This window comes from Bacillus sp. B25(2016b) (genome assembly GCF_001679765.1).
In the GTDB taxonomy this organism is placed as follows: Bacteria; Bacillota; Bacilli; order Bacillales; family Bacillaceae_G; genus Bacillus_A; species Bacillus_A thuringiensis_K.
In genome coordinates, this window is record NZ_CP016285.1 from 3,199,622 (window position 1) to 3,257,292 (window position 57,671).

Genomic DNA, 57,671 nt, shown 5'->3' on the forward strand with positions numbered 1-57,671 from the left:
AGTAATACAAAACTGTTACCGAATAAGTCTAATGTAGAAACTTTCTTCCCTTCATACGTTCCCCATAAATGTGGCGCTCGCGTTCCAGGTCTTCCGTTCAACTCTATGCTATCCATTCTATGCGGAGTTACTGAATCATCTATAATCGCCTCTGAACAATACTGATATCCAACTGTAACAGCTAAACCATCCATATTATTCAAACTACCTTCCTCTCTATTCGCAGCACGAAACAGTAAACTACTTGCATAAGCTGTCGTTAATTTTGCAACAGAGTGTCTCTCCTCATGATATGTTTCTAACAATTTTGGTTTTGCCTTCCCTTTTATAACAGCCGCTAATTTCCAAGCTAAGTTATGTGCATCTTGTATTCCTGTATTTGAACCAAACCCTCCTGTTGGTGGCATAATATGTGCTGAATCTCCAACTAAAAAGATTCGATTTTCTTGAAATTTCACCGCTGTACTTTCGGCCGCTTCCCACGGTAAAACACTTAATATTTCTGACTCAATATTTGTACTTCCAATTGCTATTTGAATAATTTGTTTACAACGTTCTATAGTGAAGTCCTCTAACCCCTCTCCTTTTAATGGATCGTAGGCTACATGATAAATCCATTTTTTTACGTTATCAACCGGGATAAGTGCACCAAGAACCTCCGGATGAAGTACCATCGAAAAACCGAATGCATATCCTTGTATAAACTCACTTAAATCAGCTTCAAAATAAATATTCATATAATAGCCACCAATGGTTCCACGACCCTCAGCTTTAATCCCTAACTGCTCACGTATTTTACTTTTCGCTCCATCCGCTGCAATTACATAGTCACAATGTATGACACTTTCTTTTTCTGTTTCACGATTTCGAATCGTTGCTTTTAACCCGTTTTCATTTTGTTCAAATGAAACTAATTCATGATAAAAAGATAGTTGCCCGCCTAGCGTTTTCGCTTCTTGTAACATCATTTCTTCTAAAATAATTTGATAACACGCAGTTTGTTTTGATGGACTAATCTTTTCTATTTTTTGAAGTAATTCTTCATCGTTTCCGTATTGCGTCGCTCTCATTTGTTCTAATTCTTCTTTATTCGCCTCAGCTATTGTATGAACTGCTATTCTTCCTCGGCAGTTCTCTAATGCTTTACCTGCCAATTTAATTTTTTGTTCCAAACCTAATTCTCGAAATAACTCCATTGTACGTAAAGTAAGGCCGCCTGCTTTCGGATGAATGGCAGTAGACGGATGCTTTTCAATAAGTAAGTACTCAATGTTATGTTTTGCAAGAAATAACGCAGACGCTAACCCAGATAATCCCCCTCCAACAATTAAAACTGGTACATAATTCGATTTCATATATTTACCCTCCACATCATTGTTCTGAGCTCAGTGTCATAAATATAATCAAAAAAAACATTAAAATATAGACTTATATTTCATTTTGAATTATCATATAGATAGATTACGCCCCAAAATCCTTTTTACCTTTTCATACATCTATAATCCACCTGAATTGTGTCTGTATGAAAGTGTAAAACAAAAGAACGTACTTTACGTTGAACTATGTTCTATCGTAAAAATCAAAAATAATGCAAACATTATAAGCGGTCGTAACCTTATCGATTATACAAGGTTACGACCGCTTATTTTATTGTTACATCATTTTTTGTTTTTAAAACTTCATCTATTGTGTTATATAGTCCTTCCAATCCCTTTTCTATCTCCCTATAATTTTCAAAAATAAAAAATTCATTCGTCTCGATTTTCTTTCCCAATATTGCACCTCATACAACAATCATGTAGCATTACCGTATCGATGTAATGGTTCATCATCTTAAACCTTTCGACTAATTACCAGGAGGTAAAGTGATTGAAATGAATAAACAAGAACAATTAAATGTTATAAAAAAAGATTTTATTGATTCTCAAAAAGTATTATTGGCAATTGGCGATGAAACACGTCAAGCTATTTTGTTAGTTCTCATGGAAACGGAATGTCAAACCGGATTACGTGTAGGAGAAATCACGAAACAAACACACCTTTCTCGACCAGCGGTATCGCATCACCTTCGGATTTTACGAGAAGCTGGTATTATTTTAATGCGAAAAGAAGGTACAAAAAACTTTTATTATATTGATATACGTACAAAATTAAGTTTATTAAAAAATCTTGTATTAGATATCGAAAAGCTATTACACAACTTTTATTGAAATGTGGAGGTATAAGAAATGAAAGCAATGATAATTGATAAATACGGGAAAGTTCCAATGCGTATGGCAGAGGTACCTACTCCTGAAATAAATGAGCATGAAGTGCTCGCAGAAATTCATGCAGCTAGTATTAACCCAATTGACTTTAAAATACGTGATGGAAAAGTAAAGATGTTACTTAAATATGAAATGCCCCTAATCCTTGGGAATGACTTTTCCGGTGTTATCGTAAAGGTTGGGGCAAAAGTGACTAACTTTAAAGTCGGTGATGAAATATATGCACGCCCAAGAAAAAATAAGATTGGTACTTTCGCGGAATATATAGCCATTCATGAAGATGATATAGCTTTAAAACCAAAAAATTTAAATTTTGAGGAAGCTGCTTCGATTCCACTCGTTGGCTTAACATCATATCAAGCATTACATGACATTATGCAATTACAAAAAGGACAAAAAATATTAATTCACGCTGGGTCTGGTGGTGTTGGTACTTTCGCAATTCAGTTAGCAAAAATAATGGGTGCTACTGTTACAACGACTGCTAGTGAAGCTGGTGCAAATTTAGTAACGTCTCTTGGCGCAGATGAAATTATTAATTACAAAACAGAAAAATTTGAAGATATACTAAAAAATTATGATGCGGTATTTGATACAATCGGCGGTGCAACACTTGAAAAATCATTCAATATTATAAAAAGCGGAGGAAACATTGTTTCCGTTTCAGGTATGCCGAATGCTCGCTTCGGTAAAGAATTTGGTTCAGGATTCTTTAAAACTCTCTTATTTTCATTAGCCAGCAAAAAACTTACTGCACTTGAAAAAAAGCATAATGCTCAATATTCATTTTTATTTATGAAGCCAAGCGGGGATCAATTACGTACTATTGCAAACTATATTGAAGCCGGAAAAATCAAACCGGTAATCGATCGAGTTTTCCCTTTTGAAGATGCGCAAAAAGCAATGGAATATTCAGAGTCTGGAAGAGCAAAAGGAAAAATAATTGTAAAAATTAAATAATAATAAAAACCTCCATTTTCTTAAAATGGAGGTTTTTAATTTGCTGTTAAATAGACATAGTGCAATGAAGTCCTTACAATAGATTGCAAGGGGAAATATTATATTATACTTTTAGTTAACTTTACAAAGAATACATACGTACAAATACATAACTTAAAATATAAAAAGGAGGAGATACAATGACTAAAATTAATGAAACAGGTTGGAATTTAGATAATAGTTATACGACTTTACCACAATCATTTTATACAGAAATCCCCCCTACTCCCGTAAGTTCACCGGAGTTAGTTAAACTAAACCATTCATTAGCGATATCTCTTGGCTTGACCCCTGAAGAACTGAAAAAGGAAGCTGAAATTGCTATTTTCGCTGGTAATGCACTCCCAGAAGGAGCTCATCCATTAGCTCAAGCATATGCTGGTCATCAATTCGGACATTTTAATATGTTAGGCGACGGTCGTGCTCTTTTAATTGGCGAACAAATTACTCCTTCAGGTGAGCGTTTCGATATTCAACTGAAAGGTTCTGGCCCTACTCCCTATTCACGCCGAGGAGATGGCCGTGCTGCACTCGGTCCGATGCTACGTGAATATATCATTAGTGAGGCAATGTATGCACTTGATATTCCGACTACTCGTAGTTTAGCAGTTGTCACAACTGGTGAAGCAACATATCGTGAAACAAAGTTACCTGGAGCAATTTTAACTAGAGTAGCTAGTAGCCATATACGCGTCGGTACATTTCAATATGCTGCAGCTCGTGGTTCAATAGAGGACCTGAAATCACTAGCTGACTATACGATAAAAAGGCATTACCCAGAAATTGAATCCCATGAAAACCGATATACTGCATTACTACAAGCAGTCATTAAAAGACAAGCCAGTCTTATCGCAAAATGGCAACTTGTTGGATTTATCCACGGTGTAATGAACACTGACAATATAACGATTAGTGGCGAAACAATTGATTACGGTCCTTGTGCATTTATGGACAATTACGATCAAGGAACAGTATTTAGCTCTATTGACACACAAGGCCGTTATGCATATGGAAATCAACCATATATGGCCGCATGGGACCTCGCTCGATTAGCAGAATCTTTAATACCAATTCTGCACGAAGATGAAGAAGAAGCATTAAAAATCGCCCAAGACGAAATTTCGAAATTTAGCGTACAGTATGAAAACCATTGGTTCCTTGGAATGAAAAAGAAATTAGGACTATTTAGTAACGAAGAACAAGATCAATCACTTATTGAGCAACTTTTAAAAATGATGGAGAAATATAAAGCGGATTATACAAATACATTCCGTTCATTAACTCTTGATTCTATCGAAAATACAGCTCTATTTGAAAGTCCTGAATATAAAGATTGGTACAAACTGTGGCAATCTCGATTAAAAAGACAAGAACAATCGAAAGAAAACGCCTACGAAATGATGAAAAATAATAACCCATCAATCATCCCAAGAAACCATCGTGTAGAAGAAGCACTAGAAGCAGCTGTCACAAATGGCGATTATAGCGTAATGGAGAAACTTCTTGAAGCTTTATCAAACCCTTATGCGTATTCTACAGATCAAGAAGAATACTGCATTCCGCCTGCACCGACGAATCGCCCTTATCGTACTTTTTGTGGGACTTGATTAAAAATTTGTTTTTATTTTAATCCAAAATTTATTAAGTTAACTATTAATCACAAACTTAAAAGTTGCTTTCAATATTGAAAGCAACACATTTAGTATCCAACCTTAAACAAGTCACAAATTATAATTTGTGACTTGTTTAATTACCCACGTTCAATAGAAGATTTGTTTTGCAGGCATCGTTGTATCTTCAGAGACAGCATGTGGATTTTCATTAGGTTTTATAATTATAAACGTTCCACCCTATCCACTGTGAGCTAATTTATTGCAAAGACCTTCTACCATAAAACCCCATAATTCCAGCTGCCATTCCCATTATAGATAATCCAAGTTTTTTCTTTATTTCAATGCTTCTTTTTCAAATATTCTCTTTTTTATTTCATAACTCATAAAAAAATACTTTTCTGCTTTTTCTATATTACCTACTTTATGAAACTCTAATGCCAGACTTTCAGTATATTCGTGAATATACTCCGATAAATTTTTTCTTTCAAAGTAAGAAAAACCTTCGAGAATAATTTTTTCTATTTTTTCTACCTCTAAATGCTGACAAAATCCCTTTAGAATTAAAAAGTGATATCTATATTCATCATTTTTTAATTCCTCACAAACCTTCAATCCACTTTCAATTAATTCCTTCGCTTTTTCTATTTCACCTAATTTATAATATTCTCTTGCCTCTAAAAAGATTGCCTTATAATGAGTAGGCATTTTTTTAGAAACCTCAGATAAGTGTCTAATTGCTAAAACTGAAAGATTTTGACTCGCATACAATAAACCTAAATTATGTCTGATTCTTAATACTAACATTTCAGCATCATTTTTTTGTAAAATGTTTATTGCTGACGCAATATATTCCTCACCTTTATCATGCTGCTTTAATTCCGAAAAAGATAATCCTAATATATTTTCGCACAGCGCTATGTTCACTTCATACCCTGCTTGTTTAACAAAGATATCTCTTGCTTTTGAAGCGTATTCAATAGCTGAATATGCGTAATGCAAGTGATATTTTAATATAGCAACTCTATAATTAAACTCTGCATATTCAATTTCATCTGAAATATGCTCTAATAACTCTTCAGCTTTTTCAAAATAGTTGCTAGCTTCACTATAATTAGTAAGAATTGTATAATGAATGGCTTTGAATAAATAATAATAATAATTAGAATATTCATCATTTGGTTTAGGCAATGCATCTATTTTATCAAAAGCTTTTTTCAAATTACCTAAACCATCTATTAGCACTTTATATCGAAATTCTAACAGATAATAGTGAAATGAAACCTTTACATCTGATTCAATAATATAAAGCTTTTTATCAATCTCTTCTTTTAATTTTTTTGCTTCACTTATACGTTGAGCTCTAATATCTCGATACCAATCATTCAGCATCTTAGTAATTAATTCATTGCCAGTGATTTGTATATTCATCAAATCCACTCTCCTTCTTTTAATTATCATAAAAATAACATAATTCGATTATTTATATCTATCTATATATATATTTCTCAACAATTGAACGAAATTCATTCACTGAATTTTGTTCAATATTTTAATAAACCTGCTGTAAATATGAATACTTTTTCTTATAACCTCTGAATATGAGTATCCTTAAAATCCGTCTCATATTTCAATCCATATCCAAACATTCGATCCATCCCAATATGTGCTGTCCATACTAAGCCAATCATTATAACGGTATCTATCTTAAAATAGACACCTATTAGAACAATTAATATGGATATGATATATGTGTGAAATAAATTATAAATGTTAGCACCAACATGATTATTAATCCCATACGCTAACATAGATAAATCTGGTGCTAAAAGGAATACAAAAAATATAATCCAACTAAACTCATATATCGAATACATATAAATCGTGGCTAAAAATACAACCATTCCTTCAAAATGTACAATACGTTTTTTCATTATTTATCATTCCTATTTTTCTATATTTATTAATACATTTTCATCGCTGAAAGTATTCTTTGCATTTTTTGACCAGATGGTTGCTAATATTGGCCCTGCAATGTTATGCCATACTGCCGCTAATACACTTGGGAGTGCAGCAGCCGGTCCAAAATGCAAAATACTTTCCAGCTATATTACTTATCGCTTCTAGTACTTTCATCCAATCAGCCCCTATCTTTTAATTGAAACACCTTATTCGGATTCAAAATATTTTGCGGATCAAGAGCTTTCTTTATTTTCTCCATTACAAATAATGCCGCCCCATGTTCTTCTTCTTGATACTTTCGTTTTCCGATTCCAACGCCATGTTCTCCTGTACACGTTCCTCCTCGTTTAAGAGCATACAGAACGATACTTTCGTTTATTTCGTCCGCCTTCTTTACTTCCTCTTTATCATTTGTGTCAATCATTAAGAGTACATGGAAATTCCCATCTCCAACATGACCTAGAATACCGCCAATAAGCCCTACTTTATCTAATACCTCTTTCGCATGTTGAATCGCTCCAGCTAATTCCGAAATTGGCACACATACGTCTGTACTCATTAGCTTTTTACCAGGATAACTATGCACGTAAGAGTACGCTAAGTTATGTCTTGCATCCCACAGTTTATTTCTCGCTGCTGTTTCCGTCTCAAACGTAATTTCTATACATTTATGATCAAGAACGATTTCTTTCGTAAATTCAATATCTTGCTTTAACCCTGCTTCATTGCCGTGAAACTCTAAAAACAGTGTCGGTTCTTCTCTGTAACTTGTTTCATTATAATAATTTACTTGTTTCATAGATAATTCATCAACGAGTTCAATTCTCGCGATTGGAATACCTGCTTGTAATATGTTAATTACAGCTTCTACTGCATCATTTATAGTTGGAAACGATGCCCTCGCAGCCATAACATGTTCTGGTATACCGTATACTTTTAAAGTTAACTCCGTGAAACATCCAAGTGTTCCTTCTGATCCTACGAAAATACCATTTAAATGATAACCTGATGATGACTTCGCCGCTAAATTCCCGGTATGTATTACTCCTCCATCAGCAAGAACGACTTCTAAATCTCGAACTTGATCACGCATTACACCATACTTTACCGCTGTCGTTCCGCTCGCATTTGTAGCAGCCATTCCTCCTAACGTTGCATCAGCTCCTGGGTCTACACTAAAAAATAATCCATACTTTTTCAATTCTTTATTAAGCTGAGAGCGCGTCACCCCTGGCTGTACTCTCACAAGAAAATCCTTTTCTCTTATTTCAAGTATTTTGTTCATAAGAGAAAAGTCCATTGTAATTCCTTTTTCGTAAGGAATTACATGTCCCTCTAAACTGGATCCTACTCCAAATGGAACGACAGCTGTTCCGTGCTGACTCGCTATTTTCATTATCGCGCTAACTTCTTCGGTCGTTTTTGGAAAAACAACTACATCAGGTAAACTACTAACGTGGTAAGATTCATCTTTACTATGTAACTCTCGTACTGTCATATTTATTACTACTCGATCTTCAGGAAGTATGCCTTTTAATTCATTTACTACATGTTCAATTGTTATTTCCATAATCAACTCTCCTTTTTAATTTTAAAACAAGTATACCATCTTTATACAAAATAATTAGAAAAATAAGATTATTTAACCTGAACATACAAAAAAGAACCCGCAGCACACGCTACAAGTTCTTTTTCACTACATTTCAAACGATTTCTTTATTAACAACATAAACCAAATTAATGTAACTGCCATCAACGAATGAGAAAATCCTACAATATAAGTTAGCCCTTTAAAGTCAGCTCCATTTAACTGAAGAAGCCCTCTCGCTGCTAGCGAACCTAACATTAATGTTAATGCAATGTTATGTAAAACAAACCACTTATTAAACCCTTGCACTTCATGAAACGCGAATACTTTTGCTAATCCTAAAGCAATTAAAAAGAAGAAAAAGCCAAGTACAAGTGTATGTGTATGCAAAAGATTTAACAAAGTAGATCCTAAAATCCCTTTATACTTACCATACTCCCTAGCGAAAATCCCTGATAATAAACCGATAATCAAATACGTAAACGATGCATTATATAATTTCTTCATTATGTACCTCCTTGAGTAGAATGTGTAGTGTGTCATATTTAGTAATAATGATAGTTATATAGTAAAAACTCCTAGTCACCTAGGAGTCATTGTATAAGTATCTCACTCTTTACAATCAATCCTAATTATAAAATATCTCTCTATACAAAACAAACGAACTTTATGTGAACAAATACCCCCATTAAAATATGTTGCACTTTTGTTTTACACAATCCATACTAATTGTTATAACTTTTTAAAGGTGGTGTAATAATTGATAGTTCTTGAAACCGAACGTCTAAATCTTCGTTGGTTTGATATAAAAGACGCTTCTTTTATTCTTGAGTTAGTAAACGATCCTGCATGGATTCAGTTTATCGGTGACAAAGGGGTTAGAAACTTAGAAGATGCAAAAAATTATATTGTAAACGGTCCCATCGATATGTATAACAAACTCGGATTTGGCCTTTACTTAGTAGAACGAAAAGAAGATCTCACTCCACTTGGTATGTGTGGCCTTATTAAAAGAGATTCATTAGAAGACGTTGATATCGGATTTGCCTTTTTAGAAACATTCCGTTCAAAAGGATATGGCTACGAATCAGCTTCTGCGATAATCGAATACGGTGTACAAAAGCTCGGCATGAAACGAATTGTAGCAATTACTTCTATAGATAACATCGCCTCAGGAAAGCTTTTAGAAAAAGTAGGATTACGATTTGAGAAAATCATTTCAGATTCAGGAGAAGATTTAAAATTATTTGGGTATAACGCATAGTAAAGAAGATCGCCGTGAATGGTGACCTTCTTTACTATTTTACTGATCTCGTCATAATACTTTTAGTTCCATTATAGTTTTGCAGTAATTCTTGTGATTACTACTATGCCTTTCATATCAAATTTTTTGGAAATTTATAGAAATAAAACTTTCACATTTAAATAAATTATATTAATATATTAAACAAAGGAAGTGATAATAAATGGAACAACCGCTATTTTTATTAGTTCTTCAATTCATTGCATTCATATTAATCATTTGTATCGTATATGGAATGTTGTACAATACCGTATTGAAATTAAATATGCCTAAATGGACTGCACATATAGTAGCTACGGTATTTTCATTTGGTATCGCCTATCAAGCTTTTATAAATTTTATTTGAAAAAATTTTTTAGCAATTACTTCTACAAATATTGTTGATGCAGTAAAATTTTTAGAAAAAGTAGGATTGTAATTTGAAAGGATTATTTCAAGATCAGGAAATGTAACCATTTTTTATAAAGTCTGTCTAGCGCAAAATAGTAAAGAAGTTATTTCCGCTGAAAATGTGTTTGCATAACAAGGAATGAATTTAATCGATCCTGCAAAAATTTTATTTTAATTCTGGTTCTATTGTTTGGAATCGTTCTAGGGTACCATTTGTGTGGACTTTAAAAATTTTCATTTGCGCACCAAAATGTTGCGTTAAGTAAAATGTATCACTAGTTATTAAATTTCCAATCTTCCAATCAGGTTGATATGTAATTTCCATAGAACTTTCTAAATCCCTAATCATTATTAAATTGATATATAAGGAAATTTCATAAATCTTCAATCACAGTTTCTAAGTTCACCTGATAGAACGTATAAAGACTCATATCATCTTTTGATAATTTTTGGATGCTTTATTCTAAGTATATTCGACACGAATTGATTATTTTTTATGAATTTTCTTGAAAAATATTGTAATATCACTCCATTTTTTCTTCTATTTTGTTATGATGTTTATAATTAAATTGGATTAGGATTTTTTTAGAAAATGGGGGCGTATATTATGAGTGTCTCAGTAAAAGGAAATGAGCAATTAACCTCTCTATTGAACGACTGGTATCGATCTATGCTATCTCAGCAAGTTATAAAAGCTACTAATCTAAAAAAGAAAATTGATGAAAAAATTAATAAGTTAAGCATTGAACCGGATCAAGAGCATCAGGATCAAAATTTGTTACTATACTATTCACTACTCGAATTTCGTTACAAGGTCTTAACAGATAGCCTTGGTATTCAACAAAATAGTTTTGATACTATTATCGATTATGATATGCCTACAGATCAATTTCTACAATTCTATTATCATTTTTTCAAATCCATTCATTCCACTTTTATATCAAATTATACTGAGGCAGAGGAACATTATAAACTAGCAGAAAAAATATTGGTAGCTATACCAGATGAAATTGAACATGCTGAATTTTACTATAGAATTGCTACTTTCTATCACCATACCTATAACAATCTCACTTCTATCGAATACGCAAATAAATCGAGAGCAATCTTTTCAAAGTATGAAGGTTATGAAGTAAAAACAGCCTTTTGTAATAGTTTGCTAGGTGGTTGCTGTATCTATTTAAAACAGTACGAACAAGCAGAAGAATATCTACATTGTGCAATTGATTTACTACAAAAAAATGGGGAAGAAGATTCCTTGTTATACGTAAAAAATACGATGGGTTGGTTGTATTCTGATCAAAGTATGTCAACTTTAGCTATTCGTCATCTTTCAGAAGTAACAGAGAAAATTCCTACACACTTCAAGGCCATCTTCCTACAAGCTAAGGAATATTATAAATTAGGAGAACAATCAACGGCCAACCAACTCATTGATAAGGGATTACAGATTTGCAGAAAAATTCATAACGAAGAATACACACACCACTTCTCTATTTTAAAAAGATTAAACGAAAATATTCCATTGGAAGAATTAGAAAAAATCATTCAAGAAGGAATCTTATACTTTGAGGAAGAAGAGTTATGGGAATATGTTGTCGAATACGCCGAATTATTTGCCACAAAATGTAGACAATTAGAGAACCACCAAAAAGTAAGTGACTATTTCCATATTTGTTATCAAGCAAGACAAAAATCAATCGCAAAAGGAGTGTTAAAATAATGAAAAAAATTAGCTTATTATTATCAGGCATTGCTTTTATTGGGGTATTAACGGTGGGAATTTTTCAGTTTTCTAAAACAGATCAGCTTGCTACTCATGGGCATTATCCTGCTCCTTCATATAGTGTTGGCGATTATGGTGGTGCGCCACCACAAATTTAATGTAAATGTATTTAAAAACCCTCCAAATGGAGGGTTTTTAAATGGCTTATCTGCCTGTTCAATACGCATAGAGATTACATATTATACTTATTTACTATGTTATAAGATTTTTCATTTCCACTCTGTAACAAGATTCTAGCATTCTCTCCTAGAATCTCAACTTAAATCTTAAATCCACCAATTAACTCTTGAAGTTCTTCCGCCATCTGTGCTAATTGTATTGCTGAAGAATTTATCTCTTCCATAGAAGCATGTTGTTCCTCAGATGAACCAGCTATCGTTTGCATACTTGAAGAATTTTCTTTTACAGCCATAGCTATTTGATCAATCGATGTATCAACTTTCATTGCATCAGTTGTCATTTTATTTGATAGTTCTACCATACCCTGCACTTTTGATACAATATCATTTGCAGATTTTGAAATCTCATAAAAACTTTGTTTTGTATCATTCGCAACCTTAATTCCCGACTGTACTTCTACGCCTACTTCATTCATAGCTTTTACAGTCTCATGTACGTCTGCTTGTATTTCCTTAATTAAACTTCCAATTTCCATTGAAGATTCGGATGATTGCTCTGCTAGTTTCCTAACTTCATCAGCAACAATTGCAAACCCTCGCCCCTGTTCTCCTGCTCTAGCTGCTTCAATTGCTGCATTCAATGCTAATAAATTTGTTTGTTCCGCAATATTTTGAATCGCTTCTAATATACTTCCAATTTGTTGCGATTTCTTATCTAATAATTTTATTACATTATCGGATTGAGAAACAGAGTGATGGATAGATTGCATTTGTGCTACAGTTTGTTCTACTAATTGTTCTCCTTCATTGGCTTTTTGTTTTGTGTATATGGATGAAGCCGATACTTCAGATGCATTCTCAGCTACATATTGAATATTTCGTGTTACCTCACCAATTAATTCAGCTCCAGACTCAACTTCATTATTTTGAACCTCTGCACTGTTCGAAATTTCTTCCATCTCTTTTGTAATTTGTTCTGTCGCAACACTTGCTTGCTCTACACTAGCAGTTAGTTCCTCAGAAGACGCAGCTACATGTCCTGCCGATGTGTTAATTTGAGAAATAATATTACGTAACGACTCTGCCATTGTATTGAAACTACCACCCAATTGACCAAGTTCATCCTTTGAACGAATATCTATTTTCTCGGTTAAATCTCCTTGACTAATTCTTTGAGCTGAAATGACTAATTGTCTTAGTGGAGTAATTATAGATCTGAGTATGAATAGAATTACAATCCCACCTAACAATAATGAAGCCCCTATTATAGTGAGCGTTTTATAAAAAATAGGATTAGTAGCTTCTTCAATTTCTTTCGTAGGCATTACGCCAGCTATTTTCCAACCTGTTTTTTTGTTTGTCTTAAAGCTTATGTTTCGATCTTCGCCATTGAGGCTATAAGTAATTACTCCATCTTCTGTCTTATACAATTCATCCGCTAAAGTTTTCTCTAATTTCTCTCCAGGCTTTAGTGATGGATGAACAACTATAGTTTTATCTTGACTAACTATAGATACAAATCCTTGTTTACCAATTTTTATCATTTTGGATGTTTTTACGATATCTGTAATATTCAAATCTACGCCAATGACACCACTTTTATCTGCATTTTGCTTTGCAATTGCAATTACCATATTTCCTGTAGACTTTGATTTATAGGGAGATGAAACAATAATCTCTCCATTTGCTTTTACTGCATCCTTATACCAACTACTTTCTAACGGATTAAACCCTTCTGGTATTTTACCAACCGGTGCATGAATAAATTGATTGTTACTGGATGCCGTATAAATCGTTTCTATCTCTGGATGTAACTGTATATATTGATCAAATTTACTCTGTACATTTTGCGATTGTTCAGGATTATAATCCCCTTGTGTAAGTACCTTTGCAAAATGAGTGACATCTATATGCTTATTTTCTAATTCATCATCAACAATCTTATCTAAAATACTTATATTATCTTTTGCTGATTGTAGAATTGTTTCATTAAGATCTGTTTTTGCTTTATTATAAGATGATACTCCTACGATAAGGCTTGGTATAATTAATATTGCTATAAATGCCATAGACAACTTCGTTTTAAGCTTTATTTGTCCCAATCTTTCTTTTATATTAAACACTAGATACTTCTCCTTTTCATTTTTACTACTTATATAGTTTATTTAAATTTTTCTCCTTTATTTTTCCACATTCATTTATGGTACCATTCGAAATGAAACCACAATTACATCCTATTATCTTCACTTTAACATTTAACGATTTAAATTTCACAGGCAGAGTTTTATCTGTCCTCCTTTCGAATATGTTATTTTTCTAGATTCAGCAATTATTAGACTACGAATTATTCCAAATAAACTGGATGCAACATATACTTCATTTAAAAATAATTATTGGATTTGTTTGGATAAAAATCTAGTTTAGCGCTAATCCAATCGGATGAAATTCTTACCATAATACATTCACTAAATATAACTAAGTACATTTATTTCTTTAAATACTTATATTTAACTGTCTTTTAACCATTCTAACTGTATTACTTCAGCGTTTTATCTATTCATTACAACCACTTTTATTTTATTGAATCACTAAAACATAAATTCTAAATAGGAGAATAAAATAAATTAGAGAATTATATTGTAACATGTTTATATAAGTTTTTAATATTAAAATTTAAAAACTTTACTCTTTTTTTATATGCAATATTACATGCGAAAAGCCATAATTTTTTTGTTATACTATGCATGTGGATTTTTCATCCAAAATCCACCCAAACGCATATTTATGTATATGCCACCCTAATTGATGAAAGTGAGAAGAGTGTTTATCATTTTTCTCACTTTTTTATTTAGGCTCTGTTAATATTGATTATTGATAAAAAGTATTAAATAAGGGAAGACACCTTAGAGTTGGTGCTTCCCTTATTTGTTGATTATTCAAATCTAAAATAGGCATTTTCTAAACCTATTCTTTGCTTTAATGTTCTGCCCAAAGCATAATTATTTGGTAATTCTTTTTCAATGACACAAATAATATAACCTGCTTTTCCTGTTGTTAAATTAGTTAGTTGTAAGTAGTTAGTGTTGTCGTAGATATAAGAAATAATATATTCATAGAAATTATTTTCTTTATCTTCTCTATTCATACCAACATTGTACAACCTAACTCTTGCTCCTATCCAAATTTCCTCATCATCATCAACATTACTTAAAGGCATCCATTTCGAGTTATCCAATATTTCACCCTTTTCTTAATTCATTCGTTTATACACGAATGTTGCTAGACACAAACTATCATAAGCATCCGTCATTTCATTGATTAGACGACCACCGACAGAGAAAAAAGACTCAACATAGCTTTTTACCCATTGAAACACTTGCTCTTTTAGTTATTTTTACATTTTGAATCTACGAAAATGAATTCCCTTATAAAAACTCTAACAGAGAATCTTCCTTCCAAATTTCACCTAGGGAATTATTTGTTTTCCAAAAAAACTACCAACATCTTTATCAACTCATTTTAGAATATTTAAACAATAATTCCATATACATTACCTGCATAAATTATTCATTTTCTTTTATATAAGACCTACCTTTTTACTTTTGATAGATTATTAGACATTGGATTATTATACATAAATCCCAAAAACATGCGGTATTTTGTAGAATTTTGTCTATCAATATGTATGTACACCCTTTTGTAGTGGATATAGACTGTGAGGTGTAAGGAGATACCTTACAAAATAATAAAAAGGAGATTATAGAATGAGTAGATTAACAAAATTCTCAAAGTTAGTATTTGCAACTTTAATCGCGGGAAGTAGTCTAAGCACCTTTGTTTCGTCACACAGTGTACAAGCTGACACCTTAGATCCTAATTACCAAGACAAAGTAAAATTCATACCACCTTCTAGTGCTAGGCCAAAATTGGAACAAAAAAACACTATTGTTCCAGAAGCAAAATTTGTTAAAAATTTTTCAAAAGAATTCCACCTACTAACACCTTTTTGTTGCGCCTATTCGTTTATTTCAATATGATACTTTTCCATCTCGTATATGCAATAGACAATGATAGCTAAACTCCAACTGACACTATAATAATTATGTGTGTAGAAGTCATAGCCCGCTTTAATACCTTTCTCTATTACAACTAATGTAAATCCTAAAGCCACCCATCTGTTAATTTTCATCTTTATAAACGTTAAAGAGATAATTATTAAAAATAAAATATTTGTAAGATGATTTATCATTAGCTCATATTTTTGAATGTATACTGCCATTATACAAGCAACGATATTAGTCGCAATGCCAAAGGCAATCACCGCTCTCCAAACCCTGTCCGAAAGTCCCACTCCTGAGTCAGTCCCTTCCTAAACAAATATCCCTTTCTTTAATTCGTTCCTGCACCCTATTCAAGATATGCTAAATTATCCTTGTCTGATGAATATCTATTTATCTTTTCATATAGAGCAAACAAAATTTCTACTCATAATTTTTTCTTTATTAGACAAACTATGTCTAAGCCGTTTGAACTAGCGGCTTCACTCTTCTGGTAATGGGATAGCACAATTTATTGAATTGACTAACTCATTCAACCCACTGGCACCGGCAGGCAACAAAATAGTTGTCTGCCATTTTCATGTATACTTTTTCTAATTTCATTTCAAACCAAGTGTGTGCTGTACTGATTTCAAAAGGACAGAATTTCATTTTTTAAAATGTAAAAAAGATGAGGTCCTGTCTACTTTTGGTATAGGACTTTTTCTTTTCACACATACTATTTTTGAACCTGTTTACCAATACGTGTCCTAATGGTATCTTGAATTCCTCCTAAAAAGGGCTGCAGATACGACTGCATGCCCTTTTATTTACGTTGCTTCTCTATATTGAATAAAATAATTAAAAAATAAAAATGTAATATTACATATTTTTTCTGTTCAGATTATGTTAGGATTTACTTCGTAGTCGAATTATGGTTTCGTATCTAATTCAGCAATATGTGAACTGTTTACCTAAAGAAAAGACACCCAAAAGGTGTCTTTTCTTCTTTTAATCTAAAAAACATTTTTTCTTTTCAGTAAGATCCAATTATCCCTCTAACCTAAACCTCATAATTAAAGGCAATTTAATCATGGTACTCAAGAGTTTTCATCTATTTCAATATAAATATATTTTAATTTAAAATCCCATTTCCAGCACTATATTTGCTTTCCTACAGATTTTCTGTCTTGTTCTTAATTCTGTCAAAATCCTCATGTAGCTATACAAAGAATATATGCTACTATGATATTAAGAAACTATGCGTTCCCTTAACCCTGTATCCGGCCCTGTATTTATTACAGGGTCTTTGTTTATTTTATTTACTTTTATCGGCTTATAAGGGTTAATACACAACCAATTTCAATTAAAACCGTTTAAATGTTAGTTAGAATTTGAAATAATATATCTATTAACTTTTTTAACAAATGTAATCTAATATTAAATTTCTAAATCTATACTGTACTATACACCAGTTAACACTATATAAATGGTATTAACTATCTTAATTGAATATTAGTAATAGTAAGTATAAACATTATCAATTTACTACATATTACATTTATGTAAAAATAAATACATGTTAAACTTTTTCAAAATCTTTCCCCTAATAAAGATTTGAAGTAGCATTTCATGATTCTCCTTACTGTTAATATGCCTTGAAAAAGAACCCTATAGGGTTCTTTTTCTTTTCATTATAACCTCAGTAAGTCCATACAAAAAGGACTGCTAATTATTTGCAGCCCTTTTACACGTTAATATACACTTGTATTACATGCTTAAAACTTTATTGTATTAGGTATTTATACCAACTAAACATGCCATTATCATTTAGATATATAACACTTCAAAGTTTAGAAGTATACAATAACAAATCTTTCCCAGCTTCCAGCTACATAACTAGTAGCTGTTAATTCTCTACCACCATTTGCTGATATATATCTACCATTACTTAGTGCTTGTAATACATATATCCTATTGTCTCCACCATTATATAAGATAAACTTTTCCCATGCACCAATTGATGTACGATCTGCTACTACTCTACCATTTGGCTCAAACAAAACATACTTCCCATTACTTTTAGTTTTTAAAGCGTACGTATATAATTCCCCAGTCCGAATTAATTCGAATTTCTCCCATTCATTAACTGCATTACGATTTGCTATTATATTTCCCGAAGGCTCAGCCGAAACATATTGTAAATTTGCTGCCTGTATAGCAACTGTCCAACTTCCATTTTACTTTAAAGGTTTAAACAATTGTGACCACATTTGTTTAAACCTCCACAATTTTTTCTAAGCTATTCTCTAAAAATCTTATTTTTCGTTGTAAATAAACCTGATTGGTACTCTTTATGCAAAAGAAAAGATGGAACCTTTAATTCAACTCCACCTTTTTTCGAAATAAAAAGCATCTAATTCTATTTGAATTAGATGCTTACATTTAGTCCTTAAACCTAATATTCTAAACTATTTACGCGTTTGTAAATCTTTTTTTATTACATCCCAGAGTGATTTATCTTGACGCATCGGTTTACCCTCTTCATCCCATTTTATTTTTTCTGTTCCCAATTCATAATTCATCCCTGTCCATGTGTCTTCACGGAATGTATAGAATGATTTATGCCATCCTTTTTGGTTAAAGATAGAAATAAGATCTTGCATGTATTGAGTAGCACCTGGAACAGTACGGTTAATTCCAAACTCCTCTGCAATAATTCGATTAGATGGTACATGATTTTTCTTAGACCATTGTTGAATTGGCTTCAAAAACTTCTCTAATCCCTGTCTATTCCACATTACAGGTTTCTCTAAATCCCCTACTTTTACTAATCCTGGATATTGATATTCCTTGTTTTGTTTTTCACCTTGGCTCGTTAATTCATATGGTTCATACATATGAAATGCGTATAGTGTTTTTTTATCCTCTACTGGTTTTAAATATTTAAAGGCCCATGGAGTAGCATATAAACCTGAATCTAAAATAATCGGTGTTTCTTTGTCCACTTCACGAATGGAGTTAATCACCTTTTCATAAAATCTGTTTAAATCAGCTGTCGTTCCTTTTACTTTTGCATACCATTTCTCGTAATCTGCCGTCCAAAAATCATTATATCTATTATTTTTAGCTGTTTCTGGATGTGGTTCATTTATAATATTATAACCAACCACCGCGGGGTGATCTTTTAGTTCCAGAGCGAGGTCCTTCCAAAATTGACTTGCTTGTTCTTGATACTTCTCTTCTTCCCATATTCTGTCGTCATTCTTATTATTATTAAATTGACGCCATCGATCACCAGGTAAGGATAACATTGTAAGAACGACTTTCATTCCTTGTGATTGTGCGGCATCTAAATCCGCCTTTAATTTTTCTAGATCTTCCTTTACTAATCCCCGATAGTTATCTGCATTACCTATCAGAAAATCCTTTCCAGAAGTATCTGGTTTATCCTCAAATAGAAAATCTTTATCTTTTGCCCATTTATCAGGTGCTAAACGCACATATTCAATATTAGCTTCTTTTGCACTTTTATAGTTTTCAGGTAATGACGTACTATTCATGAAATTAGTACCCTTTCTTTTCGAATCCCAAAAACTAATTTTTGAATCTCCCTTGTGGTATGTATCAGCTCTTACATTCATTTCCTGTACTCCAAAACTCATCATGCCTAATAACGCAACAATTGGCAAAACTTTTTTCACAACTTTCCCTGCTTTCTCTTTATATTTAACACACATAACATACCTTTGTTTTGTTACAGGAATATGGCAATTTTCCAAAAATACCTTTTAAATTTATACATTGGTAGTTCATTCATAAAAAAAGAAAGAGATAATTAGAACGTTGCTTCATTTTAAAAGAAACAAAAAAGGAATCCTTTACGGATTCCTTTTTGCAATGCACTCTTTTTCAAATGGTACATTTTGCACCTACTTTTAGTATAACTTATAATTCCTATAAAATAAATAAGATTAACTGAAATTTACTTCAAATTGTGATAAAAAACATAATTAAGAAGCGCAGATAACTAAATATCATCCCTTTTATTAAATAAAAAAGATTAAATAATTCCCCCTCCAAACTAGGACCCTTTTACACCTTTTACAAATATTGTTATAATTAGATAAACTAAAGCATTATCCCATTAACAAAGAGAATCCATAATTGAAGTCCTTTTGTTAATTAGCTATTAAAAATGATAGCATGTGATTATTGTATAATTTCTTCCTTTTTTAGATCTGCATATTCTTCTACGAAATCCCATAAACCTTGCTTTTCGAAGTAAGAAATACTTTTTTCACTTCTTCTAAGAGTTTAATTGCTTCATCTTCATTAAGAGAACGTAAAATATTGAAATGATATACTCTTCATTTCCTAATTCCATACAAACTGCTAATCCTTTTTCAATAAGTTCTTTTACAATATTTGTTTTTCTTAGCTTATAGTGTTCACGCGCTTGTAAGAACAATGCTTTAAAATGGGCAATATTCTTCTCTGTCACTTCTGATAAATGACGAATTGCTAATTTAGATAAATTTTGAGTTGCATATAATAGTCCTAGATTATGCCTTACTATTAAAATCAATTTTTCTTCATTATGTTTTTGCAAAAGGTCAATGGAACGATTGAAATGTTCTTCCGCTTTTTCAAATTGCTTTAAGAATATACGAGCTGTCCCTAATGCGGTTTCACAAGAAGCAACTTTCACCTCATATCGCATTAGCCCTAAATACAAGGAATATAGATACTTATTTTACTTTCAAAGGCTGAAACCTTGCTGCATAACTACTGAAAATAAAATGAAAAGACGTTCAAATCCATATGGATAGATCGTCTTTTCACTTTATTTCATACATATACTGATTTTTCACTTATTCATTTTGTATTGTACTTAAAAAACCAATAAATTCATCTTCATTTACAGGTTTACTGTAGTAATAGCCCTGAATTAGATAACATGCAGTACGTTGTAACACTGTTAATTGTTCCTTCGTTTCTACCCCTTCTGCTATCACTTTCATGTTTAAAGTATGAGCAAGTGAAATAATGGTTTGTATAATTTCATCTCCATCAGTAGAAGTTCCAATCCTATTAACAAATTCTCTTGGAATTTTCAAAGTATCAATTGGATAAAGAGGCAGATACGCTAATGAAGAATAACCTGTACCAAAATCGTCAATTGATAAATGTACACCATATGATTTTAATGCTTTTAACTTCGATAAGGTTTCCTTTTCATCTACCATTGCTATTCGCTCTGTTAATTCCAAATCAATCGAATTAGCAGGTACTCCTATCTCTTCTATGGTAGATATAATGGTTTGAACAAAATCTTTCTGTTCAAACTCTATAGCTGATAAATTTATCCCCATCTTTAGATTTGAAAAGCCCGCAGAATACCATTCTTTCAGTTGTTGACACGCTTTCTGTAACGTCCACTTCCCAATTGAAATAATCTGCGCCGTTTCTTCTGCGATAGGTATAAACTCAAAAGGAGAAATCAGCCCAAGCTCTGGATGTTGCCAACGTATTAAAGCCTCTGCACCAATAACCTTACCTGCCTTACTATCAATTTGTGGTTGATACAATAAAAACAACTCATTATTTTCAATTGCATTTGGTAAATCCTGTTCTAATCGTAATCGACGAGTTACTTTTTGAGATAATGTCTCGTCATACATACAAACAGCATTGTTACCTTTTTCCTTTGCGCTATACATAGCGATATCAGCGTGTTGTAAAAGTGTAGTAGTATTTATTCCTCCAAATGGATACACTGCTATTCCTATACTAAGAGATAAGTAAAAACTATGCTGATTTACTACAAATGGTTCTTCAGTTATACGAAATAGAGTTGTACACAAATCCAATAGCTGTTGCTCTGTTTGGTTATGGACAATGATCGCAAACTCATCACCACCTATTCTTGCTAGAGGAATAGTCGGTGGCAGACATGTCCTAAAACGTTTGGCAACTTCTTTTAAAACCTTGTCACCAATCGAATGACCCAATGTATCATTAATAGTCTTAAAGCGATTTAAATCAATATACAGGAGCCCAAACTTATCCTGTGTTTTTTGTGCACGCTTAATAGATCTATCTAATTCTTGTTGGAAGAATATACGATTTCCAATCTCCGTCACCGTATCATGGAATGCAAGGTAATTTATCTCTTCCTGTTGTTGTTTCATCCTTGTTATGTCTTTTACCATTACATAGCTCCCAAAGGTTTGTCCTTCTATCATAATAGGAACTATAGTGACATACCAAAAGAGTATATCCTTCTCATTGTTATTTTTCACACGTAACTGTAGTGAAGATGAACTACATCGTTTCCCTTTCTTTATAGCTGCTTCCAATTCAGATTTATCTTCATCTAAAAAAATAGAGAAGCACTCTTTCCCTATCAATGCAGCACTTTCTTTTCCTAATAACATACTTCCAGCCTGGTTTATATTTAATACGATACCGTTTGAATCAATCGTTAAAATAGGATCCGGATGATACTCATATAATGACTTAAATCTCTCTTGATTTTTTACTAAATCATTAGATTTATTTATTAAATCCCTTGTTCTTTGAGATACTGTTTGTTCTAATTGATTATTAAACACTTTTAATGTTTTAGTTAACTCTTTGTTTTGCATTCGTACGATTGTATGACGAATCAGTACAAATACAAAAGCAATACAATTTCCCGTAATTAATGTAGCTGAAGAAGTTTGCTCTTTCAAAGTAAAGCCAATTAAGACTGCAACTGCAAGATAAGGGAATATACCAAGAAGTTTCTCTCCAAATGTCGGATTAATAATAAAATAATTTCTTTTAGAAGAAGTATTCTTTGGGATTGTAGCAGCAATAGCGATAAATAATAGGAAAACTCTATACAAACACCTTAAAAATATAACTGAACGCTCTGACAAATCACCTTGTAAGTAAAAATACAAATAGTCCGTAATAGCCAATCCAGTTAATACTAGGATAAAAATAAACAATTTACTTTTTGCATTGAAAATAGCAGGTCGAAAGATCAGTGTAACTCCAAGTAATAGAAGCAATAAATCTATAATCGGAAAAATAAATGAGAGAAAAACATCTCCAATTGATAAGAATAAAATATTTGCAGATGGTTTATTAAATAGGTACCACTCTAATGTAAAAATAGCAGTAACAACAATGCATAAATCACAAAGTAAATACGCTTTCTCCCATTTGTTACATTCCATCATAATTTTATAAAAGAACGCAAAAAGAAAGAAGAATAAGAAAAACAGTAGAAATACATCAGAAATATTAAAATTTTGTATTGGTAATTCTACATTAAGTACTTGAAAAGCGGATATGAAATTCCCTATCAAAAAACACCCTATTGCAATAGTAATGCAAACCCAGAATACTCCTAACTTAATTTTTTGGGATAATATAGAATACAGTAATGAGATAAATACAGTAGTTTCAACGACTAAAGATGATAGTCGGATATTAAAATCCGATACGAAATAATGATTCGGAAAAACAAATAAAAATATAAAGCAAAAGCTTATATAAGTTATTAAAGCCAATATCAATACATAAAATTGCACATATACATGTTTACGCAATGGATTCACCTTCTTGATTTTTCTATACTTTTATTAAAAAATGGCTTGATGGTGGCACAAGTCCTACTAATTAAAATGTGTGCTACCTATTATCCATATTATGACCTTTTTAAAAGATTTCTTTCTACACACAACAATCTTATTAACTTTTTGTAGATGTTTACAATTATCAATACTGAGGATTCTAAAAAGGATAAGCTGAAAAATGTAATTTTTTAAGTATTTGAGCATCGTAAATTTGGCGGGTACAACTTATCTACTCTTTACATATGAGATAGAATCTACTCCTCTATTGGATTATAGTTGCTATCTGTCACACTTAAAAAGGAATGAAAATATACTATCATTAAAATAGAAATTCAAATTAGTTTACGAAACTAACCGTAACTATTATAGTTACACAAAAAGTTGATGTCAATTTCATATCCTCCCTTTTTAACGGACAAAAGACATGACCTATTGAACAAAAATGTGATGTTTATAAAAAGGGCGGTAAAGTTTTATCTCCTTACTCAAAGAATTATAAATGATTTAGAATTAGATGAAATTGAAGCTAATATTGCATCTCCCTAAAAAGAATGTTACTCTAAAAATAGAATTATGAAAGGAATGATGGATGAATAATGATTAACTAATTTATATTTTAAGTTGAATTTTATAACTTCAAACTACAAAATATAGGGTTAGTCTATCCATTTTTAAAATTCAGTTCATACTTTATTTGTCATGATTCAAATGATTAATAAGTACTTATTAAGTATAGACGAAAGACTAATCCTTCCGATTACAAATTGGGGGATTTTTTTATTCCCGTTTGTCTTAGTTGAAACTTACTAATTGTTAAATGTACTTCACAAATAAAGGAGCGAGAAAAATGAGTACTTCAGATACTATTGTTACACATGTAATGCTCTATATAAGTCGTTAATATCCATCAAACTTATATAGAGGAATTAAAAAATGGATGGATGTTCCGACTTTATATGAAACGTTTCGATATATAAAGGAGGAATTATTATGTCAATGATAAAGGTCCAAGACTTAACTTTTTCATACCCAGGTAGCTTTGATAATATTTTTGAAAGTGTAAACTTCCAAATAGATACGGATTGGAAGCTAGGATTTATTGGTAGAAACGGACGAGGTAAAACGACATTCTTTAATTTATTGTTAGGGAATTATGAGTATAGCGGGAAAATCCTTGCTTCAGTAGAATTCAATTACTTCCCCTACTCTGTTTCAGATAAGAACAAATTCACTCATGAAATCCTTGAAGAAATTTGTCCCCAAGCCGCAGATTGGGAACTTCTACGTGAGATATCCTATTTAAATGTTGATGCTGAGGTCATGTACAGACCATTTAAAACATTATCAAATGGGGAACAAACAAAAGTGTTGCTTGCTGCACTGTTTTTAAATGCGGGTCAATTTCTATTAATTGATGAACCAACAAATCACTTAGATACAGATGCACGAAAGATAGTCTCCGATTATCTAAGGAAGAAAAAAGGATTTATTTTAATTTCACATGACAGAATCTTTTTAGATGGGTGCGTTGACCATATCCTATCTATTAATAGAGCAAATATTGAAGTTCAAAGTGGTAACTATTCTTCTTGGAAGTTAAATTTTGATAGACAGCAAGAACACGAGAAGGCTACAAATGAGCGTCTACAAAAAGACATAGGGCGATTAAAACAGTCTTCCAAACGTTCAGCAAGTTGGTCTAATGACGTGGAAGCTTCAAAAAATGGAACGAGGAATTCAGGCTCTAAGTTGGATAAGGGGTTTGTAGGACATAAAGCAGCCAAGATGATGAAAAGAGCAAAAAACCTTGAATCAAGGCAACAAAAAGCTATTGAGGAAAAATCAAAATTACTAAAAAATGTGGAAAAAACTGAGTCATTAAAATTGGAACAACTACAATTTAAATCAAATGAATTGGTTACTTTAGTTGACGTGTCCGTTAAGTACAATGATCAAATTGTGAATGAGCCGATTAGCTTCATAGTTGAACAAGGTGACCGAATTGTACTTGATGGAACGAATGGGAGCGGAAAAAGTAGTATCCTAAAACTAATTCTAGGACATCCGATACAGCATACAGGCTTAGTTACTTTAGGTACAGGACTCATCATTTCCTATGTCCAACAAGATACTTCTCATTTGAAGGGATCGCTATCAGGCTTTATTGAAGAGCACAAGATTGATGAAACCTTATTTAAGTCCATCCTAAGTAAGATGGACTTTGACCGAATTCAATTTGAAAAAGATATATCTCATTATTCTGGTGGACAAAAGAAAAAACTGCTTATCGCTAAAAGTTTATGTGAAAAAGCTCATATATATATATGGGACGAACCACTAAATTTTATAGATATCTATTCCCGTATGCAGATTGAAGAACTTATTCAACAATTTAATCCCACAATGGTTATTGTTGAGCATGATAAAATATTTCAACAAACAGTTGCAACGAAAACTATATCTATGTAGCTCAAAACGAATACTTGAAAATATAATCATTAACTTGAGTCCTTGAATTATAAAAACTTTAATGAATTGATAAAAAAAGCCTAATTTCTCTACAATACATTGAGAAATTAGGCTTTAAATAGTAATAATAGAATTCATAAACACTGAATAATTTACACATTAGGTTTATCTGTTAATGCAGTAACAATCCTGTCCACTAAGTCTTCGGGTAATCCATATTCCTTATTAACTACAGCCTGTATACTAGCAAAAGAACTTTCATTGTATTTTGATTGCCTTTTTCCTCTACTATCTTTCTCTTTATTTATGAAGTTTTCACGAGATTCATAGTTCATCTTATCTGGTTCTTTAGCAATAGATTGATTGGTGTAAATTATAAAGATACCTAACATCATAATTACACAAATGAAAATCCCTACTAATTTAAGTCTCATTATTCATTTCCTTCCTGCAACTCTTACTGTTTCTCGTTCATAATATCTCAACCATATCAAATTCATATTAATTTGAAGTAAAATTTTGTTCTTAACATATTTCTTAATAGAAAGACTGTATATCCTTCTATTTGTTTGACATCATTAAGATGCTCACAAATAGAAATAAATTCTATTCCTATATATAGATAAATAATCTAAAAATTTATATAATAAGATCAGAAGTATAGCATATTATTATTATTGAAAGGTCTTGGTATAATGCTAGGCATTAATGTAAAAAAAACAAATGAAGAGTTAATTATTTCATGGCAATTGGCGGAGATTATAATTCCATTACGTGATGTGATTGAGGTTACCGAAGATGCTACCTATGCTGGTGTTGAAGAAGTAGATGTAATATGTATTGGAACAGCTTATGGGACAACAGACCGTATTTTAATTAAAACAGTAAAACAAAATTATGTATTGTTTACTACAAATAAAGTTGCTATTTTAAATACCATTCACGCTTAAATATAGGAGTCTTCTTGGCTAAAATGATAAAAATAAGCACATCTTGTTATAAAAACAGATGTGCTTATTTTTTAATTTCTATGCATTTTTACGTTTTAAGAAAATCACTCCACCAACAATTAATAGTAATGCTCCTGCAACCATAGAGATCCAACTTGTAAGATTAGTACCTGTTTGTGGTAACCATCCAATTTTAGATTGAATTTCTTTCTTAAGTTGTGGTTGTTCTTTTACTTGCTCGTTAGGTTGCTCTGGTGTTGGCATATTTTTATCTGAATTCGGTTGTTCTGGTTTAGGTTGTTCCGGCTTTACCTCTTTAAATTTCACTGTTTGCCCCTTATCTTCAATTTCAGCGTGAATAGCTACTAATATATTATCTTGATACAGTTCTTCAAATACTACTACTTCTTTACCTTGTAGTTCAGAAGCATTTAATATGAAGTCTAATGTGATAGAACCATTCTTCTCTTTAGCAGTAAACTTAGATTCTACTGTTACTTCTTTACCATCAACTAATAATGGTTTTTTTGTTGCTTTATCCATTAGTTTGCCTTTCACAACGTACTCTTTACCCACGATTAAGTCTTTGTATTCCACTTTATCTTGGATTGTTACAGATTTAGAAACGTCTAACTCTTTAGAACCATCAGCTTTGTTTGTAGCTGTCGTTTTAATGGACGGTTCTACAAATCGAACTGTTTGACCTACATCGTTAATGTCAGCGTGAGTTGCAATTACTTGACCTTCATGTAATAAGTCTTCAAACACGACTACTTCTCTTCCTTGCTGTTCAGCACCAGCGAAAGTAAAGTCTAATGTTACAAAACCGTTCTTTTCTTTTGCAGTAAACTTAGTCTCAGCTGTTACTTCTTTACCATCAATTAATAATGGTTTGTTAATAGCTTTGTTCATTAGTTTACCTTTTACAGTGTACTCTTTACCTACAACTAAGTTAGTATACTCTACTTTGTCTTGAATAGTGATAGAATCCTTTGAATGAATCTCTTTTCCACCATCAGCTTTGTTTGTAGCTGTCGTTTTTATTGATGGCTTAACGAACTTAACTGTTTGACCTTTATCATTGATATCAGCATGTGTCGTAACAACTTTTCCGTCTTTCAGTAACTCTTCGAATACTACTACTTCTTTTTCTTCTAAACCAGTTGCATCAAATGTAAAGTCTAATGTAATAGAACCATTTGCTTCTTTTGGTGTAAACTTCGTTTCAGCTGTTACTTCTTTACCATTTACAACTAATGGTTTATTAGTCTCTTTATTCATTAATTTACCTTTTAAAGTGTACTCTTTACCTACTTGTAGATCTTTGTATTCCACTTTATCTTGGATTGTTACAGACTTAGACGTGTGCATTTCTTTTGTACCATCTGTTTTATCAGTAGCTGTTGTTTTTATTGAAGGAATCTTTTCATCTTTGACAATGTGTTTAATGATTTGACCATTCTCTTTAATTTCAAAAGAGAACGTTTCTTCATTTAATACATAGCCTTTTGGTGCAATAGTTTCGTTATATGTGTATTTTCCAAATGGTAATTTTTCAAATTTAGCGATTCCTTTATCGTCTGTTTTTCCTTTTACTACTTCTTTTCCTACTTCGTTATAAATCGTAAATTCTGCATTTGGAAGCTTGTTATTTCCATCAGCCACATCTACCTTTGTAATTTCTAGATCACCTTTGATAAGATGATTAACTGCCAATAACTCAATAATCTTCCCATGTTCTTTTATTTCGAACACGATTTGTTCTTTAACAAGAACGTAACCGTTTGGAGAAGCCTTTTCTACAAATGAATATTTACCATACGCTAAATCTTTGACGTTAATCTCGCCATTTTTATCTGTCTTATATTTCCCAACTACTTTTCCACTTTCATCTTTCAATTCAAATACTGCACCTTCTAATTTTTTACTAATATCTTCATTATCTACTTTTAGTAATTTTACACTACCTTTCACTTCGGTATTTTCCACTGTAAAAGTAAGGGTTTTATTGTGCTCTTTAATTTCAAAAGGATACTTTGTTTTATTTCCAACATATCCATTAGGTGTTTTTGTCTCTAAGAAATAATATTTACCATACGTAAGACCTTCAACGTTTGCAATTCCATTTTCTTTTGTTACTACTTTTTTCACTTCTTTTCCATCTTCAGTGAAGACTGTGAATTCAACATTTGGTAAAATCTTTCCTGAATCACTAAGCTTTTTAATTTCGATGTTACCTTTTACTTTGTTATTTACTATTTGGACAGCTCCTGTTTCTCCTGTCTTAACTTCAATAGTTTGTGGTTTATCATCTGAAACATAGCCTGTTGGTGCTTTAATTTCTTTTAATGTGTAAGTACCAATTGGTAAGTTGTTTAATTCTGCCATACCATCAGCACCAGTCGTGATTTTTCCGACTGATTCATTATTTGTATTAAAGACCTCAAATACTGCACCAGCTAAAACTTCTCCATTTTCTCCAACCTTTTTAATTTTTAAAGAACCAGCTGCTTCCCAATTTACTGCAAGATCACTACTAAGCTTTTCTTCATTTCTTTCTAATAGTACTGTAGCATTCTGAACAGTATCCGTACCACGGTAAGCAATTGCTTGAACTTTAGTTAAATTACCAGCAACACTTAAATTAAATTCACCCTTTTTTGTATTCTTAGGAATTTGGATACGAAATTTTTCTCCAACTGAAAGCTGATCTTTCACTTCTCCATTTTCACTAACAATTCTAACTCCATTAGGTGCATTTTTCACTACTACCTTATAAGAACCACTCTTAACATTTGTTTGTACTGAATATAGATTTGTTTCGAAGAATTCACCCTTTAATTCTGCTTTTTGCTTTTCAGCAGGAATCACATTCATAAAAACATCTTGAGTCTCTTCACTATTATTAGCATTACTAATAATAGCCTTAGCTGCTTTTTCAACATTTTTATTCTCATGTTTTAATTCATTTACATCGAGTTGACCTAATGCATTCCAAACCGCAAGTTGCGTTGCATAATGCGCTTCATTTTTATTAGCTACTCCCAGCTGTTCAGCACTTTTTTGCGGGAAACCATTTAATAAGACTCTATATACTACATTATCTGTTTTCCCCATTTCAGGAAGATCTTCACCATTTGGTGATTTTAATCCAAGAGTTAAGCAATAAGCAATTTGACCACTTGAATTTTTAATCATTTCAGTGCGAATGTACTTAGCTAGACTGTTACTATAACTCCAGTCCATTGAATATTTCTCATGCGTCATAACCTCTGCAATAGCCCTAGGTAAAAATACATTAAGGAATAATACCAGTACTGATAATAATGTAAAAACTCTTATAATGACTCTCTTACCCAATTTTGTAACCTCCCTAGAATAAATTAATTCGAGTATATATCGCAATATCTAAAACATTCACGATCGACCCAATTATCATTATAAAACAATAAATTACAAATATTAAATAATTTTAATAAAATAGTCAAAAAATTTACACATTTTATTATTTATCAAGTTTTTTAACGAATTTACTATATACAAATTCTAAAACATGCCTACAATTTAAAAGACAAATATGTATGTTAAATATATAAATAGCAATTCCTTTACTCCAATTATTAAGCTTTCCCCCTATTAAAAATAGCCTTTTCACTTTCTTATTAATCTGAGTAATTTATACACCTCTTTTAATCTATTACACTCCTCCATTTAAATATAAAGGTGACTTCTTGTTCAAAGAATAAAGTGAAACTTTAATCCGCCCGATTCCCCTCTAACTTCTTTGCTTTCATTGAATTTTTGGGCGGGAGTCTTACTGCCCAAAAATAGCGGGATATATTATGCAATATTGCATTTGATAATCATTTTCAATGTAACTATAATGATTACAGGATTACTATTAATCCAATATTCTACATGGAGGTTTTATTATGTTTAAAAAAATTATTGTATCTTCTATGGCGCTTACTATGTTCGGTGGAGCTGCAACTATGCTAGAGGCACCTACTGCTCAAGCAGCTTCTTATAACTTAACGTCATCCTCTTACTTTGATGTCACTCCTGAAGAGGCCGTGGCTTTCTATCAATCTCAAGACTATAAAAAATTAAAAGTATTTTTGGATGACTTTGAAGCTAAAAACCCTTATACTCCAGGTGGAGGCTACGCTCAAGGGAGTGTACGTATGCAAAAATTCAACGATGCTCTTAGAGATGCCAAATTAACAAATGTCTACCAAGAATTTATTAGAATCTCATACTACAATCATTATCCAGAACCAAAATAATAACAACGGATAAAATGTTTATTATTTCTATAACTTAGCCTAATTTTAAATGTATAATCTAAAAATAATTACTAAAAACCACTCATATAAGAGTGGTTTTTCTATTTCCCCATATAATGTAGCTAAATGTTACATCATCTTTATTTTAATATCTTTTATAGTAGACATTCTCTCGTTGACACAATCTAGTAGGTTAGCAATGGGGATATCAAAATATATTTATAATTATTTTCTGTTTAATAGCAAAAAACGAACACCCTCTCACAATTAGATAAGGTGCTCGTTTTCATTTTTATCGGTAATTCTCAATTCATTTTAGCTTCTTTCCAATAAGCAAAGATTAAATTAACTTAAAAACAAAGCGTTTTAAATTTAATTCATAGATCTTACTGAAACTTGGAATTGCCCCTTAGAACCATCATCATTTGAAACGTAAATTTTATATGTTCCATTCGGTAATGGAGATAAAGCATTCCGTACATTTGTAACATTAATTTGTTGTTCTCCAGGTTTTATATAACCACCAACAATTAGCTCTGTATTTGGACCTTTTACACTATATCCCATTGTATTTTGACCATTATTTTTCATAGAGAAGCTTAAGTCAGTACTCCCATCATATACGAAAGAAGTTACAGCCTCGCCGCTATAATCCATTGTTTGAGTTAATAATAAGTCTGCAGAAACATGTTCAACTAAATGAATTGGATCATTCGTTTTGTGTACTTCTTCAGCATAAGTATTATTCCCTAACACACCAAGTGTTAATGCTGAAACTACTCCACAACTAAGCACTAGTTTATTTAACTTCATTTTAAGTTCCCCCTTGATGTTTGTATTCTATTACCATCATACATCCTTTTTTAAGTGCGTTTTTATGTAATAATTCATATCTATAAACCTATATATTTTAACCTTTCACCTTAATAGTTATTGAGAAAGCCACATAGATAAAGCTACAATATTACACTTCATAAAAAACATGTAAATTTTAAAGTCTTTTTCTAACAAAGTTTTATACGAGTAAGTACCAAAATAATCAAATAAATAGCATTTCTATTTCAGATAAAATGTACTAATAAAATTTTTCTAAAATTTCACTTTGTAATTTGATATATTCCATGTTAATATAACGAAGGCTACAAAACAGGAGTCACCACGCATATCATTTTCACAGAATATTCATACTTAAAAAGACTTATTTTATCAGTAACTCAATCCAAATTTCACCTATACAAAAGTTAGTTTATGATTTCATATGTACATAAATTTAAATAGATTTTTTATCTATTATTTTTTTCTATTTTCCTTATCAATTTTAATACGAGTAATATAACAGCACTTTTCAAGTACCCTTCCTTTTTTAGATAAAAAGTCTACTAATACTAAACATCTATGTCCAACTCATACATAATTCTACTTACAAACTATCGGAGATGCAAAACTATGGGAATTTCTACTCTTTTATTAAATACCTTTATTATAATAATTTGTATCCTTAGCTATCACGTATTTTGGCTAGAGTTTAAAGAAAAAATAACATGTAATAATATGTTATTTTCTATCCTTTCCTCCATTGCTATTATTTTTTGTATGACTTTTCCTTTTCATTTACATGTCGGATTTATTTATGATTTACGTTTTATTCCTATAATATTGGTTTTTCTATATGGAAATACAAAAAACATTGTTTTTATAGGAATTTTATATCTTTCTTATCGGTTTTACTTAGGCGGAAATGGCGTTCTTCCATCATTTATTATCTTCACTATTATTTTGGGTATAACAATGCTCTTTCGTTACTTATTACCTATGTATTTTAAAGAAAAAAAGATATCACTTAGCTTACTTCTTATTTTAGTATGTACAGCTTCACTTTCTATTTGCGGTATTGTAACTCAAATAAATACAGGAGGTAAAATAGACTCTACTCTCATAGAATTTTTATTAAATTATATAGTCATTAATATTTTCACATTATTATTATCAGTTTATTTTATAGAGGAAATGATTGAGAAATATAAAATGAAAGAAAAACTGCAACGGGCTGAAAAATTTTATATAGCTAGCGAACTAGCAGCTTCAATTGCACACGAAATCCACAATCCACTAACCACGGTACATGGATTCACTCAATTATTAAATGAAAAACATGCCTCTAAGCCTTCTCAGGATCAATACTTAGAAATCATGTTAATTGAAATGCAGCAAATACAATCTACTATTAATAACTATTTATCTTTAACCAAACCACAGAACACCCTAAAAGAAAAAATAGATATTAATCACATTTTAAATCAGGTGAAAGATACTATTTCACCACTCGCTCTATCATACAAAGTTGAAATCAAACAAAATAGTACAGATTCCTTTTATATAAATGGGGACCCCGAAAAATTCAAACTCTGTCTAAACAACATCATCCAAAACGGAATTGAAGCTATGAAAAATGGTGGATTATTACAAATAAATATACAAAAAGTAAAAGGAAATATCATAATTGATATTATTGATTCAGGAATTGGGATGTCATCTCAACAAATAAAACGAATTGCTTTGCCATTCTATTCAACAACAGAAAAAGGAACTGGGCTTGGTACTATGATTGCTTATAGTATTATTAGAGAATTAAACGGAGATATAGAAATAGAGAGTGAATTAGGGAAAGGGACACGCTTTTCTATTAGTATCCCTTGCTAACGTGATAACAATTTTCTGTTTAGTTAATTACATAAGCGCATTTTAAGAATCCCGTTAGCTAGCTAGCTTATTTATTAATTATCTTAAATTTATGTGTGTTAATTAAAACTAATAAGGATCAGAGCTTATCTATTGTTACAGATATACTCTGATCCTTTAGTTTAATTCAATTAAAAACACTTAATATTTATAACTTTTCTTACATCGTGATGAAATATTAGTTCATCGATTTTATCTCATTTACTGATTAGACTTGTTTAATGTAAATATAATATCTCGCGACACTTAATTTGTTATTATCATTAGGGACATTTCCTGCAGTTGTTTTTTCATTAAAGTACAGACCTTTTTCCATTCATTGAAAAAGGCAACTACCCTTTTACTACTTCACTTCCACCGTATAATTCCCTGTCCCCCCGCCATACTGATACACATGTAAATAATATTTTCCAGGATACGTGTAGTAACTACCTACTAGTTTATTCCCTTGTTGCTGAGCATACGTAACATAATTATTTAAATCTGCTTCAGAATAAAGTACCCAGTTCATTCCAATATTATTTTCATTCGTTACGTTAATTTGAAGATTTTTAGCAGTCTCCACATTAATTTCAAAGAAGTCACTTGTATCGCCATTTCCTAAACTAGCACGTAAAATTTGATTTAACTGCAGTTTGTTTGCTGTTTGGAATGAGTTATTCGGTTCTTTTTCTACACTGTTATCTTCTTTCTTTTGAACAGTTACAGTCGCTGTAGCAGTATTAGTTGCTCCTTTATCGTCTGTTACCGTTAATTTCGTCGTATACGTTCCTTCTTTTGTATATACGTGAATTGGATTTTGCTCATTACTTACTGCTCCATCACCAAACTCCCATTTATATGAAGTAATTTTCCCATCTTCATCTTTTGATCCGTCGCTTTTAAATGAAATTGCTTCATTTACATTTCCACTATACGGACCGTTTATAACTGCAACTGGTGCTTTATTCTCTGCACCTTCTTCTGTATTAATACCGTGGAACACAACATCATATTCAAATTGTCCTGATGCATTCACGCGATAATTTACGAAGTATGCTGTTACTGTTTTATAGCCTGTCCATTCCTTTGCACTTAAACGTTTTAACGTATCATTAACGTTTTGTGTAATTGTTTTCCAATCTTCATATTCTCCTTTTGCTGTAGTTCCTGTATATGTTCCTTGTAGTGTGAATGTATTAAAGAACTGTGATTTATTTTTCTTCACTGATACATTTTTCAATTTTGCTTCCGCTGTTATTTCTGCCGCAATATCTGAAACTCGCTTCGATGCATGATTCGCTAAATAATCGTCTGATACTAATGGCACATTATATTTCTCACGATTATCAACTAGCATTTGCATATAATCTTGATATTCTTTATTTAAATTCGCATCTTTACTTAATGTAGAGCGATATGCATCATATGCTGTTACATCATTTTTCCTAATAAGATCATGTATTTTATCGAACATATCATATCTCTTATTGTACATATACGATTGTAAAGCAAAGGAATAATTATAGAAATCCCACGTTCCATACTTTGCATTTAACGTTCGCTCTGCCGTATAACGCTCTGCTGGATTTGAAGATAATCCTCCTATAATACTCTTTCTCGGTACAACATTATCCGTTCTCGTTGCCCCTGCAAAAAATTCAGCATTCCCTTCTTCAAACCAAGATAACCTTTCATTTTCATATATTTTCCCTTGTCCCCATAACCCTGGTACTTCATATCTACCTTGTAAATAATGCGTGAACTCGTGTCTGAATAATTCTTCTAAACTATAAATACTTTCTTCTAGCGTACGCTCATAAGTAAAGAACGTACCTGTTCCTTCTATATAAAGACCACCGTTATTCGTTTCATAACCGTACAATTGACGATTAAATTGATATTCTGCTGGGCTATTATAAATAACCATCGTTAATACATCATCAGGATTTCCTTTTTCTAAAGGTTGATCACTTTCAACCGTACGATGGAATTGTGCCTTTACTTCTTTTGCCGCCCAATATAAACGTTTTACTTTTTCTTCTGTCACTTTATCTCCAGCTTTTAAAACAATTGCCCCATCATCAAACGTATACGTTTTTGGCAAATATTTTTTCTTTCCATCTTCTCTTATTTGATCTAAATTCACCACTTTACCATTTGCATCTTTTCCACCATAATTTGTTGCAATTTGCTCAGCAGCTACGAAATATTGCTCCCCTAAATACGGGTAAATTTTCATCGCATCTGTTACAACTTGTAACCCTTTCGTTCCTGTACTATGGAACGTACCGAGTCTACCTGTATAATAAATGCCATTATTAATAAGCCAACCGTTTTTTGCTGTAATCGTTCCCATTAATGCAAAACGACTTAGTTCATTAATATAACTATCTATTTTCTGATACCATACTGTATCTTTCGGTGCTTTCCTCGTATCGTACAAATACGATTGAATGTCGTAATCAACACCTTGCATAATATCGTAAATAGCATTTCCAGCTGAAAGATTATCTACTAATGTAGAAAAATTATCATTATATTGTTTAAAAATCTTTGCAGCTGATGTTATCGTTTCCACATCACTCGAAGCGTTTCCTATTAACTTTCCGTATGATGATACCACTCTATTTTGCTCTAATGTACCCAGCTTGAAATTTGAGTTGTTAGCTATCGCTTTTAATGCGGGTAAGCATTTATCATGATAACCCCGTTCATTTAATTTACTAAGTTCCGAATTATAAAATCCTAAATAAAATCCTGAACGTAATACCTCCACTAATGTCTCAATCCCTTTTGAATCATCCTTCGTATAGGCTTGTCCTTGCTGCTTCAATTTATCAATAATCGCCTGCATCCTACTATCATTTTGATAGAATGCTAGACTGTCTGTATTAAACTGAAATAGCCCCGTAATTTGCTCCCAATCAATTGTTACAAGTAAATCTACTAACTGCTGATTGCTTAATTGATTTAATTCAGCAATTGTATAAGTTTTCGCTACAGCTAATTGCTTACTTTCTTTTTTCACCTCAGGTGGTCTTTGTGATAAATCGGCAAATTGTAGCCTTTTCTCAAAAGACTTGCTTTCGAGCACTTTCGATGAATGAGCTAATTCTTGTACTGGTAGTTGTACACCGACTGGCTCCATTTTGAGCACATTTCGATAAGAAACTTGCTCTCCCTTAGTATCTTCTGCCAAACTTCCCCCTTGAAAACTCCCTAACATTAAACTAGCAAAACTTACCCCTACTAACATTTTCTTTGAATAGCCTTTCATGCTCTCCCCTACCTTACATTTTTAGTGTCCCGCTCCATTATTTTACTATTTTCACTTTATGTCCTGTATTGAGAAAAAATAAGGTAACGTTCACACATGTATTCATTCCATGTAAAATTAACGCTTGACTTTCCGTACATTTTATATCAAAAAAAAGATAGATAATAGCAAAATTCCTGCTACATCTATCCTCATTTTCAACACTATGATTTTAACTTTATAAACGTAACTTCCGGTAATGTTTGCATATGCTGAATAAACTCATTCTGTTCTTCTGACGATATATTTTTCAGTTGCATCCCTATCTTATAAACAGTTTCTGTACCTTGCTGTGAAGCTTCCACCTCATATGAGAGTATTGGGATGCCTTTCACTTGTAGTGTTTCCAATACTTGTTGTACCGCTTCATGTTTGTTTACAAACATTTGCACTGTAATATTTTGTGGAAATAAAAATTGCACCTTAAAAATACGACTTACAATTTCTAAACCAATTAAAACGAGAATCGTCGCTCCAATGCCTACTACATACATTCCTGCTCCAATTGCTAATCCTATGCCGGCAGTAGCCCATAAACCAGCCGCGGTCGTTAATCCTTTCACCGCCTGCTTTTGAATAATAATTGTGCCTGCACCTAAAAAACCAACTCCACTAACGACTTGCGCTGCAATCCGACTTGGGTCTAGAGACGTATGCTCTTCATACACAATATCTGAAAAGGCATATTTCGAAACAACCATTATTAACGCACTTCCTACCGCTACGAGGAAATGAGTCTTTAATCCAGCTTCTTTCGATCGAATTTCTCTTTCAATACCAATCATTGCTCCTAACAAGCCAGCAACACCGATTCGTATAATAAAATCAAAATCTACACTCACGGGCACTTCCCCCTTTCATTCATTATAGATAGATAAAACAAAAATTATCACAAATATCCATTTATCAACATGAAAGAATATCACTAAAACAAACTTAATACTCCGACCGTTTTATGTTAATATTTTAAATATTAACATAAAATAAATAACTCCTAATTTTAAACCTTCACTAATTTTCTAAAAAACCAAAGGTGGATTACATGAAATTAGGTTGAGAAATTCTGGAAAACGCTTTCGTTTTGTGTCATAATTTTTTATAAAAACTACATAAATAAAGGAGCTTACTAACAATGAACGTCTCGTTACTTACACCTACTACTGATTTACAAGAAGAATACTTAGATTTCTATAACGAATGGAAAGATAGCGATGAAAAAATGATCCCGTGGGTTATCTCAAAAAATCCTGCCAACTTCCCAGCTATGGTTCAAGAACTTCTCGATGCGCATAACGGAATAAATATCCCTGAAACTTGGGTACCAGACTCTACATATTGGCTTGTTACAGATGAAAATAAAATTGTGGGAGTTGTTAATATACGTCATAGTTTAACCGAACATTTATTTAACGCTGGCGGTCATATTGGTTATGGCATTCGCCCTTCTGAAAGAAGAAAAGGTTATGCTACGAAGTTACTAGCATTATCATTAGAAAAAACGAAGGAATTAGACATCACGAAAGTACTTGTCGTTTGCGACGCAGTGAATACCGCTTCTGAAAAAACAATTTTACATAACGGCGGGATTCGTGATGATGATTTCACTGAGGAAGATGGGAATGTAGTAAGAAGATATTGGATTGAGCTATGAATGATCACAAAAAAGCGAGAAAGTGATTATACACTTTCTCGCTTCTTTTACACTGCTTCTATTTCAAACTGCACTGTAATACCACTTGGATCTACCACCGCAAACCCATTTGTAGTTTCATTTATTTCATGTTGTTTTTCTATTAATCTTTCTTTCACTTCATCTAATGCTTCTTTATGCGGTAGTACAATCGCATATACCTTTAGTCCAGTTGCATGTACTGGTGGATGTGGATTGTTTACTCCGTTCCACGTATTTGCACCAATATGGTGATGATATCCCCCTGCTGAAATAAATAAGCAATCCTCTTCACGCTGTTGTACTTCAAAACCTACTGTTTCCACATAAAATTCATGTGATTTCTCTACATTAGCTATTCGTAAATGTACGTGCCCAACGACAGTATTAGCAGGCAAACCAGCAAACTCATAATCAACAAGTGTTGCCAATTCTTTTAAATCAAGTGGTGTACTTCCTCCTGGCCCTTCTCCCCATCGATCGCGCGGACGGTCTGCATAAATTTCAATACCATTCCCCTCTAAATCTTGCAAATAAAAAGCTTCGCTATATGTATGATCACTTGCACTATTAAACCTTGAAATTGGTAAAATTTCATTTGAATATGTATAACGCCCTTCTTGCTCAGCCGGGCTGTCAATTACATTCTTATTACGAAGAACCCCAAATAGCGCAGAAGCAAAAGCTTCACGAGTCGGAACTAAAAAGGCTACATGATATATACCAGTCGTACGCGGTTCTTGCAGTACCCCTTCCTCTAACTTTTCAAGAACAAGTAACGCGTTCTTTCCACCTTTTCCAGATAAATATGCTTTATTTTCCTCTTGCTTAATTACTTCTAAGCCTACAACATTTTCATAAAAAGCAATTTGACGCTCTAAATCTTTCACTTTAAATTCAACATGACCAATACGTGTTTTCGGATGAATTTGTACCATGAATAACTTCATCTCCTTATCCCTATATTTTCCCATTACATATAACCGTTACTATGAAGGATACAAGTAAAATCATCCTATGTAAATAATAAAAGTCAGAATTTACATACATTTTTATTTTCATATAAAAAATGCACCTCCAATTGTTAGACTGTGTCTAACAATTGGGGTGCACTTCATTTTAACTTTTAGAAAAGGTGGCTTTTTAACTCTTATCTCATTTTATGTACTTCAGCAACTAGCTTTCCACCCTGAATGCCCATATAAAGCTTCACAGGTGCATCATTCGTATTTTCAAATACTAAATCTAAATATGGATATGCAATTGTAGCATCTCTTCCTTGTGGAACATAACCTACCGTTTTAGAATGTGTAGTTCTCTCCACCATTTTCAGGCCAGCTTGATCTGCTGCATTGTATAAAGTTGAAGATGTTTGACAAACACCACCGCCATATCCATCTACTAATTTACCGTCAACTATTTCTTTCCCTAATTGATATCCTTTATCTGGTGTTGTATCACCGATTAATGAATTAAAAGAGAAACGGTCTCCTTTTGCTAGCACAACTCCATTTATGCTCGCTGCTGACAAACGAATATTCTCAATACGGCCACCTGTTGAACCACCTAAGTTCGTTTCATATCTACCAATTACCGTACCATTTCCTTGTGCATCACTTAATGTTGCGACTGGTTTTTTCTCCACGATCGGCAACTGATACGTAGCATCCCACATACCAACATTTAACAATTTATCTACTAATTCTTTTTCCATTAATTCATAAGAAGGTTTTCCTTCTTGCCAACTTCCATCAGGTGCTATACGTGAAGGAACCATTTTTTTGTCGACGCTTTTTCCAACCTCACCAACAACCTTTGTTACAGACTTTTTAAATTTCGCTTCATCTTCAAAATAGCCTAAACTAGATAAATCTAATTTTTTCACTTCAGTACCAGTTCGACCATCAACTAAACTAATAGTATTCTGCACTTCTGCTTTAGCCTCTACAGTGTGCCCACCAATATCACTTACCAATGCAACATCACTTACTTTTGCACCACAGCCACTCATTATAGCTACACATAACACCCCAACTAATATACCCTTTACTTTACGGAACAATATACTCTCTCCCTTTCCCCAACATCACTATTATGTATTTATTTCATTTTTATGTATGTTTTGTTACAATCATTTTACAATATGTTTATAAAATGTTACAAGTTATTTTTCACTCTATATAAATTACTCTTTTCTTTTACAAATGTCTATATATATTTACATAAAAGTTTGAGCTTGATAGAATTGTAACTTTTATGTAAACTCCCCTTTTATCCAGTATATACCATTGACCAAAAGAAATACAAATTAAAAACCCTCAAGCTATTTTTTATAAAGTGAAACTTTAATCAGTGGGGTCTTACTGCCCAGCAAATAGCACGATAAAGAGAAATCCCTCAATATAAATAGGTATTTGCCGTGCCACCGCTCCGCTTTTGCACATACATTATGGTGAATTCAACCTATTTTAAAGAAATGGAGGATGTTATTATGTATCCCTACAATCCATATGATCCATATAATCAATATGCGTACCAACAACCACAGTATGACTTACAAGCACAATACCAATCTTATATAGATCAAGCAGAGCAAACGAATTCATATGACCAAAATAGACAATTCCAACTTCCAATCTCTTTTCCTGGCACTGGAAATCGTCAATTAGAAAGACGCGTAAATGAGCTTGAACAAAGAGTACGTCAACTAGAAAATACAGTTGAGCGCCATACACGTAGACTAAACCGCTTAAACCAACGTTTACGCACAGTAGAAAACAGACTAAACATTCCATTCGCAGCATTAGAAGACGGATTTTAATCGAGAAAATAAAAATTATATAAGGAAGGGGCTCCCCCTTCCTTATATAAATTGACGAAAGTTTTTTCCATCTCTATACTGATAAGAGTTAATGAAATGAAACAAGGTGATAAATATGGATTTTGAAATAAATTATCTTTCCTTTTATGTTGTACAAGTAGAAGGAAAAGGTGAAGCAGTTGATAAACGCTACAAACATTTTCAAACTTTAGACGCTGAAGAATATGAAGATAGCTCATTAAAAGAATTTTTGAATGGTGAGTTATTAAAAATATCAAAGCGAAAAGTAGAACGTCATGCAAAAACAGAACAAGCCCCAACAAAGATTGGTCGCTTTATTGTAGAAGAAGGACACGAACTGGATTCAAACCCTCATTACAACCTTTTTAATCGTATTCGCTTTGCAGAAACAAAGGAAAGCTTTAAAGATATGAGCGAACCTCTCGTTTATACATATCTTGACACAAGCGCTGTACGCGGAGGTGTATTTTTAATTGCACAGGCAAAACTACGCAAATACTTTGATGATCCATTCGTATTCGTAATGAAATGTGACTTCGAACCAAAGGTGGCTTCTATTTCTGATGAATCAACACTGATTCGTAACGTTGAAATGGCCATCACAACAAAGAATATGAAATCTATCCAATATCCGTACATGCCTGAAGAAGGTATGGTTGAAGTAGGCGAACTAAAAATACACCAAGCATCACATGCCCGCTACTTCGAAGACTTCTTAAAATTCGTCGAATATGAACGCTCTATGCCTGAAATTATGAAAACACAGGTAATGGACATGGTATACGACCAAATTGAAGATGTATTTGAAGAAGGTACGGAAGAACGCGAACAATTCGACCAAGCGATGGAAGTATGGGCTGCCAGTCCGAAACGCGAAATTATGGAACAATTTTCAACCGAAGAGGTAATGGAAGCAACCGCTCAAATCGTCGAGCACGCTCCTGAAGTGGAATTAAAGCTAAAAGCAGACCATATCTCTGTAAAGGCCCTGCTTGCTGATTTCGGGGATCAAATACATATTGCGAAGGTAAATGACCGATATGTACTTATGATTGAAGCAGACACACTTACGTTTGAAAAAGGCTTCTCTCCTATTGAGTTTCTGAAGCCAGATGAGCTGCAAGATGTGATTGAGCGGATTGAGAATAAGCAGCAGTATTCGTTTGATCCGAGCGGTATTGAATAAATACTTCCATATAACTATTTTTACTGAGCGCTTTTAACAAGCGCTCTTTTATTTTAGACTTAGTTGACATTTATATTAAAAACCGATTCTACTAAGAATCGGTTGCTCTGCTTTATAGCAAAATATGTTTATGTTTAAAATTTTTTAATCTAAGATGAAATTTGTTGCAGAATCAAGTAGATTCTTTCCTTGTTATACAAGCGTATTTCCATTAAAGATATCTGCTTCAATATTTCTAGTTGATTAAACCCTTCTATAAGTTTTTTATGTTGTTCCTTTTAGTCACTATGTATGTTCTCAAAATTAAAACTTCACTTCACTACCTCAAATTTATTGTACTCGTAAAAAGATAATTGAAAACGATATTCCGGATGTTCTCTTACCCAATCGTAGGCTTCTTCTAAAATTTCCATTTTGTTTTGCAAGTCATTAAGTTCACTACATTCGTCCTTTTTCTGTTTGCACAGAGGGCAGAATCCATTCACTATTTCCGCACTCGTCGCCCTAATAGTTTTACTTTCTAAATCAACTACTAGACGAAGAATAAAAGAATGCTCTTCTTTTGTAGTCACCTTCATTTCAGCAATCCCATCCTCATTCCAAAAGACACCGTTTAATTCCATCTTTACTGTGACATCTTTAATATCCAAGTCTACCACTACCACACCTCCCTTGTACAAAACTCAATCTTACTCTTCTATTTTAAACTTTAATACACCACAACTTAAAGAGATATTAAGTTTTTTCCAATTCTTCTTTACTATGAAAGAAAGTGTAGTTAATGCTAATTGTGTGGTAAATATTATCCCAAAAACTAAAACAGTTAAAATGTTAAAGATTGTTTCCATTAAACTACACTCTTTTCTTTATATATATTTTTATTTTATTAATACGGTTTAAAACTCTTATTACGTCTTAACACTCCCTAAGCAATTATAATGCGCAATCACAACAACAAGTTGATGCCTATTTAATATCAATACGCTGTTATTACATGTATGTAGTTAGAGATGGAGAAGAAATTCATTTAACCTCTGTATTCTCCTCCATTTCAGCCAAGTATCTAATCTGCCTTTCCGCTTTTCTAACCGCCGTACGAAAATGTTTTTTCAGCAGTTCTACTGTATTTTCACTTATATAATATCTTTCCGTTATACTTTCCCACGTGTCACTACTTTCAAATGTACTCCATTCAAAAAGGCGTTCTGTATCTTTCTTTAGTTCTTTAAACACCCATTTTCGCATCTTTTTTTTCGCTTTTTCTGTTAGTTTTCCGTTTTTTACAAGTTCAAGTTCACCATGTCTTTTGTATCGCTTATTAATATCTCTCTCACTATACACTTTAAGAAGTATATTTGCTGTATTTTCGGCATCTGCTAAAGCACGGTGCTGTTTCCCTTCCCACGTTAAAGCGAGCTGTTCTACCGCAAATTGTAAACTTGGCGTATGTTCAAACAATTCCTCATATGCTTGGAAAACAAATTTTTGCAAATCAATTCTACTTTCTTTTTCTATACTTGGGCATTCAACACCATGTAATGTACAATCATGAGATAGAAAACGATAATCTTCTTTTCCCCATGAAACAAATATAGAATCTTCGCCGATGAACTGAATAAATTTCTCTATAATTTGAGGGAATTTTTCTACACCCATTAAATCTTTCTTCGTAATACCGGTTAATTTTGTTGTATGACGAGTTAATCGTGCACTTGGTTTTACTAACTCCGAAAATTCTTCGATTATCTTCATTGTACCTATTTCTATTTTTACAGCTCCGATATCAACTATTTCTGACGGATCTTCTGATTTATACGGTCTGAAATTCCTCTCAATATCAAACACAATGTAATGTGTAGCGTTTTTCAATTTATTTACCTCTTTCTAAATTCCTTTTCACACAAACACTTTATTTTCAGTATTTATTTATTCATGTACTTTATACAAAAATACCAAAAAAATAAATGAAAATTCAGTCTTGTTAAGATATGTAAGTAGGAGGACATCTATAAAAATGCAAAAAAAAGAAGGGCGAGCCCTTCTTTTTTCAAAAATTACTTCTTGTTTACGTTAGTAGCTTGAGGTCCACGGTTACCTTGTTCTACTTCGAAAGTAACTTCTTGACCTTCTTCTAAAGTTTTGAAGCCTTCGCCTTGGATAGCTGAGAAATGAACGAATACGTCTTCTCCGCCTTCAACTTCGATGAAACCGAAACCTTTTTCTGAGTTAAACCATTTTACTTTACCGTTTTGCATGAAAAAAATCCTCCTACAATGTACCTATATGTACATATTCATTTTCAACCACCTTACAATAATAAGCCAGATATTAAAAAACTGCAACCCCTGAGGAGATTTAACATTGCTATCCTCCTCGGAAGTTACAGCTCATTTAAATCTCTATATTATTAAAAGTAAAATGGTTTAAATATACTATATCATATCAATATAATAAAAGTAAAGTTTTTTCTTAAATTATTTTTCGTTCCCACTGCATTGCTTTTAATTCGCCTGATCCGGCTACTACATAACCATCTTTTTGATTAACAATGCGCCATCCGTGCCCTTTAACTGAATCACATACTGTAACAATACCTTCGTCAAGAAGCACACGGCACACACTACTAATACCCGCCTTATTTTGTGTTGAAGTTGTATATAAAACATGTTGATCTACACTTAAGTCTAAATAACTACTTGCTTTCTGCTCACTTTGACATGTATGCCAATATATTTTTTCACTCGCAATACTTTCATCTATTTTACAATAAGAAATATTCCCGCTAACTCCCTTGCACGATCCACTTGCCGCTACTAAATAAGAATTGTGTAAAGTCAACGCGGAGATCATTTGATTCATCGCAATTTTAATCCTCTTTAATTTACGTGTCTTCAAATCAAAGAGCCAAACACCACCATATTTAGCATGTATTTTCGTACCAATAAATAAGTAATGCTTATATAAAAATAACGATCGAATAGACGGTGCCGCACTGCCATACTCAAGAAACGGATGAATAGTCTCCCATGTCGAACCGAAATTATTAGAAAGATACAGCGTTTTTTCTCCATGAGCAATGACAGTTCCTTGTACATTGCTACATACATTCCAACTCGTTGCTTTTGTTGGAAAACGCTGAATTGTCCAGTTCTCTCCACCATTCATACTACGAATAAAAATCCCTTCGTCACCTACACCATAAACTACATTATCTTCGCTATGTAAATCCCTAATTCGTTTTTGAAAACCATTTAAAATTCGTTTCCATTCTCCGTCTTGTTCAATAAATAAGCCATTATATGTAGTAGCTAACAACAGTTTTCCATCTCTTAACTTTGTAATAGCAGTTGCACTTAACATTGTCTCCACGTTGACACTCCCATTCTTAGAACTTCTCAGCAAATGCAATTGCAAAATTACTGCATTTTTCAACATCCTCTTCATCTTCTGGAGCTAATTCAATTTTCAATCCTTCTTGTACAAGCTCTGCACCACGTTCTACAAGTTTCTCTTCAAATATCGTTACCGCTTCACAAAACAGTTCATACGCCGTATCTCCTGATCCGAATACCGCTACTTTTTTCCCTGATAAATCTATATTTTCTAAGTCATCATGGAAATCTTCCGCTTCAAATGGTAGTTCACCATCTCCCCACGTATAAGATCCTAAAATGATTCCATCATAAGCTAATAATTCTTCAGCATCCATGCCTTCCATCTCTTGCAATACTACTTCATGATCAAAAGCATCTAAACTAACTTTTATTAAATCAGCAATACTCTCTGTATTTCCTGACATACTTGCATAAGCTATTAAAATTTTCGCCACTTCGGCATCCCCCTCTTACAATAAATGATTCTCATTCTCATTATATTAATAATGAGAATCAATTTCAATTGATTTTTTTCTACTTTTATTTACATTACTTATTTCAAATAAAGTGAAACTTTAATGAATAGGAGTTTTGTTCATCCCCCACTCATTATTAGTTGAACCAATCGGACTTTTACGGGCAGCAGGGCCCTCACCTAACTTCTTTGCTTCCACTGAATTTTGAGGTGGGGGGTCTTACTGTCCGGCAAATAGCGGGATAAATAAAAAAGCACAGATGACTATACAATCATCTGTGCTTTTTTATTACTTTTTAAAAATACCAAAAGGCTTTCCTACTGGTAAAACAACTTTTCCAAAGTGTGTATTTAACACTGCTGCTGCTGAACCATAGAAAGATAATAATGAAATAAGAAGTTCAGAATATGCTGCTAAATTATGCATTGCGTGCGGCATAACACCTAAAGTACTTAATGAAAGACCAATAAATAAGAAATCAATAAGGACAAAGATCATAAATAATACTTTATGTGTTTCCATTGCACCAATCGTCATAAAGATTGTGAAAATCAAATATCCGATAAAGGCTACACCAAGCTGTTTTGAATCTGCAGCTTGTGCTAATTTTTCGCCAAATACTCCAAGTTGAATTAACCAAGTCATTCCAACACCTAACCAAAATAGGCCGTACGCACCAAATGCTGTCGTACCGAATGTATTGTTATGCTTTGCATCGTGAATGCAAGCAAAGATTTGTGCAAATCCTCCTAAAAAGATTGCCCACGGTAATACAAGTGAAACGCCATCTGTTAAGCCTAACTTTTGAGATGATGCTACAAGTGTTACCATCGCTAATCCAAATAGACCAATTCCAGATGGATCCGCTGTTGTCATTTTCACATGATGTGTAGTAGTAGTTTGATTGCTCATATAAACCTCCTGATTATAAACATACTCGAATACAATACTTAAATCAGAAGCCTATGTCAATGGTTTTTTTTGTATGTTGTCAGACGTTATATTTTATAATGATTAAATATATTTCCGACCACTTCATAAGGCTTTATATTCACTTTTTCCAACTCGTTTATCGGTAGCCATAACGGAATATAACTTCCTCTACCTTCCCGCTGAAATTCCTCAGCTGTTCCACTTCCGAACACTCCGCCTGTAATATAGGCATCATAATAATATTCATTTCCTTTATATTTTACCTTTGCAATAAGGTGCTCCACTTTTATATGTAGCCCTAATTCTTCATATACCTCTCTTTTCGTTGCCTCTTCAGGCGTTTCACCTTCCTCAACCCCTCCGCCAGGAAAAACATAATATGTTTCCTCTTCTCGAATACGTTTTATAAGAGCAATTTTCCCTTCCTGTACAATGATAGCCGCCCCGCGATTTCTTATCATTTTATTTCCTCAATACGAATCGCGACTGTTCCCCACTCTTTTTCTTGTTCTTTCGTATATATTTTGTATGTACTTTCTAACATTTCCTCTAAACTATCATTCTCACAATCCAATAATTTTTTATCAATTTGTTCATACATAGATTTAAAGCTCTCGTATCGCTTTATTTCCGTTACTTTTACCGTCATCATTTCCGTCGTCGTAAGATTCGTAAATACGATTTCATCGCCTTTGTTTATTAGTTGACGTTTTTTATCGTATAGGCGTACTTCATATACTTTTTTTCCTGATTGAATTGACTGAAACGGTTTATTATATAAACCCATTTCGTATCGCATACATCCCACTCCCTTTTGTTCATTTCACCTATTAATACAGTTCACATTACTACATCTTGCATATAATATTCCATACGTATCGCTTAATTGAGAAAGGAGGCTGAAGAAGCATGTTATATTTAAATCAAAAACCTGAATATAATAAATATGATATTGGTGATTATACTTATAGTAAAGTAGGGCCAACCATTTTTTCTTGGAACGATGAAACAAAATTAAAAATAGGTAAGTTTTGTTCCTTAGCAGAAGAAGTCGTTTTCATACTTGGCGGTGAACATCGAGCAGACTGGATAACAACTTATCCATTTAATGCACTTTTTGATGAAGGAGCACATATTACTGGTCACCCTTCTTCAAAAGGTGATATCGTAATTGGCAATGATGTATGGATTGGTTATCAATCCTGCATTTTATCTGGTGTTACAATTGGTAACGGGGCCATTATCGGCGCCAGGAGCATTGTTACAAAAGATGTACCCCCGTATGCAATTGTAGCTGGTAATCCTGCAAAATTTGTTCGATATCGTTTCCCGCAAGAAACGATTGACAAACTAGAGAATCTCGCATGGTGGGACTGGGACATTTCTGTTATAAAAGGAGCCATTCCATTACTACTCTCCGACAAAATCGACGAATTTTTCACCTCACCCAAAAAAGAATCTACATGATCAATACAGAAAGAGCATCCTTTTTTCCGGATGCTCTTTCTGTATTTATTTTTTATTTATTTGCAAATGATTACACGGAGAACATTGAAAAGGAATTTTCCCTAAGCAATTAAGATTCGTTTCACAAATTTGTTCTATCGTTGGAACAAATGGAATGACAACTATGTTACTTTCTACCATTTGTGTAACAGGTGGCAATACTGTGCCTACTTGATGTTCGAAACGAATACTCGCTTGGTTTATATAATTCCCTGAACCGCTTGGTGCTCTCTCCACTACTACTTGGAACGAAACTGTCTGTGCCTCACCCGGATTTAAACTTCCTATAAGAAATCCTGATACTGGATTTACATTTGACACTGGCGTATTATCAACAGTTACACTTCCAAGGACAAATCGAACACTACTATCTAACATATCTTGAAAACGAATATTTTGTATTGCTGTATCCCCCGTATTTGTAATAACTGTCGTAAACGTAATAACATCTCCAATCGTTGCTGTTTGATGGTCTGCCGTTTTTACGACTGTCGTTGAGACATTTTGAGGAATAAACGGGATAACAACTGTATTACTATCACCTTCAACTACTACTGGCGGCTCATTCGGATTTACAGTTGCGAGCCCATTCGCTGTAGCAGTATTTGTAACTAAATTATTTATTTGTTCTCCTGTTATGACAACTTGGAAATTAATAATTGCTGCATCATTTGGCTGAAAATCACCTAACGGAATACCAGTATTCGGGTTAGCGAATGGAAAAGGTACATCATTTACCGTTACCGTGCCATTTATAAATAGCGTATTCGGATCAATGATATCTGTTAACACAATATTGGTCATAGGAACTGTACTATCATTTATAACGGCAATTCCGTAAGTGACAACATCCCCTACCATCGCTACTTCAAAGTTTGCTCCTTTTGCAACAAATAAGATTGCAGTATTTACCGTTACAATAACTGTATTGCTCGTGTCCATCAATGTAACTGGCGGCTCTCCTGGTACTAAAATATATTCTGCTAACGCTCCAGCAACATTTACTACTGTTCCACCATCCGGAAAACTTGTAATCGTAGCTTCATATGTTACAAGTGCCGTCTCACCAACTGGAATATCTGGTATCGTAAATCCAATCTGCGGATTTAACCCCGGTTGTGGAACCCCATTTATCGTTACACTATTTGGTACGAAATCAGCTTCCTGAGATAGTACATCGATAAATTGAACATTCATTGCATCAGCAGTACCAGTATTTAATATACGAACAGTATACGTTACCGTTTCTCCTACGCCAACAACTGAATGGTCTACTTCTTTTAGCATTTCTAAGCTGCCTCTATTTATCGGCGTAACCGTCGTATTACTTGAATTTGTAATTGTAGACGGAGGTTCTCCTGGAATCAATTCGAAATCACCCGTTACTCTTGCTGTATTCATAATGCTACTAGACGGCGGAACTGCGATTACATTTACTTCAAATGTAATTAATACGCTATCCCCTACTGCAAGATCCGATAATGAAAAGCCTACAAATGGATTTAAACCTACTTGCGGAATCCCATTTATTTGTACACTTCCAGGAACGAATTCTAAACTAGGTGATGGGACATCAATAAACTGAACATTCGTTGCTGTTACCGTTCCCGTATTTGTAACTTGCACACTATACGTTAACGTATCTCCTAAACGTGTTGCTTCTTTATTTACAGATTTTATAACGCTAAAACGCCCTCTATTTATTCTTGTTATCGTCGTATTACTCGGCTCTGTTACTACAACCGGTGACTCTCCTGGTACTAAAGTAAAGCTTCCTGTTATATTTGCAACGTTCGTAATTGTTCCTGATGACGGGATGTTTGTAACTATCGCTTGAAACGTCACGATAACCGTTTCACCAACTGGTATATCTCCAACTCCAAATCCAGTAATTGGATTTAAGTTTGGTTGCAGGGCTCCATTTATCGTTACACTATTTGGTACAAATGACGCTCCTGCTGAAATAGTATCAATAAACTGAACATCATTAGCTGTTACTGTTCCTGTATTCGTTATTTGAACCGTATACGTTAATACATCTCCAACGAGAGTAGCAGCCCTATTTACTTGTTTTATAACATTAAATTGTCCTCTATTTACAGTAGTAAGTGTTGTATTGCTCGGCTCTGTTACTATAACTGGTGGTTCTCCTGGTACTAATACAAAACTTCCTGTTACATTTGCCGTATTGGCAATTGTTCCGTTTGTTGGCACACTAACAACAGTTACTTGGAATGTGACTTCTACACTTTCACCTGGATTTATATCTGGAAGCGGGAATCCATTGTTCGGATTGAACCCAGGTTGTAACACACCGTCTATCGTTACACTATCTGGTACAAATGTGATAGAGGCCGGTAATACATCGCTATATTGAACATTCGTCGCTACCACTGTTCCTGTATTTTGAACGACTGTTGTATATATGATTGTATCGCCTACTGCAACAACCGGTTGACTCACTGATTTTAAAACATTTAAACCAGGTTCATTAATTTCTGTTAATGTCGTATTACTTGTCGTTGTTTCTGTAATAGGCGGCTCTGTTTCACTTACAGCAAATGTCGCTGTAACGTCTACAAAGTTAACAATCGTTCCACCTTCTGGTATGCTCGTAACCACTTCTTGATATGTGACACGTGCAAAACTATCTACAGGTATATCTGGAACTGTAAAACCAATGAAAGGATCTAATCCTGGTGCCGGTACCCCGTTTATGCTCACGCTTCCTGGTATAAACGCTACACCAGCAGAAGTCGTATCGATAAATTGAACATTGGTTGCTGGCACTGTTCCGAAATTAAAGATCAATACATCATACGTTAATATTTCTCCTACAGTGGCTACTTCCTTATCTACTAGTTTCAATGGAAAAATAAACGCTATATTAATTGTCGTAACGACTAAATTCGTTAATATCGTTTCCGTAATTGGTGGTTCCTGCGGATTTGGTTGTGAAGTAAATGTAACGTCCGCATCATTTAATATGACTTCATTATCTGGAATTTCTGTAATTGTCACTTGGAATGTGACCTCAATACTTCCACTAGCGATTAATAATGGCGTAACTGTAAATCCTATTTCTGGATTTAAACCAAGTTGCTGCACTCCACCTATCGTTACACTACCTTCTACAAACGTCGTTCCTTCTGGTATGACATCTTGGAAGAATACATCTGTAACAGGGATAATCCCTACGTTTGAAATGAGCACGGTATACGTTAATACATCTCCAACAGCCCCAGTTGCAACATCAACTGTTTTTGTTGCTGTTACTTCACCAGGAGGAGGTAACGGTATTGTAACTACCGTTGTATTACTTGAATTCGATGTTGTTACAGGTGGTTGTAAAGGATTTAATAAAAAAGTGGCTGTAGCAGATGCTGTATTTAATACTGCTCCACGTGTAGACGGTGCAACTACCATAACTTGGAACGTTACTGTCAATGATGTTCCAGCTGCAATATTCGGAAGTGCGAAACCAACATTTGGGTCAAATCCAGGTTGTGGCGCTCCATTTATCGTTACACTATTTGCGACAAATGTTGTCTCTGCAGCAATTGGATCAATAAAAGAAACATTCGTTGCTGTTACTGTGCCGTTATTTCGAATGACTACAGAATACGTGTAAGTTTCTCCAAGTGCTGCTTGTTGTACAGATGAAGATTTTTGTATATTTAGCTGTGCTGTGTTTACTTGCGTCACTACAAAATTACTATTTGTTACAGTCGTTATTGGAGGGTTTGCTGGATTTATAAGAAAACTTGCAGTAACGTTCGATTGGTTTCTTATATTTCCACCGTTCGGAACACTCGTCACTGTAACTTGAAACGTAATCGTAGATGTTTGCCCGACCGGAATATTTGGTACTGGGAAACCTGCCATAGGATCCGCACCTTGCTGCACGACTCCGTTTATCGTCACACTATTTGCTACAAAGGCAGTACCAGACGGAATTGGATCTTGAAAAATAATATTCGTTGCAGGAACAGTTCCTGTATTTTGAATAAGAATCGTATACGTTAACGTATCTCCTACTCCTGCTTGCGATGTATTTACACTCTTCATTACATTAAGTGATCCTACATTCACTCGCGTCACAACAATATTACTAATCGTTACAATTGTAATTGGCGGCTGGAGAGGGCTTACTTGGAAATCCGCAGTTACATTCGCAGTATTCGGAAGAACTCTATTTGGTGGTACACTCGTGATTGTCACTTGAAAAGCAACTGTTACCATCCCTCCTACTGGAATATTGGCAAGTGGAAATCCAGTTGTTGGGTTTAAACCTGGTTGAGATGTTCCGTTTATTGTTACACTATTTGTTACAAACGTTGTTCCAACTGGAATTGGATCAAGAAATGATACATTTGTCGCTGCTACCGTTCCACTATTTTGTATACGAACTGTATATGTTAACGTATCTCCTATTCCTGCTTCAGTAGCGCTTACACTCTTTCTCACATTTAACCCTGAAGAATTCACGACTGTCATAACAGTATTACTTGGTACCGTTACAGTAATTGGTGGTTCTGTGGGATTTACAAGAAAATCTCCAGTTACATTCGCATTATTTAGGACATTATTTCCTTGGGGAATGTCATCAATTAATACTTCAAACGTAACAATTACACTCGCACCAGTAGGCAAATTATTTAATGGGAATCCGAATTCTGGATCTGCCCCTTCTTGTAAGACCCCATTCACAAAGACACTGTTTTCAATAAATAATGTACCTTGTGGAATTGAATCTTGGAAAAATACATTTGTTGCTGGTACACTACCTGCGTTTATGATTTCGATTGTATATACTAAAACATCCCCTACCGTTGCAACATCCGTATTCACTGATTTCACAACTTCAAAGTTCCCTGATTGTACTGTTGTATTCACAATGTTACTTGGAACATTGATTGTTACGGGTGGTTCACTCGGATCCACTTGAAAACTTGCTGTTACATTTGCTTGATTTAAAATATCTTCATTTTCTGGATCCTGTACAATTAATACGTCAAATGTGACTACAACTGTTTGAGCCGCAGGAATATTCGGAAGAGAAAATCCTGTATTTGGATTCAATCCACTTTGTGGTACGCCATTAATTGTTACAGAATTTGCAACAAATGAGACAGCGGGAGAAATAGTGTCTTGGAAAAACACGTTTGTTAACGGAACGTTTCCTGTATTTTGGACGGCAATCGTATATGTTAAAGTATCACCTACTGCCGCTTGTGTCGTATTCACTTCTTTTATTACATTTAAACCACCTGTATTAACTTGTGTCACAACTGTATTCGTTTGTCTATTAATCGTCACTGGTGGTTGATTCGGAATAACAACGAAATTAGCAGATACATTTCCGCGATTCGCAATCGTGCCTCCGGATGGCGTAGATGTAACCCGTACTTGAAATGTAACCGTCCTACTTCCGCCTGGAGAAATATTTGCTATCGTAAACCCAGTTGCCGGATTTGCTCCAGGTTGTGAAATCCCATCTATAGTTACACTATTTACGATAAAAGTCGTTCCAGTTGGGATTGGATCTTGAAAAACAACATTCGTCGCAAGTACATTTCCTGTATTCTCAATTGTAACGGTGTACGTAAGAACGTCATTTACAGTTGCAAAAGCTCGATCTACTGTTTTTCGCGTTCTTATATCAGCTACATTAATTGTAGTAAATACAGTATTACTTGTCGCTTGACCTGAAATTGGTGTTTGACCAGGCACTGGGGTATAGGTAAATGTTGCACTCGCACGATTTGGAATTGGATTTACAAGAGGATTAGATGTTACTCGAACTTGAAAGCGGACTACAGTCGTTTGCGAGGCATTAATACTCCCAAGATTAATACTACTTGCTGGATTTGCTCCTGGACGCGCTACTCCATTCACCGTAACACTATTTGGAACAAATGTTGTTCCAGCAGGGATATTATCAACAAAAATAACATTGTTCGCAGTGATGTTTCCATTATTCGTCACATTAACTGTATACGTTAATATGTCATTAATTGTTGCTGTTTGCAAATCTACAGACTTTTGTAAGCTTACATTCGCACGATTAATTATCGTCTGTACTGTATTTGAAGAAGCTGTACTTGTAACGAGTGGGCTTCCTACGAAAGGACGGAATTGATAAGATACCACCGCACGATTTGGAATTGGATTTGGATTTGGAAATGACGTGATCCTTACCTGAAATGTTACAATTCTCTGCGCATTATTAGGTATCGTTCCTAAATTAATTCCACTAGCTGGGTTCGCGCTCGGTTGCGCTACTCCCCCTACCGTCACACTACCAGTTATAAACGTCGTTCCGTTTGGAATACTGTCTTGTAATACAACGTTATCTGCACTTCCTGTCCCTGTATTCGGAACAGTAATTGTATAGGTGAGAATATCTCCAACTCCTGCAACTGTTTTATCAACTGATTTAACAGGATTAATAATTGGACCCGTCGCATCAATTTGAACACCAAAACCAGCTGCAGCGTATCCATCTCCATTTGTAACGAATCGAACTGTTGCTGACGTTTGATTATTTACTAATGATGAAGTGGCATTTACATTTGTAATATCCCATCCTTGTCTTCGGACAGCCAAAGCTATCCCTAACGGCTGATTCAACTCTCCAAACGTTCCAGTTGTATCTAACTCTCCAATGTCGTTACAAATTTGTGACTGAAAGAAATTATTAGCAGGGTTTCTCGGGCCGAATAATGCAATTGTAGCATTTGCATTCGGGCCGAAGCGAAGTTGATCTCCAACAATGTTGGAATCACCTTCTTGAGCAGTTACGAGCACTCTTCCTGTAACTGCTCCTGTTCCCGGAGTAGCAAATCCTGAAATGATAGTATCAACTGGTGGTGATGAAGCATCGATAATTTCTTGACCTGCATATACCGACAAATTCCGAAGTGGTAAACTTGCATTTTGATACACTACCTCAAGCGTCCATCCAGCTGAACGACTGATTGTCGGATCAGCCGAAGTTCTTGTAGCTGGCACGGCCCCTGTCGTATAAGTCCCTGCCCCACCCGCACTAACAAGATTCGTTACATTAGCAGAGCGAGCATAATAAAACTGATTGCCTACTGAACCTTGCTGCGCGGTAGCAGGGTCTGGCGTAACAGAAAATGTTCCTGCTGGTGTTGTAAATGTAATATTATCATTTAAAAATGGTAAAACATCTTCCGTATCAGTCCGGAAAGTTCCTGCCCAAACTAACTCTGCATACAAAATACTACTCCCTGCCGGAAGATTTAAAATTGCACTTGAAGAATTCAATCGCCAGTCATCCGTTGTACCTGCTGGGAACCCTGGTACTTGCAGCGCTGTATTTACCGTTGTAAAAACAGCAAGTGTACCAAAAATATTACCTGGTGCAGGCGATGTGGGACTAAGTCCTAACGTGTTCCCAGTGAACGTGACGGCACCAGTTACTGTTGTCGTAAAGCGATTCAAAAAAGGCACGTAATCATCTCATTTCATTTATAGTAAAAAGTGCTCTATACTATAAAATGTAGACAAACTATGCAATGTACTTTGTCCAACAAAATTCCGCACGTATGAGAGGAGCTTACTACACTATGCGCTATGTTATTATAACAGGAACTTCACAAGGTTTAGGTGAGGCTATCACCGCGCAATTGTTAGAAGAAAACACGAGTATTATCTCTATTTCTAGAAGAGAAAATAAAGAACTTACGAAACTTGCACAGCAATATAATAGCAATTGTGTTTTCCACTCCTTAGATCTTCAAGATGTACATAATTTAGAAACGAACTTTAACAAAATCATTTCATCTATTCAAGAAGACACTGTATCATCTATTCATTTAATTAATAACGCTGGTACACTCGCACCTATGAAACCAATTGAAAAAGCAGAAAGCGAACAATTCATTACGAACGTTCACATTAATTTACTTGCACCTATGATTCTTACATCTACTTTCATGAAACATACGAAAGAATGGAAAGTAGATAAACGCGTTATAAATATTTCATCTGGCGCAGGAAAAAATCCTTATTTCGGATGGGGCGCTTATTGTACAACGAAAGCAGGTGTAAATATGTTTACACAGTGCGTAGCGACTGAAGAAGGGGAAAAAGAATACCCAGTAAAAATCGTCGCTTTTGCACCTGGTGTTGTTGATACAAATATGCAAGCACAAATTCGTGAAACAAATAAAGAAGACTTCACAAATTTAGACCGCTTCATCACATTAAAAGAAGAAGGAAA

42 protein-coding genes and 5 pseudogenes (2 of these 47 running past the window's edge) are annotated in these 57,671 nt (G+C 33.6%); 17 read left to right on the top strand and 30 right to left on the bottom strand.

What is annotated here, in order from left to right; genetic code table 11:
* Positions 1-1,355, bottom strand: partial view of an FAD-dependent oxidoreductase gene (locus BAQ53_RS16310; protein WP_208905920.1) — the 5' portion only. It extends 265 nt beyond the left edge of the window; only the first 1,355 of its 1,620 coding nucleotides appear in the window; it begins with the start codon at positions 1,353-1,355; its stop codon lies beyond the left edge, outside the window.
* 510 nt (positions 1,356-1,865) lie between these two features.
* Between BAQ53_RS16310 and BAQ53_RS16315 the strand changes: the two genes are divergently transcribed.
* The 3 genes from BAQ53_RS16315 to BAQ53_RS16325 all read left to right on the top strand — a co-directional run bounded on the left by BAQ53_RS16315 (position 1,866) and on the right by BAQ53_RS16325 (position 4,873).
* The gene (locus BAQ53_RS16315) at positions 1,866-2,210 is read left to right on the top strand and encodes an ArsR/SmtB family transcription factor (protein WP_000571881.1); all 345 of its coding nucleotides are present in this window, start codon (positions 1,866-1,868) and stop codon (positions 2,208-2,210) included.
* Between the two features lie 18 nt (positions 2,211-2,228).
* Positions 2,229-3,227, top strand: coding sequence for an NADP-dependent oxidoreductase (locus tag BAQ53_RS16320; RefSeq protein ID WP_208905927.1), 999 nt, complete (start codon positions 2,229-2,231; stop codon positions 3,225-3,227).
* A 179-nt stretch (positions 3,228-3,406) separates the two neighbouring features.
* Positions 3,407-4,873 (top strand): protein adenylyltransferase SelO, encoded by a 1,467-nt coding sequence (locus tag BAQ53_RS16325; RefSeq protein WP_208905929.1) that lies wholly within the window; start codon positions 3,407-3,409, stop codon positions 4,871-4,873.
* A 339-nt stretch (positions 4,874-5,212) separates the two neighbouring features.
* Here BAQ53_RS16325 and BAQ53_RS16330 read toward each other — a convergent pair whose 3' ends face one another.
* The 5 genes and pseudogenes from BAQ53_RS16330 to BAQ53_RS16350 form a co-directional block, all read right to left on the bottom strand.
* Positions 5,213-6,307, bottom strand: coding sequence for a response regulator aspartate phosphatase (locus BAQ53_RS16330; protein WP_151522749.1), 1,095 nt, complete (start codon positions 6,305-6,307; stop codon positions 5,213-5,215).
* Between the two features lie 155 nt (positions 6,308-6,462).
* The gene (locus BAQ53_RS16335; protein ID WP_208905932.1) at positions 6,463-6,810 is read right to left on the bottom strand and encodes a DUF4260 domain-containing protein; all 348 of its coding nucleotides are present in this window, start codon (positions 6,808-6,810) and stop codon (positions 6,463-6,465) included.
* A gap of 12 nt (positions 6,811-6,822) precedes the next feature.
* Positions 6,823-6,966, bottom strand: a pseudogene (locus BAQ53_RS16340) (bile acid:sodium symporter family protein); the annotation flags it as partial.
* 50 nt (positions 6,967-7,016) lie between these two features.
* Complete coding sequence (locus tag BAQ53_RS16345; RefSeq protein WP_000406581.1) at positions 7,017-8,408, bottom strand: FAD-binding oxidoreductase; 1,392 nt, start codon at positions 8,406-8,408, stop codon at positions 7,017-7,019.
* 126 nt (positions 8,409-8,534) lie between these two features.
* Positions 8,535-8,933 carry a DUF2871 family protein gene (locus BAQ53_RS16350; RefSeq protein WP_208905934.1) on the bottom strand — a complete coding sequence of 133 codons (399 nt, stop codon included), beginning with the start codon at positions 8,931-8,933 and terminating at the stop codon, positions 8,535-8,537.
* 253 nt (positions 8,934-9,186) lie between these two features.
* Here BAQ53_RS16350 and BAQ53_RS16355 point away from each other — a divergent pair, with 253 nt between their 5' ends.
* Both BAQ53_RS16355 and BAQ53_RS16360 read left to right on the top strand, forming a co-directional pair.
* Positions 9,187-9,690 carry a GNAT family N-acetyltransferase gene (locus tag BAQ53_RS16355; protein WP_000636213.1) on the top strand — a complete coding sequence of 168 codons (504 nt, stop codon included), beginning with the start codon at positions 9,187-9,189 and terminating at the stop codon, positions 9,688-9,690.
* A 202-nt stretch (positions 9,691-9,892) separates the two neighbouring features.
* Positions 9,893-10,075, top strand: coding sequence for a hypothetical protein (locus BAQ53_RS16360; protein ID WP_000437511.1), 183 nt, complete (start codon positions 9,893-9,895; stop codon positions 10,073-10,075).
* A 210-nt stretch (positions 10,076-10,285) separates the two neighbouring features.
* Here BAQ53_RS16360 and BAQ53_RS16365 read toward each other — a convergent pair whose 3' ends face one another.
* A complete protein-coding gene (locus BAQ53_RS16365; protein WP_033673089.1) occupies positions 10,286-10,468 on the bottom strand; it encodes a DUF5065 family protein in 183 nt (60 codons plus the stop codon).
* 258 nt (positions 10,469-10,726) lie between these two features.
* Between BAQ53_RS16365 and BAQ53_RS16370 the strand changes: the two genes are divergently transcribed.
* Positions 10,727-11,842, top strand: coding sequence for a Rap family tetratricopeptide repeat protein (locus BAQ53_RS16370; RefSeq protein WP_208905936.1), 1,116 nt, complete (start codon positions 10,727-10,729; stop codon positions 11,840-11,842).
* Positions 11,842-12,003 carry a hypothetical protein gene (locus BAQ53_RS16375; RefSeq protein ID WP_000724107.1) on the top strand — a complete coding sequence of 54 codons (162 nt, stop codon included), beginning with the start codon at positions 11,842-11,844 and terminating at the stop codon, positions 12,001-12,003. Before BAQ53_RS16370 ends, BAQ53_RS16375 begins: the two co-directional genes overlap by 1 nt.
* 161 nt (positions 12,004-12,164) lie before the next feature.
* On the opposite strand, the gene BAQ53_RS16380 is transcribed toward BAQ53_RS16375, so the two are convergent.
* The gene (locus BAQ53_RS16380; RefSeq protein ID WP_208905944.1) at positions 12,165-14,147 is read right to left on the bottom strand and encodes a methyl-accepting chemotaxis protein; all 1,983 of its coding nucleotides are present in this window, start codon (positions 14,145-14,147) and stop codon (positions 12,165-12,167) included.
* Positions 14,148-14,956: 809 nt separating this feature from the next.
* Complete coding sequence (locus BAQ53_RS16385; RefSeq protein WP_208906963.1) at positions 14,957-15,241, bottom strand: hypothetical protein; 285 nt, start codon at positions 15,239-15,241, stop codon at positions 14,957-14,959.
* A gap of 547 nt (positions 15,242-15,788) precedes the next feature.
* Here BAQ53_RS16385 and BAQ53_RS16390 point away from each other — a divergent pair.
* A pseudogene (locus BAQ53_RS16390) lies at positions 15,789-15,998 on the top strand (hypothetical protein); the annotation flags it as partial.
* Positions 15,999-16,039: 41 nt separating this feature from the next.
* Here BAQ53_RS16390 and BAQ53_RS16395 read toward each other — a convergent pair.
* The 5 genes and pseudogenes from BAQ53_RS16395 to BAQ53_RS16415 form a co-directional block, all read right to left on the bottom strand.
* Positions 16,040-16,375, bottom strand: a complete 336-nt coding sequence (locus BAQ53_RS16395) for a hypothetical protein (RefSeq protein WP_000524436.1) — start codon at positions 16,373-16,375, stop codon at positions 16,040-16,042.
* Positions 16,376-17,914: 1,539 nt separating this feature from the next.
* Positions 17,915-18,301: pseudogene (locus tag BAQ53_RS16400) on the bottom strand (fascin domain-containing protein); the annotation flags it as partial.
* 231 nt (positions 18,302-18,532) lie between these two features.
* Complete coding sequence (locus BAQ53_RS16405) at positions 18,533-19,801, bottom strand: glycoside hydrolase family 5 protein (RefSeq protein WP_208905946.1); 1,269 nt, start codon at positions 19,799-19,801, stop codon at positions 18,533-18,535.
* 496 nt (positions 19,802-20,297) lie between these two features.
* Positions 20,298-20,778, bottom strand: a pseudogene (locus BAQ53_RS26665) (tetratricopeptide repeat protein); the annotation flags it as partial.
* A gap of 157 nt (positions 20,779-20,935) precedes the next feature.
* Positions 20,936-23,665, bottom strand: coding sequence for a sensor domain-containing protein (locus BAQ53_RS16415; protein ID WP_208905956.1), 2,730 nt, complete (start codon positions 23,663-23,665; stop codon positions 20,936-20,938).
* Between the two features lie 1,017 nt (positions 23,666-24,682).
* On the opposite strand from BAQ53_RS16415, the gene BAQ53_RS16420 reads away from it, so the two are divergent.
* Complete coding sequence (locus BAQ53_RS16420; protein WP_000061799.1) at positions 24,683-26,161, top strand: Lsa family ABC-F type ribosomal protection protein; 1,479 nt, start codon at positions 24,683-24,685, stop codon at positions 26,159-26,161.
* A 200-nt stretch (positions 26,162-26,361) separates the two neighbouring features.
* On the opposite strand, the pseudogene BAQ53_RS16425 reads toward BAQ53_RS16420, so the two are convergent.
* Positions 26,362-26,595, bottom strand: a pseudogene (locus tag BAQ53_RS16425) (hypothetical protein); the annotation flags it as partial.
* 261 nt (positions 26,596-26,856) lie between these two features.
* Here BAQ53_RS16425 and BAQ53_RS16430 point away from each other — a divergent pair.
* The gene (locus BAQ53_RS16430) at positions 26,857-27,111 is read left to right on the top strand and encodes a SunI/YnzG family protein (RefSeq protein WP_208905958.1); all 255 of its coding nucleotides are present in this window, start codon (positions 26,857-26,859) and stop codon (positions 27,109-27,111) included.
* Positions 27,112-27,189: 78 nt separating this feature from the next.
* On the opposite strand, the gene BAQ53_RS16435 is transcribed toward BAQ53_RS16430, so the two are convergent.
* A complete protein-coding gene (locus BAQ53_RS16435; RefSeq protein ID WP_208905960.1) occupies positions 27,190-30,471 on the bottom strand; it encodes a VaFE repeat-containing surface-anchored protein in 3,282 nt (1,093 codons plus the stop codon).
* Between the two features lie 572 nt (positions 30,472-31,043).
* On the opposite strand from BAQ53_RS16435, the gene BAQ53_RS16440 reads away from it, so the two are divergent.
* A complete protein-coding gene (locus BAQ53_RS16440) occupies positions 31,044-31,397 on the top strand; it encodes a hypothetical protein (RefSeq protein WP_000473480.1) in 354 nt (117 codons plus the stop codon).
* A 372-nt stretch (positions 31,398-31,769) separates the two neighbouring features.
* On the opposite strand, the gene BAQ53_RS16445 is transcribed toward BAQ53_RS16440, so the two are convergent.
* Positions 31,770-32,210, bottom strand: coding sequence for a hypothetical protein (locus tag BAQ53_RS16445; RefSeq protein ID WP_000773515.1), 441 nt, complete (start codon positions 32,208-32,210; stop codon positions 31,770-31,772).
* 633 nt (positions 32,211-32,843) lie between these two features.
* Here BAQ53_RS16445 and BAQ53_RS16450 point away from each other — a divergent pair.
* Complete coding sequence (locus BAQ53_RS16450) at positions 32,844-34,097, top strand: ATP-binding protein (protein WP_000513015.1); 1,254 nt, start codon at positions 32,844-32,846, stop codon at positions 34,095-34,097.
* 382 nt (positions 34,098-34,479) lie between these two features.
* Here the strand turns inward: BAQ53_RS16450 and colA are convergent, their stop codons facing one another.
* On the bottom strand, positions 34,480-37,395 hold the full coding sequence (gene colA / locus BAQ53_RS16455) for a collagenase ColA (RefSeq protein ID WP_208905962.1): 2,916 nt from the start codon (positions 37,393-37,395) through the stop codon (positions 34,480-34,482).
* A gap of 203 nt (positions 37,396-37,598) precedes the next feature.
* Positions 37,599-38,276, bottom strand: a complete 678-nt coding sequence (locus BAQ53_RS16460) for an MgtC/SapB family protein (RefSeq protein WP_000109731.1) — start codon at positions 38,274-38,276, stop codon at positions 37,599-37,601.
* 290 nt (positions 38,277-38,566) lie between these two features.
* Here BAQ53_RS16460 and BAQ53_RS16465 point away from each other — a divergent pair, with 290 nt between their 5' ends.
* Positions 38,567-39,085, top strand: a complete 519-nt coding sequence (locus BAQ53_RS16465; RefSeq protein ID WP_061884463.1) for a GNAT family N-acetyltransferase — start codon at positions 38,567-38,569, stop codon at positions 39,083-39,085.
* Between the two features lie 47 nt (positions 39,086-39,132).
* Here the strand turns inward: BAQ53_RS16465 and BAQ53_RS16470 are convergent, their stop codons facing one another.
* Both BAQ53_RS16470 and BAQ53_RS16475 read right to left on the bottom strand, forming a co-directional pair.
* Positions 39,133-40,041: a VOC family protein gene (locus BAQ53_RS16470; RefSeq protein ID WP_061884464.1), complete on the bottom strand. Its 909-nt coding sequence runs from the start codon at positions 40,039-40,041 to the stop codon at positions 39,133-39,135.
* A 212-nt stretch (positions 40,042-40,253) separates the two neighbouring features.
* Entirely contained in the window at positions 40,254-41,165 is a 912-nt protein-coding gene (locus tag BAQ53_RS16475) for a VanW family protein (RefSeq protein ID WP_000488974.1), read from the bottom strand.
* A 429-nt stretch (positions 41,166-41,594) separates the two neighbouring features.
* On the opposite strand from BAQ53_RS16475, the gene BAQ53_RS16480 reads away from it, so the two are divergent.
* A complete protein-coding gene (locus BAQ53_RS16480) occupies positions 41,595-41,924 on the top strand; it encodes a hypothetical protein (protein ID WP_000283712.1) in 330 nt (109 codons plus the stop codon).
* 115 nt (positions 41,925-42,039) lie between these two features.
* Complete coding sequence (locus BAQ53_RS16485) at positions 42,040-43,131, top strand: DUF3900 domain-containing protein (protein ID WP_000345055.1); 1,092 nt, start codon at positions 42,040-42,042, stop codon at positions 43,129-43,131.
* Positions 43,132-43,442: 311 nt separating this feature from the next.
* Here the strand turns inward: BAQ53_RS16485 and BAQ53_RS16490 are convergent, their stop codons facing one another.
* The 8 genes from BAQ53_RS16490 to BAQ53_RS16525 all read right to left on the bottom strand — a co-directional run bounded on the left by BAQ53_RS16490 (position 43,443) and on the right by BAQ53_RS16525 (position 48,713).
* Positions 43,443-43,790 carry a hypothetical protein gene (locus BAQ53_RS16490; protein WP_000227979.1) on the bottom strand — a complete coding sequence of 116 codons (348 nt, stop codon included), beginning with the start codon at positions 43,788-43,790 and terminating at the stop codon, positions 43,443-43,445.
* Between the two features lie 364 nt (positions 43,791-44,154).
* The gene (locus tag BAQ53_RS16495; RefSeq protein WP_000786428.1) at positions 44,155-45,000 is read right to left on the bottom strand and encodes an exonuclease; all 846 of its coding nucleotides are present in this window, start codon (positions 44,998-45,000) and stop codon (positions 44,155-44,157) included.
* A 185-nt stretch (positions 45,001-45,185) separates the two neighbouring features.
* Positions 45,186-45,386, bottom strand: a complete 201-nt coding sequence (gene cspB, locus BAQ53_RS16500) for a cold shock-like protein CspB (protein WP_001179150.1) — start codon at positions 45,384-45,386, stop codon at positions 45,186-45,188.
* Between the two features lie 214 nt (positions 45,387-45,600).
* A complete protein-coding gene (locus BAQ53_RS16505; protein ID WP_000449489.1) occupies positions 45,601-46,500 on the bottom strand; it encodes a WD40/YVTN/BNR-like repeat-containing protein in 900 nt (299 codons plus the stop codon).
* A gap of 16 nt (positions 46,501-46,516) precedes the next feature.
* Positions 46,517-46,960, bottom strand: coding sequence for a flavodoxin (locus tag BAQ53_RS16510; protein WP_001062755.1), 444 nt, complete (start codon positions 46,958-46,960; stop codon positions 46,517-46,519).
* 309 nt (positions 46,961-47,269) lie between these two features.
* Positions 47,270-47,893: an acetate uptake transporter gene (locus BAQ53_RS16515; RefSeq protein ID WP_208905964.1), complete on the bottom strand. Its 624-nt coding sequence runs from the start codon at positions 47,891-47,893 to the stop codon at positions 47,270-47,272.
* Positions 47,894-47,979: 86 nt separating this feature from the next.
* Entirely contained in the window at positions 47,980-48,375 is a 396-nt protein-coding gene (locus BAQ53_RS16520) for an NUDIX hydrolase (RefSeq protein WP_000620833.1), read from the bottom strand.
* Complete coding sequence (locus BAQ53_RS16525) at positions 48,372-48,713, bottom strand: ASCH domain-containing protein (RefSeq protein ID WP_001268365.1); 342 nt, start codon at positions 48,711-48,713, stop codon at positions 48,372-48,374. Before BAQ53_RS16525 ends, BAQ53_RS16520 begins: the two co-directional genes overlap by 4 nt.
* Positions 48,714-48,823: 110 nt before the next feature.
* On the opposite strand from BAQ53_RS16525, the gene BAQ53_RS16530 reads away from it, so the two are divergent.
* A complete protein-coding gene (locus tag BAQ53_RS16530; RefSeq protein WP_000966299.1) occupies positions 48,824-49,381 on the top strand; it encodes a CatB-related O-acetyltransferase in 558 nt (185 codons plus the stop codon).
* Between the two features lie 45 nt (positions 49,382-49,426).
* On the opposite strand, the gene BAQ53_RS16535 is transcribed toward BAQ53_RS16530, so the two are convergent.
* Positions 49,427-56,899, bottom strand: a complete 7,473-nt coding sequence (locus tag BAQ53_RS16535) for a DUF7507 domain-containing protein (RefSeq protein WP_208905966.1) — start codon at positions 56,897-56,899, stop codon at positions 49,427-49,429.
* Between the two features lie 116 nt (positions 56,900-57,015).
* Here BAQ53_RS16535 and BAQ53_RS16540 point away from each other — a divergent pair, with 116 nt between their 5' ends.
* Positions 57,016-57,671, top strand: the 5' portion of a protein-coding gene (locus BAQ53_RS16540; protein WP_208905968.1) for a (S)-benzoin forming benzil reductase. The gene runs 94 nt beyond the window's last position; 656 of the gene's 750 nt are visible here — the first part of the coding sequence; its start codon is at positions 57,016-57,018; its stop codon lies off the right edge, out of view.

Coding starts and splice junctions, on each gene's coding strand:
- BAQ53_RS16320 (WP_208905927.1), top strand. CDS start 2,229: ATGAAAGCAATGATAATTGATAAATACGGGAAAGTTCCAATGCGTATG.
- BAQ53_RS16325 (WP_208905929.1), top strand. CDS start 3,407: ATGACTAAAATTAATGAAACAGGTTGGAATTTAGATAATAGTTATACG.
- BAQ53_RS16330 (WP_151522749.1), bottom strand. CDS start 6,307: ATGAATATACAAATCACTGGCAATGAATTAATTACTAAGATGCTGAAT.
- BAQ53_RS16335 (WP_208905932.1), bottom strand. CDS start 6,810: ATGAAAAAACGTATTGTACATTTTGAAGGAATGGTTGTATTTTTAGCC.
- BAQ53_RS16345 (WP_000406581.1), bottom strand. CDS start 8,408: ATGGAAATAACAATTGAACATGTAGTAAATGAATTAAAAGGCATACTT.
- BAQ53_RS16350 (WP_208905934.1), bottom strand. CDS start 8,933: ATGAAGAAATTATATAATGCATCGTTTACGTATTTGATTATCGGTTTA.
- BAQ53_RS16360 (WP_000437511.1), top strand. CDS start 9,893: ATGGAACAACCGCTATTTTTATTAGTTCTTCAATTCATTGCATTCATA.
- BAQ53_RS16365 (WP_033673089.1), bottom strand. CDS start 10,468: ATGATTAGGGATTTAGAAAGTTCTATGGAAATTACATATCAACCTGAT.
- BAQ53_RS16370 (WP_208905936.1), top strand. CDS start 10,727: ATGAGTGTCTCAGTAAAAGGAAATGAGCAATTAACCTCTCTATTGAAC.
- BAQ53_RS16375 (WP_000724107.1), top strand. CDS start 11,842: ATGAAAAAAATTAGCTTATTATTATCAGGCATTGCTTTTATTGGGGTA.
- BAQ53_RS16385 (WP_208906963.1), bottom strand. CDS start 15,241: ATGCCTTTAAGTAATGTTGATGATGATGAGGAAATTTGGATAGGAGCA.
- BAQ53_RS16405 (WP_208905946.1), bottom strand. CDS start 19,801: ATGTGTGTTAAATATAAAGAGAAAGCAGGGAAAGTTGTGAAAAAAGTT.
- BAQ53_RS16420 (WP_000061799.1), top strand. CDS start 24,683: ATGTCAATGATAAAGGTCCAAGACTTAACTTTTTCATACCCAGGTAGC.
- BAQ53_RS16430 (WP_208905958.1), top strand. CDS start 26,857: ATGCTAGGCATTAATGTAAAAAAAACAAATGAAGAGTTAATTATTTCA.
- BAQ53_RS16440 (WP_000473480.1), top strand. CDS start 31,044: ATGTTTAAAAAAATTATTGTATCTTCTATGGCGCTTACTATGTTCGGT.
- BAQ53_RS16445 (WP_000773515.1), bottom strand. CDS start 32,210: ATGAAGTTAAATAAACTAGTGCTTAGTTGTGGAGTAGTTTCAGCATTA.
- BAQ53_RS16450 (WP_000513015.1), top strand. CDS start 32,844: ATGGGAATTTCTACTCTTTTATTAAATACCTTTATTATAATAATTTGT.
- colA (WP_208905962.1), bottom strand. CDS start 37,395: ATGAAAGGCTATTCAAAGAAAATGTTAGTAGGGGTAAGTTTTGCTAGT.
- BAQ53_RS16465 (WP_061884463.1), top strand. CDS start 38,567: ATGAACGTCTCGTTACTTACACCTACTACTGATTTACAAGAAGAATAC.
- BAQ53_RS16470 (WP_061884464.1), bottom strand. CDS start 40,041: ATGGTACAAATTCATCCGAAAACACGTATTGGTCATGTTGAATTTAAA.
- BAQ53_RS16480 (WP_000283712.1), top strand. CDS start 41,595: ATGTATCCCTACAATCCATATGATCCATATAATCAATATGCGTACCAA.
- BAQ53_RS16485 (WP_000345055.1), top strand. CDS start 42,040: ATGGATTTTGAAATAAATTATCTTTCCTTTTATGTTGTACAAGTAGAA.
- cspB (WP_001179150.1), bottom strand. CDS start 45,386: ATGCAAAACGGTAAAGTAAAATGGTTTAACTCAGAAAAAGGTTTCGGT.
- BAQ53_RS16515 (WP_208905964.1), bottom strand. CDS start 47,893: ATGAGCAATCAAACTACTACTACACATCATGTGAAAATGACAACAGCG.
- BAQ53_RS16520 (WP_000620833.1), bottom strand. CDS start 48,375: ATGATAAGAAATCGCGGGGCGGCTATCATTGTACAGGAAGGGAAAATT.
- BAQ53_RS16525 (WP_001268365.1), bottom strand. CDS start 48,713: ATGCGATACGAAATGGGTTTATATAATAAACCGTTTCAGTCAATTCAA.
- BAQ53_RS16530 (WP_000966299.1), top strand. CDS start 48,824: ATGTTATATTTAAATCAAAAACCTGAATATAATAAATATGATATTGGT.